The organism is Actinomadura sp. NBRC 104412 (genome assembly GCF_030269515.1).
In the GTDB taxonomy this organism is placed as follows: Bacteria; Actinomycetota; Actinomycetes; order Streptosporangiales; family Streptosporangiaceae; genus Spirillospora.
In genome coordinates this window covers 56,598-111,968 of the sequence record NZ_BSTM01000022.1, presented here as the reverse complement: position 1 = coordinate 111,968, position 55,371 = coordinate 56,598, and the positions used below count along the sequence as shown (strand labels likewise).

The window sequence follows — 55,371 nt, the reverse complement described above, 5'->3', positions numbered from 1 at the left end:
GTAGCGGCGCAGCACCCGTGTCGTCCACGCGAACGCGCGGGCGTAGAACGACAACTGGTGCCCGAGGTCCTCCAGCCGCTGCAGCGGACCGTTCACCAACCTGGACCACGGCCTCCCGGTCCCTCCGTAGCCCGCCATCACATGCCCTTCTGCGGGACGAGCTGGAAGTAGAGGGTGGAGATCAGGAAGTTCTCCAGGAACAGCAGCATGAAGGTGATGACCACCGTCTGGTTGACCGCGTCGCCGACGCCCTTGGGCCCGCCCTTGGCGTTCAGGCCCTTGTACGCGGCGACCAGACCGGCCGTGATGCCGAACACGAACGCCTTGACCTCGGCCTGCAACAGGTCGGGCAACTGGGCGATGGCGTTGAACGAGGCCAGGTAGGCGCCGGGCGTCCCGTCCTGCAGCATCACGTTGAAGAAGTAGCCGCCCATCAGCCCGACGACCGACACCAGGCCGTTCAGGAACAGCGCCACGAACGCGCAGGCCAGCATGCGCGGCACCACCAGGCGGTGCAGGGGGTTGATGCCCAGCACCTCCATGGCGTCGATCTCCTCGCGGATCTTGCGGGAGCCGATGTCGGCGCACATGGCCGAGCCGGCGGCCCCCGCCACCAGCAGCGAGGTCACCAGCGGGCTGGCCTCGCGGACGATCGCCACCACCGCGGTGGCGCCGGTGAACGACTGCGCGCCCAACTGCCGGATCAGCCCGCCGACCTGCAACGACAGCACGCCTCCGAACGGGATGGCGACGAGCATGGTGGGCACCACGGTGACGCTGACGATGAACCACGCCTGCTGGATGAACTCGCGCCACTGGAACGGCCAGACCAGCATCGCCCGGAACGTGTCCAGGCAGAGGGCGAAGAACCTGCCGGGTTCCCTGATCGCGACATTGGCCGCGCCGTCGGAGAACCGGCGGAACCTCATGGAGCCTTCGCGCGGGTCGGCGCCGGCGCCAGGAGCGGACATCAGGGCGCCGCACCCGCCCCCGGCCGGCCGCCACCGGACTCGCGCGAATGCTTGGGGCGGCGCGGCAGCGCGGCACCGTCTCCGCCTCGGGGCGCCGGGGCGCCGGGCGCGGCGGCGCCGGCCGTCCGGCCCATGGCCGCGACATAGCGCGGCCACTCCTTCACCCAGTCGCGTCCCTGGTCGTCGATGAACGAGCCGGGCGGCGGGACGACGCCGTGCGCCGCGCACCACGCGCCCGGGGCGTGCTGGGTCGGGCGGAGACGGCCGTCGCTGGGCATCTGCTGCGGCGGGATCGGCGGCAGCTTGCCGGGGTCGTGGCCCATCTTGGCCTCGGCCTCCAGTTCGGAGACGTCCTTCTCCTCCGACATCCCGATCGGGCCGACCTTGCGGGCGTTGAGGAACTGCCGGACGACCGGCTCCTCGCTGGACAGCAGCATCTCGCGCGGGCCGAACATGACCAGCTCTCGGCGGAACAGCAGCCCGATGTTGTCCGGGACGGTGCGGGCGGTGTTGATGTCGTGGGTGACGATGAGGAACGTGGCGCCGTACTGCGCGTTCAGGTCGACGATCGTCTGGTTGAGGTAGGCGGTGCGCACCGGGTCCAGGCCGGAGTCCGGCTCGTCCACCAGCAGGATCTCGGGGTCGAGCACCAGCGCGCGGGCCAGCCCCGCCCGCTTCTTCATCCCGCCGGAGATCTCGCCGGGCAGCTTCTTCTCGGCACCGAGAAGACCGACCATGTCCATCTTCTCCATGACGATGCGCTTGATCTCGCTCTCGGACTTCTTGGTGTGCTCGCGCAGCGGGAACGCGATGTTGTCGTAGATGTTCATCGACCCGAACAGCGCGCCGTCCTGGAAGAGCACCCCGAACAGCTTGCGGGTGTCGTACAGCTGCGACTCGGGCAGGCGCGGAAGGTCGCGGTCACCGATCCAGATGTGGCCGCGGTCGGGCTTGAGCAGGCCGACCAGGGTCTTGAGGAACACCGACTTGCCGGTGCCGGAGGGCCCGAGGAGCACACTGATCTCTCCTGCGGGCAGCGTTAGCGATACGTCCTGCCAGATGGTCTGGCGGCCGAACGACTTGGTCAGCCCTTCGACCCTGATCTCGACGCCCACTCGTCACCTTTCGTCCAGGCCGGGGGTTCCGGAACCAATGAGCGAGTGCAACTCGGTCTGTTGTGCGCCTCACACCGTGTGGCCGCCCCATTGCTACCGTCCGGTAGCGCACAGGTGTCACTACCGTAGCGGTCCCCCACGGAAATGGAAGGGGATCGAGCCGGTATCGGCACCGAAAAAACCGTGCTGTAAGCCAACCGTTACTTGGGACGCCCGCGAGACTACTGCCCGCGAACCCGCACCTCAAGACGGGGATCGCCGACGGTACTGGACGCCGCGTCGGATAGTACAACGGCAGGGAGGGGCGGCACGAGGGGCGCGGGCCGGTCGAGCGGGGCAGGTCGAGCAGCGCGGCAAGTCGAACAGGGCATACCGGCGGGACATGCGAAAGGGCGGCCGCCTCACCACAGGGTGAGGCGGCCGCCCCCGTGCGTCACGCCGCGAGGCCTCGCGCCGCGCGTCGTCCGCGTACCGGTGTTACCCGACGGTCGGGTGTTACTTGACGGTCACCGAGGCGCCGGCCTTCTCCAGGGCCTCCTTGGCCTTGTCGGCGGTCTCCTTGTTGACCTTCTCCAGCAGCGGCTTGGGCGCGCCGTCGACCAGGTCCTTGGCCTCCTTGAGGCCGAGGCTCGTCAGGGCGCGCACCTCCTTGATGACCTGGATCTTCTTGTCGCCGGCGGCCTCCAGGATGACGTCGAACTCGTCCTGGGCCGGCGCCTCCTCGGCGGCCGGGGCGCCCGGAGCGCCCGGGGCCGCGACGGCGGCGACCGGGGCGGCGGCCTTGACGTCGAAGACCTCCTCGAACTGCTTCACGAACTCCGAGAGCTCGAGAAGGGTCATCTCCTTGAAAGCGTCGAGCAGCTCGTCGGTGCTGAGCTTCGCCATGATGTGTTCCTCCGCAATGGCTTGTGACTGGGGTCCTGCTGGACCGCGGGACCGGGTTCTCCTCAGCGGGCGCCGTTACTCGGCCGGCGTCTCGGCGGCGGCAGGGGCCTCCGCCGTCTCGCCGCTCTCCTCGCGCTTCGCGCGCAGAGCCTCGGCGAGCCGGGCGGCCTGCGTGGGCAGCGCGTTGAAGAGCGCGGCCGCGTTGGCCATGGAGCCCTTCATCGCGCCGGCCAGCTTGGCGAGCAGCACCTCGCGGGACTCCAGGTCCGCGAGCCTGCCGATCTCCGAGGCGTCCATTGGCTGGCCCTCGACGACACCGCCCTTGATGACCAGAAGCGGGTTCGCCTTGGCGAATTCACGCAGCCCCTTGGCGGCCTCGACCACGTCGCCCTTGACGAACGCGATCGCCGACGGGCCCTCAAGGAGTTTCTGGAACCCCTCGTCGACCCCGGCCTCGCTCGCCGCGCGCTTGGTCAGCGTGTTCTTCACCACGGTGAACCTCGCGTTGTCGCCGAGGTTGGTGCGCAGCTCCTTGAGCTGCGCCACCGTGAGCCCGCGGTACTCGGTCAGCACGGCACCGCTGGAGCTCTCGAACTCGTTCCTGAGCTCGGCGATCGCCGCGGCCTTCTCGGCCTTTGCCATGGGCCTCCTTCCGATTACCTGGGTGGTCGCGACCCCCGCCCGTCCCGCTGCCGGGAGCGGACGGCGATCGCCGGGTGGAAGCCGCCGGGGCGAATAGCCCAGAAAACACTGAACGCCCCGGCGTAGGCGCACGGGGCGTGGCGCGGCGCTCACCAGCGGAGGCCGCACGAAGCTCTCGTCTCACCTACGCGGGCCGCCCGAATCTCTTCGGGTCCTTCGGCCGCCCCTTGGGGCGACGACCGGCGGTCTTCGGCATGTACCAGGGTACGTGATGCCGCCCGGCTCACCAAACCCGCGACGGGAAACGGCCCGCGGGCGCCGTGCGCTCGCGGGCCGTTCAAGCCCAGAACCGGGACGGAGGTCAGGAACGCGGCATACCAGGCATCTGGCTCAGCAGGTCGGCGAGGTCGGCGGTCTCGCCCGCCGGCGGGGCCGCGATCTGCACCGGCTTGCCGTAGTCGCGGAACTTCATCGTCATCGTCATGTTCCCGGCGGAACCCTGCTGCCCCTTCATCGTCAGCTGGCGCGGGAGCTGCTGGCCGTCCACCCACAGGTCGAAGGTCATGTCGCCCATGCCCGCCTGGCCCGCGCGGCCGATGGCGTCACGGTACGCCTTCTGCTGGTCGGGCGGCAGCGTCGCGATCGCGTCCTCCATCCGGTAGGTACCGGTGTAGTGCGTGGTCTCGACGCCGTTCACGGTCTCCTTGCCGACCTCGCGGGCGTCCTTGGACGCGGTCAGCATCTTGGTGGTCTGCACCGGGTCCATCTGCTGCGACTGCTTGAGCAGGTCGTCGACGTTGACGCCCGTCTGCTTGCCGATCTCGTCCAGCGAGATCTTCAGCCACGGCTTGGCCGAGCCGCCGCCGAGCTGCGCCAGCGCCGGCATCTTCATGTACATCACGCGGTCGACCAGGATCATCTCGATGCCCGACATGTTCTGCCCGGCCATCGACATCTGGTCGAAGGTCATGCGGTAGGCCAGGTCGGGCTTGGTGCGGTACTGCATGCCGCCGGTCATCGAGACGTCGCCCTCCTGACCGCCGGACATCTGCACCGACAGGTCGGCCTGGACGGTGTCGATCTGACCGGTCTTCTGGGCGGTCCTGCCCAGCACCTGCGCCGCCGTCAGCTTGATGTTCTCACCGGCCTGGTCGACCTTGTCGCCGTCCAGTCCCAGACAGCCGGTCAGCGAAAGGGCCAGGCCGGTGACCAGTGCCACGCCCGCGGCCAAACGTCGGATCATTGTGAGGGGTCTCCTTGCTCTGCGTCCACTGCCGCCCCCGCTGGCGCGCAGGACGAACGGTACATAAGACGCGGACCCTACCGGCACGGTTCGCAATCGACGCCATGATCGCAGGAATGGATCCCTCAGTTACGTGGAGTGTTCCCGAGGAAGGAGCCCAGGGAGAACTCACCCACCTGGTCGGCGGGAGGCGGGCTCACCTTGAACGACTTCCCGTAGTCGCTGTAGCGGACGGTCAGCGTCCCGCCGTGGCCGCCGTCGGCGTCCTTGGTGACGAGCTTGCGCGGAAGCTGGTCCTTGTCCGTCCACAGGTCGAAGGCGAACCTCTCGTTGCCGGCGCCCTCCGGGAACCACTGCCGCACCCTGTCGCGGGTCTGCGCGTCCAGCCTGCTCAGCGCGTCCTGGACGGTCACGGTCCCGGTGTAGTGGGTGGTCTGGACGCCGTCCACGGACTCCGTGCCGACGCGCCGCGCGTCCTTGGAGCCGGTGAGCATCGTGGTCTGCTCGGCCGGGTTGACCTTCCGCAACTGGTCGACCAGGCCCTTGACGTCGAAGCCCGCCTGCCGCCCCGCCTGACTCACGTTCACCTTCACCCACGGCTTGCCGTCGGCCACGAACCTGACGAGCTGCGGCACCTTCGCGTACAGCACGTCACCGGTGTAAATGGCCTGGCCCTTGATGCCCGGCACCGCCTGGCCGCCGCGCCTGACCTCGTCCAGTCGTGCGCTGAAGGCGAGCGCGGGCTCCAGCCGGAACCGCGCGGTGGCGCTGACGCTGCTGCCCCCGTTCGCCGGGTCGCTGACGGTGAGGTCGGCCTTGAACGAGTCCGCCTGCCCCGTCTTCTGGGACGCCTTGATCAATGCCTCGGCCGCGGTGAGCCGCATCGCGCCGGGCGTGTGCTCCGACCCGGACCCCGAGCAGCCCGACAGGACCAGAGCGGTGCCCATCGCGGCGCTGCCGGCCGCCACGGCGAATCGACGTTTCATGAGGTTCGCGCCTCCCTGTTTCGTCCGCTGATGCCGACCAGTCTCATTCGCGGCCGGCCATGGCCACATCCCCCGCGGGGACCAATGCCCGGCCGAGGCGTCCACCTTGCGGCTTACCCATCCCGGCGCTTGCGGCGGCCGCCGCCCCCTCCCGCCCGGCATGCGGAAGGGGCGCCCCGCGGGTCGCGGGACGCCCCTTCCGGACGCCGGGAACGCCGCCCGGACGGCCGTCTCAGGCGGTCGGACGGCCGTCTCAGGCGGTGGCCTCGTCGAGCTCGGCGGTGAGGTTGCGGACCGCGTTGGGGTCGACCGGGATGCTCGGCCCCATCGTCGTCGTCACCACGGCCTTCTTCACGTACCTGCCCTTGGCGGCGGACGGCTTCAGCCGCTGGATCTCCTCGATCGCGGCGGCGTAGTTCTCCACGAGCTGACGCTCGCTGAACGACGCCTTGCCCACGATGAAGTGCAGGTTCGCATGCCGGTCCACCCGGAACTCGATCTTCCCGCCCTTGATGTCGGTGACGGCCTTGGCCACGTCCATGGTCACGGTGCCGGTCTTGGGGTTGGGCATCAGACCGCGCGGGCCCAGCACCCGGCCGAGCCGGCCGACCTTGCCCATCTGGTCCGGGGTCGCCACGACCGCGTCGAAGTCCAGGAAGCCGCCCTGGATCCGCTCGATCATGTCATCGGAGCCGACCAGGTCGGCGCCCGCCTCCCGGGCCTCGTCCGCCTTGGCGCCGCCCGCGAAGACCAGCACCCTGGCGGTCTTGCCGGTGCCGTTGGGCAGGTTGACGGTGCCGCGGACCATCTGGTCGGCCTTGCGCGGGTCGACGCCCAGCCGCAGGGCGACCTCCACGGTCGCGTCGAACTTGGTGACCGAGGTCTGCTTGGCCAGCCTCATCGCCTCGGCCGGGCTGTACAGCCGCTCGCGGTCGATCTGCTCGGCCGCGTTGCGGTAGCCCTTGCTGCGCTTCATGTCGTTCCTTCCCTGGAACTCGTGGTACGGGCCGCGCCCGGCCCTCCCACCGTCGGTTTCTCGCCTGACGCCTACTTGACCTCGATGCCCATGGACCGCGCCGTCCCCGCCACGATCTTCTCGGCGGCGTCCAGGTCCTTGGCGTTGAGGTCGGGCATCTTGGTGGTGGCGATCTCGCGGATCTGATCGCGGGTCACCGAGCCCACCTTGGTCTTGTGCGGCTCGCCGCTGCCCTTCTCGATCCCGGCGGCCTTGAGGATCAGCTGCGCGGCCGGCGGGGTCTTGGTGATGAAGCTGAACGAGCGGTCCTCGTAGATGGTGATCTCGACGGGGACCACGTTGCCGCGCTGCGCCTCGGTCGCCGCGTTGTACTGCTTGCAGAAGTCCATGATGTTGACGCCGTGCGGACCCAGCGCGGTACCGACCGGCGGCGCCGGCGTGGCCTGGCCCGCCTGCAACTGGACCTTGACGACGGCGGCGACTTTCTTCCTGGGAGGCATGAGCCCTCCCCCTTCTGTGTCCCATTTTCCGATGGCTCCGACTCCCGGGTCTCCGGGCAACACGGCGGCTGGGACGAATCCACCGTGTGGGAGCCGCTTGACATTCCCATCCCCGCATGCGCGGGGAGGGGTTTCTCCAGGCTACGCGTTCGGCGAGCGGGCCCGGTCAGATCTTCGAGACCTGGTTGAAGCCCAGCTCCACCGGCGTCTCCCGCCCGAAGATCGACACCAGGACCTTCAGCTTCTGCTGCTCGGCGTTGATCTCGTTGACGGTGGCCGGGAGGGTCGCGAACGGGCCGTCCATGACGGTGACCGACTCGCCGACCTCGAAGTCGACGGCGGGTGCGGCGGCCTTGGCCTGCTCCTTGGTCTTGACCTGCTCCTCCGGCTCGGGGGCCAGCAGGTTGGCGACCTCGTCCAGGCTCAGCGGGGACGGCTTGTTGAGCAGGCCGACGAACCCGGTGACGCCGGGCGTGTTGCGGACCGCCGCCCACGACTCGTCGGTCAGCTCCATCCGCACCAGGATGTAGCCGGGCAGCACCTTCTCGTTGACCTTCTGCCGCTTGCCGCCCTTGATCTCGGTCACCTCGTGCTGCGGGACCTCGATCTGGAAGATGTAGTCCTCCATGTTGAGGGTCTGCGTGCGGGTCTCGATGTTGGTCTTGACCCGGTTCTCGTACCCCGCGTAGGAGTGCACGACGTACCAGTCGCCCGGCTGCATGCGGAGCTGCATCTTGAACTCCGCGTACGCGTCGGGCGCGGGCTCGGAGGGCTCCTCGCTGACCGCACCGGCCTCGTCCGCGAGCTCGGCCTCGACGTCGTCGCCGGGGCCGGTGTCACCCGGCCCGGCCCCCTCGGCACCGGGCACGAACTCCGCACCGGCCTCGCTCAGAGGACCGCCGGGCTCGCCCAAGGCCCCCTCCGCACCAGCCGCAGCGGACTGGGCCTCGTCGACGGCCTCGTCGTTGGGCTGTGAGGACTCGGACACGGTGACTCTTTCTCTCGAACGGATCTGTGAAAGTCTGTAACCCGCCAGGTGGCGGGCCGCCTGGCGGGGTGGTCGCTATGGTCGCTCGCGGTGGCCGGGTCGCGGTGGCCGGTCACCGTCGGAGCGGAGGCTCAGCCGAAGGCCCAGAACACGCCCCGCTGCAGGAGCCAGTCCAGCCCCGAGACGATCGCCACCATGATCAACACGAACACCAGCGAGACCGTGGTGTAGGTGATGAGCTCACGACGGGTGGGCCAGATGACCTTGCGAAGCTCCGCGATCACCTGGCGCACGAAGAGGGCCGGAGTGGTGCGCTTGCGCGCTGGCCTCCCCTTGCCTTCGTCCTTGGCCGCGGCCTCGCCGCGCGTCTCAGTCGCCATTGTGCCGCCGTTCACCTCATCGGTCGTGGTCAACCGCCCTGTGCCGGTCGCGCGGACGGTCGTCGCGCGGTCCCGCACCGGCGCCGGTCGTGACGGCGCGTGAATCTCCACACCGACGCGTGCGGACCGGTACGGGGTGCGCACCGCACCTCGCAGGGCAGGAGGGACTCGAACCCCCAACCGCCGGTTTTGGAGACCGGAGCTCTACCAATTGAGCCACTGCCCTTCATCGCGACACGACCAGCTTACGGCCCTCCACGGAGCACCTGAACGGCACTTCGCGGACATGCCCGTATGACGGATCCGCGCCACTAGGACGGTGAGTCTACGTCGCGGACGGGTCCCGCGTCGAACCAGACGGCCCCGATAGCGCTGAAGTCATCACTTGGCGTCTGTAACGATAGGGGCATGAGCACTGACCGACCTCGCGTCTCCGCGCGCATCGCCGCGATCTCCGAATCCGCCACGCTGGCCGTCGACGCCAAGGCCAAGGCGCTGAAGGCCGCGGGCCGCCCGGTGATCGGCTTCGGCGCGGGCGAGCCCGACTTCCCCACGCCCGCCTACATCGTGGAGGCCGCGGTCGAAGCGTGCCGGGTGCCGCGTTTCCACAAGTACACCCCGGCCGGTGGGCTCCCCGAGCTGCGCTCGGCCGTCGCCGAGAAGACGGCGCGCGACTCCGGCTACGCGGTGGACGCGTCCCAGGTCCTGATCACCAACGGCGGCAAGCAGGCGGTCTACCAGTCGTTCGCCGCCCTGCTGGACCCGGGCGACGAGGTGCTGGTGCCCACCCCGTACTGGACGACCTACCCCGAGTCGATCAAGCTGGCCGGCGGCGTGCCGGTGACCGTCGTCGCCGACGAGACCACCGGCTACCGGGTGACCGTGGACCAGCTTGAGGCCGCCCGTACCGAGCGCACCAAGGTGCTGCTGTTCGTGTCCCCGTCCAACCCGACCGGCGCCGTCTACACCCGCGAGCAGGTCGAGGAGATCGGCCGCTGGGCCGCCGGGCACGGGCTGTGGGTGCTCACCGACGAGATCTACGAGCACTTGGTGTACGGCGACGCCGAGTTCCACTCGATGCCCGCCGTGGTGCCCGAGCTGGCCGACCGTACCGTGATCGTGAACGGGGTGGCCAAGACCTACGCGATGACCGGCTGGCGGGTCGGCTGGATGATCGGCCCGCAGGACGTGATCAAGGCGGCGGCCAACCTCCAGTCGCACGCCACGTCCAACGTGGCCAACGTGTCGCAGGCCGCCGCGCTCGCCGCGGTCACCGGCGACCTGTCGGCCGTGGCCGAGATGCGCGCCGCCTTCGACCGGCGCCGCCGGACGATCGTCCAGATGCTGAACGAGATCCCCGGCGTTGTCTGCCCCGAGCCGAAAGGCGCCTTCTACGCCTACCCGTCGGTCAAGGCCCTGCTGGGCACGGAGATCCGCGGCAGGCGCCCGCAGACGTCGGTGGAGCTGGCCTCGCTCATCCTGGAGGAGGCCGAGGTCGCGCTGGTCCCCGGCGAGGCGTTCGGCACCCCCGGCTACTTCCGCCTCTCGTACGCGCTGGGCGACGACGACCTGGTCGAAGGCGTCTCCAGAGTCGGGAAGCTCTTTAGCTGAAGCTAGCGCGAGCTGCGCTGTGTTTATTGGCGGTGCCTGCGGCGTCGGGCGCTGGGCGCCCTCCTTCTCCGGCACCGCGTGCGATCGCTGCATCGCTCCGACTCGCCTAGAGGCTCGCTTCGCGATCAGGGTCTCGCTGGCGCTCGCCCCTGCCTTCGGACGCGATCGCAACGCTTGGGCGTCGTTCGGGGCTGGGGTCGGGGGCTGAGGTAGGTGCGACTGTGTTCATTGGCAGGCGCAAGCTGCGCTCCTCGCCTTGACGGCTCGTCGCTTGTTGCGCCTGCGGCGATCGCTGCATCGCTTCGACTCGCCCTGGGGGCTCGCTGCGCGATCAGGTTCCTCGCAAGCTCGGAACCTGCCTTCGGTCGCGATCGCAGCGCTTGAGCGACCGTTCGGGGCTGAGGTGACGGGCTGGGGTGGGTGCGGCTGTGCTTATTGGCTAGCGCGAGCTGCGCTCCTCGCCTTGACGGCTCGTCGCTTGTTGCGCCTGCGGCGATCGCTGCATCGCTCCGACTCGCCTAGAGGCTCGCTACGCGATCAGGTTCCTCGCACGCTCGGAACCTGCCTTCGGACGCGATCGCAACGCTTGGGCGCCGTTCGGGGCTGGGGTGAGGTCGCCTGGGGGCACTTCTAGGGGCGGACGCCTTCGGCTATGCGCATGAGGTGGGAGCGGGCGGGGCCGTCCGCGGTGACGATGACGCCGACGCCGGGACGGTCCAGCCAGACGATCTGGACGCCCTCGCCGGGATGTTCGATCGTCAGGGCATGGACGCCCCGCACCTTGGTCGGCTTGGGCACTCCCGGGGACCTGATCAGGTCCTCGGGGGAGCCCACATCGGGGCCGCGCACCAGCCTGATCTCCACGGAGGAGCCGTCCGATCCCCGCCAACCGCAGGTGGTCACCGTGGCCCTGCCCTCGCTGGACGTGCCGCAGGGAGCCTCGGGGACGAGTCCGGACGGCAGGAACGTCACCCACTTGGGGAGCCTGACCACGCCCGCCGCACCGGGCGGCTTGGAGCCGGGCCGGCCGGGCTCGCCCGTTCCCGGGGCGCGGCTGGGGGCCGTCCCGGGCGCCGGCTGACCGGGCGCGACCGGCGCCTCGGGGAGGCCCGGCGGGGTCGCCCGCCCCAGGGTGCTCGGCGCCGGGGACCCTCCCCTGCCGTCGTGGTCGCCGTTCGCCCCGACCGTGCCCGCGCGAAAGGACTGGTAGCCGGGTGCCACCACGGCGACCGCCACGGCCGCGGCCGCCACGCCGACGCCCACCCTGATGCGGGTCTGGCGGCGGCGGTACCGGCGGCGCACATCGCTGACGAGCGTGGGCGGAGCCGCAGCCTCGGCCACCTGCTCTTCCATGGCCTTCCGCAGTTCACTCTCCAGGTCCATCGCTCATCTCCCCAGTGGTGCCAGATTGCTGTCGAGACGTTCCCGGAGCCTGGCCAGCCCCCGGGACGCCTGGCTCTTGACGGTGCCGACCGAGCAGCCGAGCACCCGCGCGGTCTCCGCCTCCGAGAGGTCCTCCCAGAAGCGCAGGACCAGCACCGCCCGCTGCCGCGGACCCAGCTTGCGCAGCTCCTCCATGAGGGTGCCGCGCAGCTCCACCGTGTGGGTCGCCGACGTGGCCGCCGGCCTCTCCGGCGGTCTGGCCATGTTGATCTCCCGGAGCACCTTCCACCGCCTGGACCGGCTGATCACCAGGTTGACCAGGATCCGGCGGACGTAGGGCTCGGGATCGGATTCGGGGTCCAGCCGTCCCCAGTGCCGGTACGCCTTCTCCAGCGCACTCTGCAGGATGTCCTCGGCGTCCTGATGGGCGCCGCACAGGAGCGACGCGGTCCGCAGCAAGGCGGTGCCACGTGCCGTAACGAAATCGGCGAACGACTGGTCGTCTCGACGCCCCACTATGCTCCGTCCGGCTGTGAGCTTGGTCGGCTACCGCGGTCGGCGGGTGGCCCCCCGCGCAGGGGCCACCCCGCCACGTGTCCGGATCTCCGTTCTCCGCCGTGAGGCCGGGAACCGGAGTCCGAACGGTCTTCGGATAAGGCCGGGCCCGTTAGCCGCGGACCTTGGCCAGCCGGGCGGCCACGTCCTGCAAGCTGGTGGACGCGACCGGGCTGCCGTTCAGGAACAGCGCGTAGCCCGCCGGGTCGATCATCAGCACGCCGCTCTGGCCGGCCGGGGCCTGGAGCACGACGACGCCGTTGGCGGTCGTGGTGCGGACGGCGCCAGCGGGCACGCCCACGGCCTTCCTGACCTCCTGCTCGGCCGTCCGCGCCGGGGTCTTGATGCGCTCGACGGTGACCCAGCCCGCCGTACCGGCCGCCCTGGAGACCCACTTCTGGGTCACGGTGCACGCCTGCGCGGCGCCCACCTTCCGCACACCGGTCTTGCTGGAGACGTACTTCAGGCCCTTGGACAGCATGACCGTGCGCTCCAGCGGGCTGCCGACCTCGACGGCCGGGGCCAGCTTGTCACAGTTGAGCCCGCCCACGCCCGGAACCTGCGGAACCTCGGGGGCCTGCGGCACACCGGGGGCGGACGGCACCCTCGCGCCCTGCTTGGGCAACGCCGAGACGTCCGGGCACGGGGGCAGCTCGACGTTCGGGACGCCCGGCTTGGCCACCGGGGCCTTCACCTCGCCCGGACCGGGCTGGACGGACGTACCGGGGACCTGCCGGCGCGCGTCGGGCAGGGCGGAGGTGCCCTTGCCCACGGCGTCCTTGCCCTTCTTGGCGAGCTCCGAGGCGGGCAGGCACGAGGGAAGGACCTTGGGGGTGCCCTGCCGGGCGTCGTTCACCGCCGCCGGGAGCCGGTCGTGCGCGGAGCGGGGGGCGGCATCGGTCTGCGCGACGGAGGCCCACGTGACGCCGCCGGCGGCGACGGCGCCGACGGCGGAGGCGGCGATCACGGCGGCCTTGATCGAAATCATTTGGGGGGTTCCCTTCTGCCCGTCTGGACTCTGGCGCCCCCCATATACGCGCGGGTCCCGTAGGGGGTTGCACGGCCTCCCAGAAGTTTTTTCGGAGCCGCGGTCCGGCTCTCGTGGCCCCAGGACGCCGGAGGGGTGTTACCCGTGGGACGGCATGGCCACGACGTGCCATCGCGCATAGTCAGGACCGGTGGTCCTGGTGAGCCGGGGATTCCATCGGCGGCGGTGTCCGGCAGCATTGGGTCATGGAGGCCCGTCTCGCATCACCACGTCATGACCACGCGCTCGCGCCCTTCACCGGGCACGACACCATGAGGGGCCTCTCCGAGCGGACGCTGCGACGCGACCTGGCCGTCCTGCCCAAGGCGCACCTGCACCTGCACTTCACCGGTTCCATGCGGCACTCCACGCTCGTCGAGCTGGCCGCCGAGCACGGCGTCCACCTCCCCGACGCGCTGGTCGAGGACTGGCCGCCCAGGCTGCGGGCGACCGACGAGCGCGGCTGGTTCCGGTTCCAGCGCCTGTACGACATCGCCAGGTCGGTCCTGCGCACCCCCGAGGACCTGCGGCGCCTCGTCCACGAGACCGCCGAGGACGAGGCGGCCGAGGGATCGGGCTGGCTGGAGATCCAGGTGGACCCCAGCGGCTACGCGGCCCGCTTCGGCGGCCTCACGCCGACGGTGGAGCTCGTCCTGGACGCGGTGCGCGAGGCGGAGAAGGCCACGGGCGTCGGCATCGGCGTCGTGATCGCGGCCAACAGGACGCGGCACCCGCTGGACGCCAAGACGCTGGCCCGGCTCGCGGTGCGGTACGCGGGGCGCGGCGTGGTCGGGTTCGGGCTGTCCAACGACGAGCGGCGTGGCCGCGCGTACGACTTCGAGGGCGCGTTCCGCATCGCCCGGCGCGGCGGGCTGCTGGCCGTTCCGCACGGCGGTGAGCTTCTCGGGCCCGCCAGCGTCCGGGAATGCCTGGAGACGCTGTCGGCCGACCGGCTGGGGCATGGGGTGCGGGCCGTCGAGGACCCGCGGCTGCTGGAGACCATCGTGGAACGCGGCGTGACGCTGGAGGTGTGCCCCGCGTCCAATGTGGGCCTGGGCGTGGCGGCCACCGCGGCGGACGTCCCACTGCGCGCACTGTACGAGGCGGGGGCGCGGATCGCGCTCGGCGCCGACGACCCGCTGCTGTTCGGGTCACGGCTGGTGCGGCAGTACGAACTGGCCCGTGCCGAGCACGCCTTCACCGACGCGGAACTCGCCGAACTGGCCCGCCAGTCCATCCGGGGCTCGTGCGCGCCGGACACGATCCGGGACCGGCTGCTCAAGGGCGTGGACGACTGGGAACGGGCCTAGAGCTCGACGCCGACGAAGACGGGCTCGTTGACCAGCTCCACGCCGAAGGCGTCCCGTACGCCGTCGCGCACCTGGCGCGCCAGCGCGAGCAGGTCGGCGGTGCTGCCGTCGCCCGGGTTGGTGAGGGCGAGGGTGTGCTTGCCGGAGATCCTGACCGGGCCGAGCGCGTGCCCCTTGGTGAAGCCCGCCTTGTCGATCAGCCAGGCCGCGGAGGTCTTGGTGCGCGGCTCCCCGTCCGGGCCGGGGCTCTCCGCGTACCGGGGGAACCGCGCGTCCGGGCCGAGCCGTTCGGCGACGCGGCGTTCCAGCTCGGCGAGCCGCTCCGCGTCCAGGATCGGGTTGGTGAAGAACGAGCCGGCGCTGCGGGTGTCGGGATCGGCCGGGTCGAGCACCATCCCCTTGCCCCGCCGCAGCTCCAGGACCGCCTCCCGCGCCTCCTTCAGCGGCACCGTCGCGCCCGGCTCGACGTCCAGCTTGCGGGCCAGTTCCGCGTACGCGATGGGCTGGGACGCCTCGGACTCCCGGAGCTCGTAGGTCACCTCAAGGATCACGTACCGGTCGTGGCCCTTGAACGCGCTGTGGCGGTAGGTGAACCCGCACTCCTCGCGGCGGAACTCGACGATCTTGCGGGTGCGCCGGTCGTACGCCCTCACCCGGACGATCGTCTCGCTGACGTCCTGGCCGTACGCGCCCACGTTCTGGATCGGCGTGGCCCCGACCCGGCCCGGGATGCCCGACAGGCACTCCACCCCGGTCAGGCCGTCCTCCACGCATCGGGCGACGAACGGCTCCCACTCCTCACCGGCCTGGACCCGTACGCGCACGCCCCCTCCGTCGGCCGGGGACCGGTCCACGCCGCGCGTGCCGACCCGGACGACCGTGCCGGGGAAGCCGTCGTCGGAGACCACCAGGTTGCTGCCGCCGCCGAGCACCAGCACCGGCTCGCCCTCGTCGTCCGCCCGGCGCACCGCCGCGACCAGCTCGGCCTCGGTCGTCGCCTCCACGAACCGGCGCGCCGGGCCGCCCAGCCGCAGCGTGGTGTACCCGGCCAGGTTCACCTCTTCAGCGAACACCGCCACCTGGTCTTCCCCTCCCCCGCACGCGCGACCGCGTGGACCGGGACGGGGCCCGTCCCCTGGCCCACGCGATCAGGGCCTGCGTCTCGTCCGGCGGGTCCTCACGCGAGCCGGACGACCGCCTTGGCGCGCGTGAGGACCTTCTGCTCACCGGACCGGGCGGTCAGCGCCACGACGACCTTGTTGTCGTCCAGCTTCTCCTCCACCCGGCCACTGAACTCCAAGGTCGCGCCGCCCTCGTCCGGCACCACGACCGGCGCGGAGAACCGTACCCCGTAGTCCACCACGGCACCCGGGTCTCCCACCCAGTCCGTCACGAACCGGCCGCCCTGGGCCATGGTGTACATCCCGTGCGCGATGACGTCCGGCAGGCCCACCGCCTTCGCGAAGCTCTCCCGCCAGTGGATCGGGTTGAAGTCACCGGACGCCCCCGCGTACATCACCAGGTTCGCCCGGTCGACCGCGAACGACCGCGCCGGAAGCTCCGTACCCACCTCGACCTCGGCGTACGACACCTTCGCCGTCATCAGGCCCCCCGTTCCACGATCGTGTTGTAGGTCGTGCAGACCGGCTCGCCCTCGACCGTCGTGATCTCGGTTTCCACGACCATCTTCTCGTTGTTGCCGATCGCCTTGATATCGGTGATCGTCGAGGTGGTGGTCAGCACGTCCCCGGCCCGGATGGGGCGGGTGTACACGAACCGCTGCTCGCCGTGCACCACCATCGAGTAGTTCAGGCCCAGGTCGGGGTCGGCCACCGCCGGGTTGCCCAGGGACACCACGATGGCGAAGGTCGGCGGCGCGATGACGTCGGGGTGACCGGCGGCCTTGGCCGCCTCGGCGTCCCGGTAGATCGGGTTGGAGTCGCCGATCGCCTCCGCGAACTCCCGTATCTTCACCCGGCTCACCTCGTACGGTGGGCTGGGCGGGAAGCTCCGCCCGATGAAATCACGGTTGAGTGGCATGCAATCCGTCCCTCCACGTCCAACGGGGGCCGAGCCCGTCCCACGGCGAGGGGCCGCCGCCGTACCGGGCTCACGTCGTCTCGGACGGACGGTAACAGAACGACATTCACCCTGGCCCGCCGGGCCACCGGGAGATTGGGAGACGACCCACGCCCGCAGGGCCGATCGGAACGCGGTTATGGAGGCAGGTCAGCCCCCGCGACCCGTCCGAAGGCAGGCGTGAACACAGCAGGCCGTGGAGGCGAGTCCGGAGCGTTGCGGCGAAAGCCGATGGCGCGGCCGAGCCACAGGCGAGGAGCGTCCGGCTAGGCGCCTGAGCGAGGAGCGAGGCCCGTGCTAGCGGGTCTCGCGGTGCGGACGGTGGCACCGGCAGTTGGGGCAGTACTTCTTGAGCTCGAGGCGGTCCGGGTCGTTGCGCCGGTTCTTCCGCGTGATGTAGTTCCGGTGCTTGCACTCCTGGCAGGCCAGCGTGATCTTCGGCCGGACGTCGGTGGCAGCCACGATGGAGTGCCTTTCTTGCTAGGGACAGTGGACGATGCACGCGGCCTCCATGGAGAGAGGCCGGGTGTTCCTACCCAGCCCGCCTCGCCCCCGTAGAGGGGGGCGAGAGGGCTCGGTAGTAGCGAGGGCCGGACTTGAACCGGCGACACAGCGATTATGAGCCGCTTGCTCTGCCTGACTGAGCTACCCCGCCGTGATGGTCGGTGTCGACCGGATGACAAGGATACCGGAACTTCACCGGAGCCTGGAAACGCGAGGCCCGGGACCTGGGCGGGTCGTGCCCGACGCCCGGCGCCCGAGCGGTGCGGATCCGAAGGCCGCCCCGACGATGTCCGGAACGGCCTCCGCGCTGCCGAGCCCCTTTACGGAATCGAACCGTAGACCTTCTCCTTACCATGGAGACGCTCTGCCGACTGAGCTAAAGGGGCCTGCGTCGTTGGCGCAGTGAAACCATACACGGCCGGAGCGCGAGTTGCGAAATCGATTAGCCGTGCCCGGACGGGGTTTCGCGGCCCGGCCGCCACGCGCGCCGCGGTACGCCTGCCGCGCAGGTCAGCGCGGCGCGAACGGACTCAGCGAAGCAACTGGCGGGCGATGATCACTTGCTGGATCTGGCTGGTCCCCTCGTAGAGCCGGAAGAGCCTGGCGTCGCGATAGAAGCGCTCGACCGCCACGCCGTGCATGTAGCCCATCCCGCCATAGACCTGGACGGCGCGATCGGCGACCCGTCCCACCATTTCCGAGCAGAAGTACTTGGCGCAGGATGGGCCGACCCGGGTGTCCTCGCCGGCGTCGTAGGCGCGGGCGGCCTCCAGCACCATCGCGCGTCCCGCGTACAGCTCGGTCTGGGAGTCGGCGATGAGGCCCTGGATGAGCTGGTATTCGCCGATCTTGCTGCCGCCCTGCGACCGTTCCTTGGCGTAGGCGACCATCTCGTCCAGGATCCGCTGGGCGAGGCCGACGCAGACGGCCGCGATGCTGACCCTGCCCTTGGCCAGGGAGAGCATGGCGATCCTGAAGCCCTCGCCTTCCTCGCCCACCATCGCGGACGCGGGCACCCGTACACCGTCGAAGAACACCTCGGCCGTGTGCGCGCCGCGCTGTCCCATCTTGGCGTCAGGCGGGCCGACCTTCACTCCGGGCGTGTCCTTGGGGACGAGGAAGGTGGAGATGCCGCGTCCACCGGGGCCGCCGGTCCGCGCGAAGACCATGAAGACGTCGGCCTCGGGGGCATTGGTGATGAACCGCTTGGCGCCGTCGATGACGTACTCGCCGCCGTCCCGCACGGCCGTGGTGGTGAGCGTGCTGGGGTCGGACCCGGCCTCCGCCTCGGTCAGCGCGAACGAGGCGATGATCTCGCCGGACGCCAGCCGGGGCAGCCACCGCGCCCGCTGCTCGGCGTCGCCCGCGTTCACCAGCACCTGACCGGCGATCCCGTTGCTGGTGCCGAACATGGACCGGTACGCGGGGGTGGTGTAGCCGAGCTCGAACACGAGCCTCACCTCCTCTCCGAGGGAGAGGCCGAGGCCCCCGTACTCCTCGGGCAGCGCGTACCCGAACAGGCCCATCTCCATGGATTTCTGCCGCACGTCCTTGGGGATGGCGTCGGTCTCCTCGATCTCGTCCTCGCGCGGGACCACCTGCTCGCGGACGAAGGCGCGCACGGCCGCCAGCACCTCGGCGAATTCCTGAGAGTCCATGGAGCCGATTCTAGAATCAAGTTCTGAAGTTGTCCCGGCCGGGGTCACCCGGCTTCGCCGAATCGGACGAGCAGGGCCGTGGCGTCGTCGAACCGCTTGCCCCGAACCCCCTCCACGCGCTGCTCGCGCTCGGCCCTGCGCGTACGCCGGATCAGCTCGCGCGGCCCTTCGTCGTCCACCAAGTCCAGGAGTTCGGCCCACGTCATGAGGCCGAACCGCTCGACGAGACGCGCCGCCCCATCACTGAGCAGGGCGGCACGTCTCACCCCCTGGGTCTGACCCGTCAAGGCTTGGTCCGCCGCCTCAGGACGTGTGCTCGCCACCCAGAAGCCCCCGGGGCTGTTACGGGCCGCTCGTACCGCCTCGGTCGTATAGGAGGGGAGCTTGTTGACGCGGTCGTCCTGAATCACCCGTACCTCGGCGCCCACGTCCAAGAGCAGCGGCGAGTCGGCCAAAGCGAGCCATTCAACGGCATCATCGCCCCACCGCAGCATGGCCACCGTCGTCGAGGGGCTGTCGGGATTATCGAGGTCACATGTCCGTGCGTGCGCTTCCGATGTGGCCTTGATGGACTCGGCGAGGACATCCGCAAGCGGCTCTCGGCCTTGAAGAGCCAGGCGCCCCGCCAGTTCGCCCCCGAGCCTGCGTACCAGCCAACCCGGACCGTGCACGCAACCACTGTCCACCCCTGGACGCGGCGTCGCCCCGTCCAGAACGACCGCCCACCCTGGACCGGCTACGGCGAAGTCCTCGTTCACCGACCCAGGCGTCGCCTCGGTTGCAAAATCCACGCGCACTCAGAAGGTCTACCCGGGAGCGGCCTCATGCCCGGGCATCCCCTTGCTGCGCCGCCGCTCCTTCAGGCGGGCCTCGTAGAGATGCCGGCGTCCACCCGCCAGGTCGTCACGGACGCGACGTTCGAGCGCGCGGAACACCTCGTAGTAGGTGTCCTCGAACTCCTCGATCACCTGGTAGGTCCACCGTCCCGGCAGCACGTTCCGCCCGACCAGCTCCCGGTGGATCTCCGCGGCCCACTCCCCGTGACCGGCCTTCGCGAGATCGTCCGCCGCGTCGCCCAGGGTGAAGTCCGCGTGCCCGATGAGCTGATGGAACGAGTACAGGTGCCCGCGCGCACGCTCCACCGTCTCCAGCGCCTCACTCAGCTCACCCAGCGCCACCACGGTGGCCTCGTCCAACTCGCCGTCACTAGACATGCCTCCGCTCTACCCAGCTCGCGGCCGGATGGACCGGACGATCGGCAGCGTTGTCCCCGATGCCGGACTTGACCTTGACACCGGCGTCAAGCTGTACGGTCACGCCGACAGGGAGGAACGATGCGGATCGGAGAGCTGGCCGAACGCGCCGGCGTCAGCGCACGTGCGCTCCGCTACTACGAGCAGCAGGGACTTCTGGTGGCGCGGCGTTCGAGCAACGGCTACCGCCAGTACGACGAGTCCGACGTGCGGCTCGTCCAGGAGATCCGCTCCCTCCTCCACGCGGGTTTCACCCTGGAGGACACCCGCCCCTTCGTGGACTGCCTGCGCGCCGGCCACGACAAGGGCGGCTCATGCCCCGAATCGGTGGCGGTCTACCGGCGCAAGCTCGCCGAGATCGACACCGAGATCCGCACCCTGATCGGCCGCAGGGCCGACCTGGCCGACCAACTCGCGCGCGCCTGCCCGGGCTGCGCCCTCTTCCCCAAGGACAGCGATGCTGACCTTGACCAAGGACACCTTCGACGCCCAGGCGCTCCACGCCGACAAGCCGGTACTGGTCGAATTCTGGGCGGAATGGTGCCCCCCGTGCACAATGCTCGCCCCGATCCTCGATGAGATCGCCATCGACTACGCCGACCGCCTTACCGTGGGCAAAATCAACGGCGACGACCACCCGGAAATCGTCGCCCGTTACGGCGTCATGGGCTTCCCCACCCTCATCCTCTTCCGCGACGGCGAACCCGTCCATCGGATCGTGGGCGCCAAGCCCAAGCGCCTCCTCCTGTCCGACCTGGCGCACCACGTGTGACCGGTCGGCTAGTTTGGCGATCATGCCCCTGTCACAGCGACTGACCGTCGTCCCGACCCCGTTCCTTGTCGAGCACCTGCCCGACGCCACCCTCCCCGAGGACGACGAGTGGATCGCGCTCGTACGCGCCCCCGAGGGTCTCACCGTCATCCGCGAAGCCCCGCACTACGCCACCGAAGACCGCTGGTTCGGCCTCTACGGCTCCGACACCACCCACGGCCTGGAGACAACCGGCATGCTCGCCGCCCTCGTGACACCCCTGGCCGACGCCCAGATCCCCGTGTTCGTCGCCTCCACCTACCACGCCGACCTTGTCCTCGTACCAGAACGCCACCTGGACAAAGCCATAACCACCCTGAAAACCGCCGGCCACGACATCACCCGAAATTCGTGACCAACAGCCGGCGTCCGGCATGGACGTGGACGGCCCGGACCAGCGAGGGGTCAGCCGGTGACGAACCAGATGGCGCGAACGAGTTGATCGGTCTCGTTGAGCAGCCGGTGCGGCACATCGCCGCGCATGGCGATGGCCTCGCCTTCCTTGACCTGGCGGCGCCGACCGTTGATCACGATGGTCAGCGTGCCTTCGAGCACGTAGCCGTAGTCGTTGCCCTTGTGCTGCTGAGGCTGGTCGTTCGGGGCGGAGTCGGCGCCGGGCTCGTACTCGGTGAGCAGGAAGTCGACGTGATCATCACCCACCTCGTCGGTCAGCCTGCGCCATCGCACCCCGGTCTGCAACGCGAGGTACTCAGACGCCGGCGGCGGGCTTGCCGCCTTCCCTCGCTGCCCGCCACCCTGTTCCGCCGGGGACTCCTTCGCCCGCGACACCGAATGTCCCAGCAGGTCGTCCAGGGACAGGTTCAGTTCGCTGGCGATGGCGAACAAGGTGCTCACCGCGGCCTGGCTCTGGCCCAGCTCGAACTGGGACAGGAAGCTCGCCGAGACCCCCACACGACGGGCCAGCTCACGCATCGACAGTCCGGCCCGCTCACGCTCCATCCGAACGGTCTGCCCGAGCGGCACATTCATTCCGTTCATTCCGCTGGGGCCGGCACGACCGACCCTGCGCGACACAGCCACGTGGCGCTCCCTGCGCAGTGAGTTGGGTGAGGTCCGGTGTCAAGCCTACGGGTCCGCCGTTCGGAGCGGCCACCCGCTCACCGCCCCCCGGATCCGGCACCGGGGTCGGCCGCCAGCTTGTGACGCACCTGCTCGCGCAGCAGGAATCTTTGCACTTTTCCGCTGGCCGTCCGCGGCAGGTCGGTCACGATCATCAGCATTTCCGGGGCCTTCTGGACCGCGAGTCCGGATTTCAGCAGGTGTTCGCGCAGTTCGTCGAGTACCGGCCGGCGCTCCGCGGCCGGGACGACGCAGGCACAGGCCCGCTCGACGAGCACGGGATCGGGATAGCTCACCACGGCGACGTCATGCACCGCCGGGTGCTCCATCAGCAGTGACTCGACCTCGGCGACGCTGAATTTCTCGCCGCCACGGTTGATGATGTCCTTGATCCGGCCGGTGATGTGCACTGTCGAGTCCGAGTCGATGCGGGCCGTATCACCGGTGCGGAAGTAACCGTCGGTGGTGAACGCCGCCTGATTGAGCGAGGCGTCGAAATAGCCCAGAAAAAGCTCGGGCCCTCGCACGAGCAGTTCCGGTCTGCCGTCGTCGTCCGCACGAACGACCATCTCGTTGCGGCCCATCGGCCTGCCCTCCCCGGACGCGGCCTCGTCCAGATCGCCGAAAGGATCGGCCATCGACGATGTCGGCAGCTCCGTCGATCCGTACGTACGCACCACTCTCGTGCCCATCACCGCGTGGGCACGGCGCACCAGGTCTTCGGGGATATCGGCGCCGCCGCAGACGAAAACACGCAGGCTGGATCGGGTTCGCCCGGCATATCCGTCGGCCAGCCCGCGCAGGAACGGCGTCGCGCTCACCGTGAACGTGCACGTCGTGGATTCGATCAGATCGACCGCGGCCGCGGCGTCCCATCTGTCCTGTAGTACCACGCCGCATCCGAGGTCGGCGGGCAGCAGGATTCCGTAGCTCAGTCCGGTGATATGACTCAGGGGTGATGCCATGAAAACGCGGTCGCGATCGTCCAGCCGACAGAAATGGGCGATGTCGCGTACCTCGGCGAGCAAGGTCTGATGACTGTGCAGGACACCTTTGGATTGCGAGGTGGTACCTGAGGTGTACAGCACCACCGCGATATCGCCGGGCTGCGTATGCGGGTCGGGTGCGAACCTCGCTTTCGTTCGGAGCAGCGCGTCGAACGGCTCCGCGCCGGGGGTACTGCCGCGGACACTGACCACTGTCACGTCCGCCGACGTATCAGCCGTTATGGCACGCAGTTCGGCGGCATGGGGATAGGAGCGGAACAAAGACGGTGCGACGACGACCTTCGGCCGCACCTGATCGACGATGAAGCGAAGCTCGTGAGCCCGGTAGATCGGCACTACCGGCACGAGCACGCCGCCCGCGAGGAACACACCCCACGACACGACGACGGACTCCCACCAGTTGGGCAACTGGGTGAGGACGCGGTCGCCCGGCTCGACGCCTCGTTCCCGCAGACCGGCGGCGATCCGCTCGGCGGACGACAGGAGTTCGGCGAACGTGAGCGCCCTGTCGCCCTCGATCACCGCGAGCGCATCGGGGTGCGCGCGTGCCGAACGCATCAGGCGGTCGGCGAAGGTCTCCCGCGGCAGGTCGTAGTCCACGGTGTGGCGCCGGGTCGCGGTCAGCATGCGGCCACCTCACGGACCGCCCGCACGATGTCGGCCGGTCCGGCCTTCCATTGCCGCTCCAGCACCGGTGCGTACGGGGCCGGGGAGAAGGCCGCGCCGACGCGTGCGACCGGGGCGTCGAGCGTCCAGAAGCCCTCCTTCACGGCCAGGGCCGCCAGCTCGGCCCCCACCCCGAAGTCCACGACCGCCTCATGTGCGATCACCAGGCGATTCGTGCGCTGTAGCGATCTCAGCACGGTCTCGCGGTCGAGCGGGACGATCGTGCGCAGGTCGATCACCTCCACCTCGATGCCCTCCGCGCTCAGCGTCTCGGCGGCCTCCAGCGCGTCGAAGACCATGCGCGACCACGACACCAGCGTGACGTCCCGACCCGGGCGGACGATCTTGGCCTGGCCGAGCGGAACGCGGTGATCCGGCGGCGGCATAGGGGATTTCTTCTCGTACAGCAGGCGGTTCTCGATGAACACGACCGGGTTGTCGTCCTCGATGGCCGATCGCAGCAGGCCGTAGGCGTCCGCCCCGGAACTCGGCATGACCACCGTCAGCCCGGGCACGTGCGCCATCAGCGTCTCGAGGCTCTGCGAGTGCTGGCTGCCCGACGAGCGGCCCGAGCCGAACTGGGTGCGGATGACGAGGGGGACGGTCACCGCGCCGCCGGTCATGAACCGCAGCTTGGCGGCCTGATTGAGGATCTGGTCGAAGCACACCCCGAGAAAGTCGAGGTACATGAGCTCGACGACCGGTCGCAGCCCGGCCATGGCCGCGCCGACGCCCAGGCCCATGATCGCCGTCTCGGCGATGGGGGTGTCGAGCACCCGATCGGGGAACTTCTCGTGGAGCCCGCGGGTGACCCCGAAGACGTTGCCGCCCGCCACGTCGATGCCGGCGAGGAACACGGCGGGCTCGTCGGCGAGGGCGTCATGAAGTGCCTGCCGGAGAATGCGCGTACCTGAGGACGGTTTGCCGCCGGCCGATCCGGCGCGGGCCACCGGAGTCGTCGTGCGACGCCGTACGTAGACGTAATCGCCGGCACTCGCCGGATCCGGCTCCGCGGAGTTGCGCGCGAAGTCCTCGGCGTCGGCGACGACCGAGTGGGCGGCGCGGTCGATCTCGTCGAGCTCGGTCTCGGTGACACCCAGTTCCGCGAGGCGTGCGCGGGCGAGGCGGAGCGGGTCGATGGCGGACGCCTCGGCCAGTTCCGCGGGCTCGCGGTAACGCTGTTCGTCGCCCTCGTAGTGCCCGCGTACCCGGAGTGTCACGGCCTCGACGAGGTATGGCCCCCCGCCCGCGCGGACCTTGCCGAGCACCTCCGCCATGCCGTCGGCCACCGCCGCCACGTCGTTTCCCGGAAACTGGGCGAACGGAATGCCGTAGGCGAGGGCGCGTTGCGCGACAGGCACCGGATGCTGGTCGGCGGCACGCGAGAACTCTGAGTAGCGGTTGTTCTCGCAGAAGAACACGATGGGCAGGCCGCGCAGGGCGGCGATGTTGAGCGATTCGTGGAAGGCGCCTGTGGCGACGGCACCGTCACCGAAGAACGCGACGGCCACCGCGCCCTGACCGCGACCGGCCAGCGCGTGCGCGGCGCCGACCGCGATGGGCAGCCCCGCACCGACGATGCCATTGGCGCCGAATATCCCGATGCTCGGGTCGGCGACGTGCATTGAGCCGCCGCGACCGCGACAGGACCCGGTCTCCTTGCCCATCAGCTCGGCCATCATGCGCCGTGGCTCCAGGCCCTTGGCGAGGACGTGTCCGTGACCGCGGTGGGTCGAAGTGATCACGTCGTCCGGCCGGGCATGGAACAGGGCTCCTACGGCACAGCCCTCCTGGCCGACCGACGTGTGCACGAAACCGGGGATCAGTCCGTCGCGATACAGGGTCGAGATGAGCTCCTCCATACGACGGATGACAGCCATCCGCCCGTAGGCGTCGAGCAGTTGCGTGCGATCCATGAGGGCTCTCCCGTCAGCGCGCACCGTGGTACCGACCGCGCTCTCTGGGGCGTCAATGTAACCAGCGGACGTAGTCATGTCCAGTGTCACTTGACAGACCGGCCAACCGGATCACCGTCCTCGGCGCCGGAAATCGGCGTGGCCGAAACCGTCAAGTGACACTTGACAAGCGTGTTCCGCGGATCCACGATGGTGCGCACCTCGTCACCTGGCCTGATCAGCCGCCGCGGGGCCCCACTGTCCGTCCGTGCCGTCGCGGCGCGCCGCGAGCCGGGACGGCCGATGGCCATTCCGCTTACTCCACAGTTCCGAGAGGCCACGATGCGCCGAGAAGACATCGAGTTCACCAGCGAGGGCAGCCTTGTCAGGGGGTGGCTCTATCGTCCGGATGACGCGACCGGGGACGTTCCCGCAGTCGTACTCGCGGGTGGATGGTGCTACGTCCGCGAGCTCGTCATGCCGTACTACGCCGAGGCGTTCGCGTCACTGGGCATGGCCGCGCTGATCTTCGACTACCGCAACCTCGGCTCCTCCGAGGGGGAGCCCCGCCAGCACCTCGACCCATGGGCGCAGATCCGCGACTACCAGAACGCGCTGAGCTTCCTCGAACGCGCCGATGGGATCGACCCGGACCGCCTGGGCGCGTGGGGGATCTCGTACTCAGGGGGTCATGTCCTGATCCTCGCGGCGACCGATCCCCGTGTGAAGGCGATCGTCAGCCAGATCCCGGTGATCGACGGCTACCGCAACATGCGCCGCGTCCACGGCACGCTCGGATACCGCCGGCTGTGGGAGGCGGTCCTCGAGGATCGCCGGCTCCGCTACGAGAACCCGGACAACCGGCTCTACTTGCCGCACGCCAGCGCGACTCCCGAGGAAGAGCTGTCCGCGTGGCCGTTCCCGGAGACGTTCACGACGTTCGCGCAGCTACAGGCGACCGAGGCTCCTCTGTATCAGAACTCCAGCACGATGGAGTCCGTCGACCTGCTGCTGAACTACGACGTCAACCCGTTCGTCACCCGCATCTACGACACACCGACGCTCATGATCGTCGCGGAGGGCGACGATCTGACGCTCTGGGATCTGGAGATCGAGAGCTACAACAGGATCCCCACGGAGAAGAAGAAGCTGGTCGTCCTCCCGCACACGTCGCATATGACCCTGTACAGCGATCGGGCGAAGCTGGCCGTCGCCGCCGAGGAGGCGTCGCGCTGGTTCGCCGATCATCTCGTCGCGAAGGCGATGACACCACAGCGGTGAGGACATCGCGGCCACGAGCGTGCGCCACGGCCACCCCACCCCCCAACCGGCGCGTCAGCGTCCACAACCGCGGCCCATCGGGGCCGTGGCGGGTTCTCGTATCTCAAAGGAGATGACGGAATTGGCTTCCATCGAGTCACGGATCGTCGATATGGCGGTCCACGGTCAGTTCCCCAACCCCGTTTCCCGGCGCGCGTTCCTGTCCGCGGTCGGTGCCGCCGGCATCGTTCTCGGGACCGGCGCGTGCGGAGGTTCATCGAGCTCGGACCAGCCGGCCGCCGCCGGCGGCAAGCTCAAGAAGGACAAGACCTGGTGCCAGGTGACGACGCTGTCCAATGACTACTTCGTCGCGTTCAACGAGGGGGCCAAGCAGGCGATGGCCGCGCTGGGCGTCCCGATGGCCACCCTCGAGGACCAGGGCAACGCCAGCACCGCGATCGGCCAGGTGGGCAACGTGCGCACCGCGACCGGCAAGTCCATCTTCGGCACGCCCGCGACCGAGGCCCAGGCCGCCGCGGTGACGAAGGCATGCCAGGCGTCCGGCATCCTGTACGCGAGCTCGTACACCGCTCCGCCCTGGTACACGCCCGCGGACGCCGACAAGTGGGCGCGCTTCATCACGCCGCCGTCGACGAAGATCGCGGCGGCCACCGCGAAGGCCCTGTTCGACAAGGTCGGTGGCACCGGCACGATCATCCACGTCCCCGGTCAGAAGGGCTCGTCCGCGGACGACCAGCGGACCGCCGGACTGAACATGGCGCTCAAGGACTACCCGGGAATCAAGATCGTCACCGCGGCGCCGGGGAACTGGACCTCGGAGGACGCGCGCAAGTCGCTCACGAACATCCTCCCGTCCGTCAAGGACTTCGTCGGGGTGTTCGCTCAGAACGACAGCGAGGCCGCGGGAGTGATCGCGGCACTCGACGCGCAGGGCATCAAGGACAAGGTCGTCACGGGTTTCGACGGCAACAAGCAGAACATCGAGTACATCGCGGCCGGCAAGCAGTACCTGACCAGTGCCACGATCGGCGGTCTGACCGCCGGGCTGCTGGGCATCACGGTGTTCGACGTTCTCAACGGGGTGGAGCTCTCGCTGCCGGAGAGATTCCTTTCGCAGGGCGCGCTGCTCGTCACGCCCGACATCGCCCAGAAGGTTCTGGACACCGTCTACGCCGGCAAGCTGCCGTTCAACTGGACGAAGATGAGCAAGGCGCTCCATCCGAACGACTGGGATCCGCAGACGCTGCTCAACCCGATCGATCCCAAGGAGTTCTACGCCGGCGTTCCCCAGGATCAGTACAAGCTCAACCCGGCGTGGGCGTCCGCCGACATCGGCAAGGTCCGGGCCGACTACGCGGCCGCGTTCAAGTCCGGCCCCCTGTTCGAGTTCAAGAGCAAGCTCGTCGCCTGAGCGCGGCGGCATCCCACCACAGTCCATCCAAGAGCGGGGCGGCCCGACGTGCCTTCTACATCGACGGTGAAGCTCACCGGCATCTCCAAGAGCTACGGCATCGTGCACGCGTTGCGCGACGTGTCGCTCGACGTCAGTACCGGTGAGGTGCTCGGCCTCATCGGTGAGAACGGCGCGGGGAAGTCGACGCTGATCGGTGTGCTGAGCGGTACGGTCCGGCCGGACGAAGGCACGATGACCGTCGACGGCACCCACGCGCCGCTCGGCGACCCCCGCAGGCTGTCCGCGATGGGCATCTCCGTCGTCGCGCAGGAGCAGGCGCTCGTCGAACCGCTGCGGGTGTACGAGAACATCTACCTCGGCCGCGAGGCCCTCGTGCCCGGCCGCGGGTGGTCACGAGCGCGCCGGTTGCGTGCCGCGGCGAGCGCCCTGCTGCACGACCTGCATCTGGACGAGATCCCGGCCGACGCGATCGTCGCCGACCTGAGCTACCCGCAGCGGCAGCTCGTCGAGATCGCCAAGGCGTTCGCCCTGGCACGGCTCACCGACCGTCCGCCGGTGATCCTGCTCGACGAGCCGACGAGCGCGCTCAGCGAGCACGAGGTCGATCTGCTGTTCTCGCTCATCGAGCGATGGCGCTCGCGGGTGGCGTTCATCTATGTGTCGCACATCCTGCAGGACGTGCTCCGGCTGAGCTCGCGGCTGCTGGTCCTCCGGGACGGCAAGGTGATCGACACGGTGCCCAACGACGGCATCACGGACTCGCGGCTGCACGAACTGATGGTCGGCCGCGAGCGCAGCGTCGACTACTACCGCGAGGACGAGCAACGAGGCGCCTCGTCGGCCGAGCCGATCATGCGCGTCATCGGCGGCACCAAGTCGGGCGCGTTCACCGACGTCGACGTGGCGGTGCGCCCCGGCGAGATCGTCGGTCTCGCCGGGGTGATCGGTTCGGGCAAGTCCGAGCTCGCGGCCGTGTGCGCCGGCGCGGAAGGGCTCGACTCGGGGTCGATCGTCGTCGACGGCACCCGCCGTTCCCGGTGGACGGTGGCGCAGGCCATGCGGAACGGCGTCCTCTACGTGCCGCCCGAGCGCGCCAACGACTCGTTGTTCACGACCATGTCCGTCCGTTCGAACATCTCGATCGGTTTCCTCGATCTGCTCACCTCGCGGTGGTCGCGGCTGCTCCGCCTGCCCACCGAGCGTTCGAGGACCGATGCGCTGGCGAAGCGGTTGCGGGTGAAGACCGAGTCGCTGTCCACCCCGATCGGCGAGCTGTCGGGCGGCAACCAGCAGAAGGCCGTGTTCGCGCGCTGGCTGGGCCGCGACTGCCGGTTGCTCGTGCTCGACGATCCGACGCGCGGCATCGACGTCGGCACGCGAGAGGAGATCTACGAGCTCATCCGAGACCTCGCGGGAAGCGGCGTCGGTGTGCTGCTGTGCACCGAGTCCCTGGAGGAGATCATCGGCCTGGCCGACCGGATCCTGGTGCTCAAGGACGGCCATGTCACCGCCGAGATCCCCGCCCCCGCCGCCGCCAAGCCCAGCGAAGTCGACATCGTCCGTTACATGATGTGAGGTCCGCAAATGACCCAGTCTTCGCCACGCCTGGTGAAGCGGCAGACCGGTGACGAGCGCTCGTCCCCACGGTCGCCGGCGGCGGCGTCCACGTTCCTCGACCGGTACCGCAACATCCTCATCCCGATCGTGGCGCTCATCGTGCTCGTGGCCTACTTCGGCGCGCAGAACCCGGCGTTCATCTCGACCGGCTCCGCCCAGAACATCCTGCGGCAGATGGCGTTCCTCTCCGTCCTCGCCCTCGCCGGCACGTTCGTCATCCTGATCGGCGGAATCGACCTGTCCGTCGCGGCGAACGCGTCGCTGGCCGGCATCCTGATCGCCAAGTGGATCGACTCCCTCGGCGGCCCGCTGGCCATAGTCCTCGTCCTGCTGGTCGGCGGCTTCGTCGGCCTGGTCAACGGGATCGTCACCACGCTGCTCAAAGTGCCGTCGTTCCTGGTGACGCTCGGCATGATGTCGATACTCGACGGCGTCTCGAACACCATCTCCAAGGGCGGCCCGGTCTCGTTCAACTCGGGCCTGCTCAACACCTTGGTGAACACCTCGACCATCCCGGGTCTGCCCAACGGCGCGCTCATCGCCATCGTCCTGGCCATCGGATTGACGGCACTGGTGTTCGCGACGTCCTACGGGCGTCACCTCTACGCGGTGGGGGGCAACGAACGGGCGGCCCGGCTCAGTGGCGTGCGAGTGCGTGCCGTGAAGTTGTCGGTGTTCGCTCTCGCGGGCGTCATCGCCGCCGTGGCGGGCATCATCCTTACCGGTCAGGCGAGCACGGGTGTGCCGTTGGGCGCCGATCCGAGCCTGCTCAACTCCATCGCCGCGATCGTCGTGGGCGGCACCGCGCTGTCGGGCGGAGTCGGCGGCCCGCACCGCACCATGCTCGGCACCCTGGTCATCGTCATTCTCGGCTCCGGCATGGACATCACGTCGGTGGGCCCGTACACCCAGTTGATCGTGAAGGGAGCGGTCGTCATCGCGGCGGTCGCGATCACGATCGACCGCAGGCGCTACGGACTGATCAAATGAGCGCCGGACGAGTTGAAGGCAAGGTCGCGTTCATCACCGGGGCAGCGCGCGGACAGGGGCGTAGCCACGCCATCCGGCTCGCGCAGGAGGGCGCCGACATCATCGCCGTCGACCTGTGCGCCGACATGGACAACGTCCCCTATCCGCTGGGTACGGCCGAGGATCTGGCCGAAACGGTCCGGCAGGTCAAGGCGCTCGGCCGCCGCATCGTCGCCCGGCAGGCCGACGTGCGCGACTACCCGGCCCTGCGCGCGGCGGTGGACGACGGAGTCGCCCAGCTCGGTCGCCTCGACATCGTCTGCGCCAACGCCGGCGTCAACAAGCCTTCGCCCGCCCAGGACATGGACGAGCAGGTATGGCTCGATGTCGTCGACGTCGACCTGGGCGGAGTGTGGCGTACGTGCAAGGCGGCGATCCCGCACATGATCGACGGGGGACGCGGCGGCGCGATCGTGCTCACCAGTTCGGCGGCGGGGCTCAAGGCGTACGCGAACATCGCGCACTACACGGCGGCCAAGCATGGCGTGGTCGGCCTTATGAAGACGCTCGCCCAAGAGCTGGCGCCGCACCGGATTCGCGTCAACACCGTGAACCCGACCCAGGTGGACACCCCGATGATCATGAACAGGCCGATGTTCGAGCTGTTCTGCCCGGATGTCGACAATCCGACCCGCGCCGACTTCGCGCCGGTGTCGCAGGCGATGAACGCGCTGCCGGTCCCGTGGGTCGATGCGCGGGACGTGAGCAATGCGGTGCTGTTCCTCGCCTCGGACGAGGCGCGCTACATCACCGGGGTCGCACTACCGGTCGACGCAGGCGTACTGATCAAGTGACAACAACCGAAGGAGCGCACATGGCAGGTCGGGTTGAAGGCAAAGTCGCATTCATCACCGGGGCAGCCCGCGGGCAGGGGCGTAGCCACGCCATCCGGCTCGCACAGGAGGGCGCCGACATCATCGCCATCGACCACTGCGCCGATATCGACACCGTCGACTACGCGATGGCGAGCGCCGCGGACCTGGCCGAGACCGAGCGCCAGGTCAAGGCGCTCGGCCGGCGCATCGTCGCCACGCAAGCGGACGTGCGCGACATGCAGTCACTGAAAGATGCCGTTGACGCAGGCGTCGCGGAACTCGGCCGGCTCGACATCGTGTGCGCGAACGCCGGCATCCTCTCCAACGGCCCGTCACACGAGCTGACCGAGGAAACCTGGGGGCAGATGATCGACATCAACCTCAACGGCGTATGGCGCACCTGCAAGGCGGCGATTCCGCATCTCATCAAGGGCGGGCGTGGCGGCTCGATCGTGCTCACCAGCTCCGTCGCCGGCCTACGGTCCTACAGCGGCGTGTCGCATTACGTGTCGGCCAAGCACGGTGTGGTGGGGCTGATGAAGACGCTCGCGCAGGAACTCGCGCCGCACAGCATCCGGGTCAACACGGTCAACCCGACCCAGGTCGACACCGAAATGATCCAGAACGAGAGCATGTACCGCCTGTTCTGCCCCGACATCGAGAATCCCACCCGTAAGGACTTCGGAGCGGCATCGGCGGCAACGATCCTCCTGCCGATCGACTGGGTCGAGTCGATCGACGTCAGCAACGCCGTCCTGTTCCTCGCCTCCGACGAGGCGCGCTACATCACCGGCGTGGCCCTGCCGATCGACGGCGGCGCGCTGACCATCTGAACCCCACCCTTCCCGCCGTTGCGAGGGCGTCAATGATCAACACCCTCGCAACGGCGCCGCACTCGCCGCCCCTCAACGTGCCCAAGCGGGAGCTTCGCAGCCCTCGCGAGCAGGAGCCGGCGGACGCGGCGAGGGATGGCGCAGCATCGAGAGTGGCGCACCTGCCGAGCCGTTCAGCAGCAGCCCTGCGCGGCCGTCTTCCCGTGATCTCCGTTTTCGGTCGTGGTGGCCGGGTTCTCGGCCTTGCCCAGCGTGTCGCCCTCGCCCTTGACCACGTACACCTCCCACGGCTCCTCACCGGGGCCGGTCACCCAGACCTTGTCCTGGAGTGCGTAGCAGCACGAGGTGTCGTTCTCCTCCAGGGTCGCCAGTCCGGCGGTGGCCAGTCGCCGGGCGGCGGTGGTGACCAGGTCGGAGTCGTCCACCTCGACGCCCAGGTGGTCCAGCCGCGTGGCCGGCTCGTCCGCGCCTTCGATGAGGACGAGCTTGAGGGGCGGCTGTGCGATGGCGAAGTTGGCGTATCCGTCGCGGATCTTGGCGGGCGGGGTGTCGAACAGCTTGGTGTAGAAGTCGATCGAGGCGCTCAGATCGGGGACCCGGAGCGCGAGCTGGACACGGGACATGGTTCCTCCTCCATGCTGATTCGACGGTCTTCTAATCACTCCGCGAGTTTGCGCCCCTGATTAGCATCCTGTCAAATTAGAGGTATGTCGAAGCAACAGGGTCCGTCTCCGGCGGGGTGCTGCACGCCGCTGATCGCTGAGCCGATCTCCGAGGCCGGCGCGGCCGAACTGGCGCGGGGGTTCAAGGCGCTGGCCGATCCGATCCGGCTGCGCCTGCTGTCGCTGATCGGCGCCCATGCCGGGGGACGCCAGGTCGGCGCGGGAGTGTGCGTCTGCGAGCTGACGGGGGCGTTCGCGGTGACCGCGCCGACGATCTCGCACCATCTGAAGGTGCTGCGCCAAGCGGGCCTGATCGACTCTGAGCGGCGCGGCACGTGGGTCTATTACTGGATCGTCCCGCACGCGTTGAAGCAGCTCGCCGGAGTGCTGGCCCTACCCGACACCGTCACCGACGGTGCCACCACGCCGGTCGGAGCCGATCACCCGTGAGCGCACCGGCCCACCGGGTCTTCACCGAGTTCGCCTGCACGGAATGCCGGTCACGATGTTGATCGGTGCCACCGCCGCCCCGGAGCGACGCGTGTTCGCCAGCCTTGCTTCCGCCACCTCCGTGCTGCACCGCGCCGCCGACGAACTGGTTCCTCTGCATCTACGCCCGGTGTACGCCTGCGTGGCCGAGTGCTACGACCTGCTGGGGCGTTCAATACCTGCCTGCCCGTCCTGGCCACCCCGCTTCGCCCACTCCCGGCTGACCGCAGCCGCCTATGTATTCAGGAGCCCTGATGCCCGAGGTCCCCGAGGTGCTGTTCGTCTGCGTCCACAACGCCGGACGCTCCCAGATGGCCGCCGCCTTGCTCGACCACCACGCCCAGGGCAAGGTTCACGTCCGCTCGGCCGGATCCGCTCCGGCCGACACCATCAACCCCGCCGTCATCACCGTCATGAAAGAACTGGGCCTGGACTTGTCACGCGAGTTCCCCAAACCGCTTACCAACGAGGTGGTGCAAGCCGCCGACGTGGTCATCACCATGGGCTGTGGCGACTCCTGCCCCATCTACCCCGGCAAGCGCTACCTGGACTGGGAACTGGACGACCCGGCAGGCAAAACCGTCGATCAGGTCCGCCCGATCCGGGACGAGATCGACTCCCGCGTGCGCGCCCTGCTCGCAGAACTCCTTCCAGCCGGCCGCTGAGACACCCGCAACGACATCCCCGCGACCACACCGGCCGCGCAGAGGCGCGGCATGTGCAGGACAACCGCCCGATCGACCGCGCCCGCAGTCCCTCCGTCCGTTACTTCCGGTCATTCCGCGACCGGACCCGTCCCGGTCGTCAGCGGGACGGGCGGGGTTCACGGGGCAGGCCCAATGCGCGTTCGGCGAGGATGTTGCGCTGGATCTCGTCGGTGCCGCCGGCGATGCGGGTGGCGTGGACGCCGAGAACGACCTGGGACCAGGCATAGGTGCCCCAGGCGCCGGTGTCGGCGGTCAGGGACGGCCCCAGCACGTCGAGGGCGAGCCGGGCCAGCCGGCGGTCGGCGTCGGTCGCGAAGAGCTTGACCAGGCTGGCGCCGACGGCGGCGACCTCCGGCGCCGCCGTCCGCAGCGAGGCCGGCAGCACCCGGGTGATCAGGCGGCGGATGTACCCGTCGGCCAGCCGGTCACGGACGTCGGGATCGCGGGCGGCGCCGACCTCCCGGCTGAGCAGCACCAGGCGATCCAGCAGGCGGACGAACAGGTCGGCGCCGCCGTCACCGAAGTTGTCGCGCTCGCTGGTGAGCGAGACGTTCGCGACCGCCCATCCACCGCCCACCTCGCCGAGCACGGCATCGTCGTGGACGAACACATCGTCGAGGAACACCTCGCAGAAGTGGGCGGTGCCTGTCATCTGCCGCAGCGGCCGCACGGTCACGCCCGGCGACTTCATGTCGAGCAGGAACATGGTGAGCCCCCGGGTCCGGCTGTCCGGGTCCGGGGACGTCCGGGCCAGCAGCTCCCCCACGTCCGCCAGGTGCGCCCCCGACGACCAGACCTTCTGCCCGTCCACGCGCCAGCCACCGGGGACCTTGCGGGCCCGCGTCCGCAGGCTCGCCAGGTCGCTGCCCGCATCGGGCTCCGAGAACAGCTGGCACCCCACGAGATCGCCGCTCCACAGGGCCGGCAGCAGCCGCGCACGCTGCTCGTCGGTGCCGTGGACGAGCACCGCCGGGGCGATGATGTGCTGCCCCACCAGCAGCCCGCTGAGGTCGGGCACCTCGTACCGGCGCACGATCTCGGCGAAGGCCCGCCGTTCCGCGGCCCCCAGGCCCGCGCCGCCGTACTCCACCGGCCCGTCCAGCCAGGCGAGGCCGGCGTCGAAGAGCGCGCGCTGGTACTCCCGCGCCCGCCGCAGGTCACCGGCCTCATCGTCGCAATGCCGCAGCGCCGCCCCGACCAGGGAGTCGTCGCCCTGCCCGTGCCGCAGCGCGTCCGGCCGGCGCGGATAGCGTGCGGCCAGGAACGCCTCGACCCGTGCCCGGAACTCCTCGAGATCGCTCACCGGGCAGCCGCCTCCCCTCCGCCGGACCGCCCGTACCGCTCGGCGATCAGGTCGGCGATCGCGAACTTCTGCAGCTTGCCGTTGACGTTGCGCGGCATGTCCTCCATCGCGTAGAAGCGGACGGGCACCTTGTAGGCGGCCAAGCGCTCGCGGCAGTGCCGCTTCAGGGCCTCCTCGTCGAGCTCGTGGCCGGGACGGAGTTCGATCGCGGCCACCACGACCTCGCCCCAGTGCTCGTCGGGCCGGCCGACGACCGCCACCGCCGCCACCGAGGGATGCTCCAGCAGGACGGTCTCGATCTCGACGGGATACACGTTCTCCCCGCCCCGGATGATCATGTCGGACTTGCGGCCGGCCAGGAACAGGTACCCATCCTCGTCCATCCAGGCCAGGTCCCCGGCCCGGAACCAGCCGTCCACCACGGCCTCGGCGGTGCGCTCGGGATCGTCGAGGTAGCCGCTCATCACGGTCTCGGACCGGGTGGTGATCTCCCCGACCTGCCCGCGCGGGACGTCGTTGCCCTCGTCGTCGCACAGCCGCAGGTCCACCCCGTACATGGGACGGCCGATGGAGCCGAGCAGGTGCTCCTCCCCCGCCAGCGCCCGCAGGTGGTCCTCGGGGTAGAACATCGTCTGCCCCGCCGCCTCGGTGCCCGCGCCGAAGCTGTTGAAGAAGTCGCACTTGAACACGTCCATCGCGTCCCGCAGCAGGTCGATGCCGATCGGGGCGCCGCCGTACACGATGGAGCGCAGGTTCGGGTACGCCTGGTCGCGGACGCCGGGGACCTCCAGCAGCGCCTTGAGCATCGTCGGCATCAGCAGGGCCCCGGTCAGCCCGCCCGACTTCATCCACTCCACCAGGGCGCGCGGGTCGAACTGGTCCATGATCAGCGACGCGAAGCCCCGGGCGATGCCGTAGTAGATGCTGCCCATCCCGGCGGCGTGGAACATCGGCGAGGCGGTGTAGCGCAGCTCGCCGCGCTTGAATCCGAAGTCCAGCAGAGACACGTTGGTGGACACGCCGAGCATGCGCATCGACTGCATGACGCCCTTGGGACGCCCGGTCGTGCCGCTGGTGAACATGATCGAAATGATGTCCTCGGGCTGGGTCGGCACCTCCGCGTCGCCGTCGTCCGGCTGCTCCTCGATCAGGTCGGCCACCAGGGGCCGGTCGCCGAACGGGTCGAACGACGCGCGCAGCTTCATCCCGGGGCACACCTCGTCGACGGCGGCGGCCGCCTCGGCGTACCGTGCCATCGTGACAAAGCCGTCCAGCTTGGCCGCTTTGGCGAAGGTGACGATCTCGCCGGGCGCGAGCCGGTAGTTGAGCGGCACGTAGGTCGAGCCGACCTTCAGGGACGCCATCAGCAGCACCATGTAGTCGACCGAGTCCGTGGCGAGGATGCCGATGCGGTCGTGCCGCCGGATGCCGTGTGCCCGTAGCGCGCGGGCCAGCCGGTTGACCCGGCCGTTGATCTCGCCGAACGTGTGCTCCCGGCCGTCACCGGTCACCAGGCACCGCTCGTCCGGGCGGTAGCGGGCGTGCAGGGTGATCCAGTCCGCGGGCTGGAGTGAGGAGAGCTTGGCCGGTCCAGAGTCGTTCATGGCGTCTCCAACATGGCGACGAGGTGGGCGGCGATCCGAGCGCGGTGCTCACGCGGCCGGCCGAGCATCACCTCGCTCGACACCGCCCTGCGGTAGTAGAGGTGGGCGGGGTGTTCCCAGGTGAACCCGATCCCGCCGTGAACGTGGATGTTGGCCTCGGCGGCGGCCGAGAACACCTCCGAGCACAGCGCCTGCGCCGCCGCGGCCGCGACGGGGAGACCGGCACCGGTCCCTGTCTCCGTCGCGCTTGCCGAGGCGGCCGCGGTGGTGGCGTAGGCCAGCGCGGCCCGGGCGGACTCCACCGCGACGAGCTGGTCGGCGAGCAGGTGCTTGACCGCCTGGAAGCCGCCGATCGGCCGGCCGAACTGCTCGCGGGTCCGGGCGTGGGACGTGGCCATCTCCAGCACGCGCGCGGCCCCGCCGACCTGCTCGGCGGCCAGCGCCACCCCGGCCAGGTCGCACATCCGGCGGACGGCGGGCGCGGCATCGTGGCCGGGGGCGAGCAGCGTGCCCGGTGCCGACTCGAACACCACCCGCGCCTGCCGCCGGGTGAGGTCGACGCTCTGCAACGGCTCGATCCGCACACCCGGCGCGGCGGCGTCGACCTCGACCACCCCGATGCCGTGCTCGGTGCGCACCACCACCAGCAGCACGTCGGCGACCTGGGCGTCCAGCACGAACAGCTTCTCGCCGGTGACGGTGCGGGCGACTCCGGTCCCCGCGGCCGCGGCCACCGGGTCGCGGGCCTCCCACCGGGTCGGGTGCTCCACCACCGCGACGGTGGCGATGCGTTCACCGGACGCGACGCCGGGCAGCAGCCGCTCCTGGGCGTTCCGGTCGGGCAGCGCGAGCAGCAGCGTGGAGGCCATGGCGATCGAGGCGAAGAACGGCCCGCCGACCAGGGCGCGTCCCATCTCCTCGAAGACCACCAGCAGATCCGGGTAGGTGAAGCCGCCACCGCCGAGGTCCTCGGGGACGGCGAGGCCGTGCAGCCCGAGCTCCCCGGCCATCGCCTGCCACAGCTCCCTGTCGTGGCCGTCCGCGGAGCCGACGACGGCGCGCAGCCGCTCCTCGGGCCACCGCTCGGCGAAGAAGTCGCGCAGCATGCGGCGCAGCGCCGCCTGTTCCTCCGTGGGCGTCAGCAGGGCGGGCACGTCCCAGTCGCCGGTGTCCTCGCCCCCGTCCGGGACGGCGTCCGCGGTCGTGGTGCCGCCCGCGCTCATCGGGACGTCCGGGAGGCGAGCCAGTCGGCCAGGGTGTCGGCGACGACGTCGCGTGCGTCGGCCGGCTCGACGAAGTAGTGGTCGCCCGGCAGGGTGACCAGTTCCTTGTCCGTCGAGACCGCGCCGTCGTAGAGCCCCTGCGCGTCGCTGGGGAACACGCCGGTGTCGGCGTCCGGCTGGATCACGAGCGTCGGCAGGTCCAGCCGCTGTAGGTGCTTGGCCGCGACGCAGTCGGACTCCTGTAGGCTGAACATGTTGAGCCAGGTCCGCATGGTCGACACCACGCCGACGCCGAAGACGCCGTAGTTGGCGCGCTTGGGATCGCCGAAGTAGCACATCGGGGTCGGCCGGTTGGACGGGTCGATGGTGGGATCCAGGTAACGCAGGTCGGCCCAGGTGCGCGACATGGAGAAAATCCGGTCCCGGGCGGGCCGGTCCGCCATCGCCGCGAGCCGCTCCTTGCACCACGCGGTCAGCCGGTCGTTACGCGCGACCTGGGCCGCCCGGTAGCGGGCGACGAACTCCGGGGAGTACGACGGGCCGTGCGCGGGGTCGTACATGTCGAGCTCGGGATCGACGGAGTTGGGGTCGGTCTCGTCCAGCACCGACGGGTCCATCGTGCGGGTGATCCACTCCGGCCGGCCGGGATGCGCCGCCAAGAAGATCATCAGATCGGCGGGCGGCAGGTGCAGCGCCGGCTCGAAGACCTGGTCACGGCCGTACGGCGGGCGGATATTGGGCTCGCGTGACTGGGAATGGTACGCGGTCATCAGCGAGCCGCCGCCGGAGTTGCCGAGCAGCACCACCTGCTCCACGCTCTGCGACCGCAGCCACGACACGCCGACGCCGATCTCTGCCAGCGCGTGGTCGAGGGTGAAGAAATGCTCGGCGCCGCGGAACCGGGTGTTCCATCCGAGGAAGCCGTAGCCGCGCTCGGCCATCCGGGTCGCGATGTAGTGCTCGCTGAAGTCGACGTTGTAGTGGGTGGCGATCAGCGCGGTCTTCGGTTTCCTGCCCGCCGGCGTGTAGTAGATGCCCTGGAGCGGGTGGCCGCCCGCCCCCGCCCGGCCGATGGCCGGGGAGGGAAGGCCGATGAACTCGCGGTCGATGTTCGTCACTGTGGGTCCTTCGCGTCACGAGCGTGGCCACCGCCACGCCAGCGGTCGTGGTGGACGACGTCATCCAGGGGGCGGCGCCGGACCGGCCCGAACGGGCGGTCCGGCCAGCCGACCGGGATCATGGTCCCGATATGGACGTCGTCGGGGAGGCCGAGTATGTCGCGCACGGCCTGCTCGTTGCCGACGTGCATCATGGTGAGCGTCGCGCCCAGGCCGAGCGAGCGCGCGGCGACCAGCACGTTCTGGCTGGCGGTGTTCACCGCGGACCACAGGTACCGCGGGTCCGGGCCGCGCTCGGGATACGAGTGCTCGGCGCACACCACCAGCAGCACCGGGGCGTCCGCGACGGAGACGACCAGGTGGCGTGCCTCGGCGCGGATGTGCGCGTCGCGATCGTCGGCGGGCTCGCCGAGGGAGTCGATCCAGCGGACGAACCGTTCCAGGGCTCTGCCGATCGCGGCCTTCTGGCCGTCGTCGCGGACCACGACGAACCGCCACAACTGGCTGTTGTTCGGACTCGCCGCGCGGGTGCCGGCCCATACCAGCGCGCGGACGAGCGCATCGGGGACCGGGTCGGGGCGCAGCCGCCGCATCGCCCGGGCGGACCCGATCATGCGCAGCGTCTCGTTCGGCTCCACACCGGGAGGGAAGTCGTCCAGCCCGGCGGGCGCGGCGCCGGTCCGTTCGACGGCGCTCACGCGAGGACGGTCCGTTCCGCCGCCGCGTACCGGACGATCGACATTTGGGTGACCTCGAGGTCCTTGAGCGCCCGGCTCCAGTCGCGGTAGTGCGCGGCCCGGACGTGGGCGTCGAGCGCGGCCTGGTCGGCCCACTCCTCGAAGACCTCGAAGCGCCCGGGCCGCTCGATGCTCTGCGCGAAACGGTAGTCCACGCAGCCGGGCTCGCGGCGGGTGGCGTCCACCAGGCGGCGGGTCAGCGTGGTGAAGCGGTCGGCGTCCGCGGGCGCGACCTCCATGATCCCACTGACGACGATCACAAGTACCTCCTCGGGAAGCGGGACCCGGCGTGGCCGGGCACCGCGGGGACGGGAACGGGTGGCGGGACATGGGGTCAGGAGCCGGGCCTGCGCTGGAGGAAGGTGCTCAGGGCCACCGCGACGATGAGCACGGCACCGTTGATCACCTGGGTCCAGGTGTACTCGACGCCGCCGACCACCAGGCCGTCGGTGACGTAGACCAGCGCGATGCTGCCGCCCACGGTGCCCCAGATGTGGAAGCGGCCGCGGGAGAGGATGACCGTGGAGAGGAAGGCGCCGGCGTACGCGGGCAGCAGCAGCGGGTCGGCCACGCCCGGCGAGGCGCTGCCCTGCTGGGAGGCGATCAGGATGCCGGCCAGCGCGGCGATCGTCCCGGAGAAGACGAACAGGCACGCCGAGATGAGATCGGTGCGGATCCCGGCGAACGCCGCGGCGCTGGGGTTGCCGCCCACGGCGTAGATCGCATGTCCGATGGCGGTGTACTTCATGACCGTCCACACCAGCAGCGTGAGCACCAGAATGATCACGATCATCCAGTCGAACTCGGCGGTCAGGCCCAGCGCCCAGGCGCCGCCGACCAGCAGCACGCCGACCAGGCCGAGGACCGTTCCCTGGATCCGGCGGCGCGCGTCGGGGCCGGGGAAGCGCTGGTCGAGCGAGATGAGCATGGCGGCGACCACGGCGGCGGTGACCAGGACGCTCACGGCGGGCGGAACCTTGTTCTGGAAGTCGCCCAGCGATCCGGCACCGGAGAACCAGCCGGGCAGCGGCCCGGAGCCCGGCGTCGGGCCGACCACCTCGCCCGCGGAGTAGACGACCGTGAACCCGGTGATGAGGCCGCCGGTGCCGAGCGTGGCGATGAACGCGTTGATGCGGAACCTGGTCACCAGGATGCCGTTCAACAGACCGGCGACCGCGCCCATCAGGAGGGTGAGCACCAGGGCGGCGGCCATGGGCAGCCCGGCGTCGATGAACGCGCCCACCGTCAGGAAGCAGCCCGCCGTGGCCACCGCGGCGACGCTGAGGTCGAACCGGTGGCCGCACATGCAGACGGCGACGGCGACGGCCAGTACGAGCTGCGGGGCGCTGCGGCTGACGTCGAAGGAGAGCCGGGTGACGTCGTAGAACCCGCCCCGCAGCCACAGGGCGTAGACGAGGAAGACCACGCCGAAGGCGGCGACGGTGGCCACGCTGGCCCCGGTCTCCCGCCAGGGGTTCCGGCCGGTCGGCCCGGCGTCCGGAGGCGGCTGCGCGGACGCTCCATCGCCGGACGAGCCGGCCTCGCCGACGGCGGTGCCGGGCGACTCGGTTTCGTCGATGGACATCGGGGCCTCCCGTTCAGGCAAGCTCGGTGGACAGTTCGGAAAAACGGTCGGAAGGCAGCCACTCCGAGACCGTGCCGCCGGCGGTGAGCACGCCGACCGTGTCGGCCAGCGCGGCGATGTCCTCGTAGTCGGTGGTGGCCACCAGCACGCCGGTGCCTCCGGCGGCCATCCGGCGGACCTGCCCGTAGATCTCCCGCCGGGTCGCGACGTCGACGCCGCGGGTCGGTTCGCACAGGACCAGCAGCCGCGGGCGGCGCATGAGCGCGCGGGCGAACAGGGTCTTCTGCTGATTGCCCCCGGACAGCTCGGACACGGCGGCGTCCAGCCGGTGCGGGACGACGCCGAGCGCGGCCACCGCGTCATCGCAGTCGCGCCGCATCTGCCGCACCCTGAGCAGTCCGGTGCGCCCGCGCCAGCGGGCCCATCCACCGACCGCGACGTTGAACAGCACGGTGTCCTCGGCGAACACCCCTTCGGTCTCGCGCTGGGCGGGCACGCACGCCCGGGACACCCCGTCCGGGACGTGGACGGTGCCGGCGTCCGGGGTGAGCAGTCCCGCCGCGGCGTAGGCGACCTCGTGCAGCCCCGATCCCAGCGGGCCGGTGAGCGCCGTGATCCGTCCCTCGGTGACGGTCAGGTCGATCGGGCCGGCGGCGCCGGCGTGCACGCCCCGCAGCTCGCACACCACGTCGCCGCCGCTGGAGGCGGCGGGATCCGCGGACTGCGCGAGAGGGCCGGCCGGGCGTTTCCGGCTCATCGCGTCGACCAGGTCGTCCCGGGTGATGCCTTCCGCGCCGGCGTCCAGCACCACCTTCCCGTCGCTGAGCACGACGTAGCGGGTCGCCGCGCCGATCACCTCGTCCAGCTTGTGGGTGACCATCAGCACCGTCGCGCCGAGCCCGGCGGCCACCCGGAGCCGCTCGACCACCCAGCGCGCCTCGTGCGGGTGCAGGCCGGCGGTGACCTCGTCGATGAGGACGGTGTCGGCGCCGCGATACAGCGTCCTGCCGACGGCGACCATCGCCCGCCGGCCCAGGTTCAGCGAGGACACCAGGGCGTGAGGATCGATCGAGGTGAGGCCGACGGCCCGCAACGCCTCGGTGGTGAGCCGCGCCTCGGCGCGCGGGCTGACCAGCCGCCGGGGCGCGCCCAGGAACAGGTTCTCCGCGACCGTCATGCCGTCCACCAGGCCGAGGTCCTGATGGACGACGCCCAGCCCGGCCCGGCCCCCGCGGATCGCGATGGTGCCCTCGTCGGCCGGGTACACCCCGTCGAGAAGCTTGACCAGGGTGGACTTGCCCGCGCCGTTCGGGCCGAGCAGGGCCACGAACTCGCCGCGGGAGAAGGCGCAGCTGATCCCGCGCAGCGCCTGGGTGCGCCCGAAGCGCTTGCGCACGCCGGCGACCTCGATCATGAGGTCGTCCGGGGCGTCGGGGGCGAGGGTCGAGATCACCATCGGCGGTCCCTTCGGAATGCGGTCGCGGGGTCGTGTGCGGTGCCGTTCGCGGGGCCGGTCACAGCACCAGATGTCCCGCATCGACGGGGAGGATGACCCCGGTGATGTTGGCCGCCGCGCGCGAGGCGAGGAAGCACACCGCCCGGGCGACGTCGTCCGGCAGGCTCGGCCGCCTGATCGGCATGTCCTGCGCGCGGGTGGAGAAGTAGTCGGTGCCGTTCTCCAGGTCCAGATCGCCGAACCGGGCGACCAGACCCTCGGTGACCACGGCGCCCGGCGCCACCGCTACGGCGCGGACGCCGTACGGCCCCAGTTCGACGGCCAGTGCCTTGGTCAGGCCCTGGACGCCGTGCTTGGCCGAGGCGTAGTGGGCCAGGCCCGGGGGCCGGCCGACCCGGAAGCCGGCGACCGAGCTGATGTTGACGATCACACCTTCCAGGCCGGCGGCCCGGACGGCGAGGCCGGCGGCCCGCGAGCCGTAGAACGTCGCCGTGAGATCGAGGCCGACCACCCGGTCCCACTCCGCGTCGGTCAGCTCGTGCAGCGGGTGCGAGGGATAGATCCCGGCGGCGTTGACCCAGATCAGCCGGCGTACGCCGGTGGTGAGCACGGTGCCGGCCAGTTCGGCCAGCGCGGCGCTGTCCCGCACGTCGAGCACCCGCGCCGTCACGTCGGCCCCGTGCCGCCCGGCCAGTTCGGCCGCGGTCGCGGTGACCGCTGGGTCGATGTCGACCAGGGTCACCGCGGCGCCCAACTCGGCCAGCCGGCCGGCGATCCCCCGGCCGATCCCCTGGGCGCCGCCTGTGACCACGGCCGCGGCGTCGTCGAACCGGAGGAGGGAGGCGAAGGGGCTGGCGGCGTACTCGTAGGAGTCGCGCAGCAGTTCCTGCGTCGTCTTCATCCTCGGTCCCTTCCTGTCCCGTTCCGGTGGGGTGCCGCCTGGGCGGGCGGGGGGCTCGGTCGATGCGCGGGTCAGGCCGCGGTCATCGGCCCCAGAGCTCGGCGAACTTCGCCTTGTAGTCGAACTTCGGGAGGACGAAGATGTTGCCCTTCGTGTACCTGCCGTAGGTCGACTTGTCGATCAGCGCGACCGGCATCTCGTCGGCCTTCCAGGGCTGCTTGCCGGCCAGTAGCCGGGCGAGCTGGTCGACCGAGGCCCAGCCGTAGAGCGGGGTGGAGATCAGCACGTCCGCCTTCGCGACGGCCGGCCGGCCGTTGCCGACCATGTCGACGAAGGGGGAGAGCGCCCCGAGGCCGACGACGGCGAAGTCGGACCGTCCCATCTGGGCGGCGGAGTTGGCGAGCACCGAGGCCGGGGTGTCGAACGGCATCAGCACCGAGCTCACGGTGCCCTGCCGGTACTTGTTCAGCAGCGAGGTGAAGATCGGGGCGTTGGGCATCGCCGCCTGGGCGAGCAGCAGCGACGGTGTCTCCACCTTGCAGTCCGGGCACATCTCTTTGACCGCGCGGGCGGCCTCGGCCATCTGCTCCTCGGACTGCTTGAACTCGGTGTTCTGGTACACCACGACGGTGTCGCCAGGCTTGGCCAGCGAGGCGGCGTACGCGGCCTGGGCGCGCCCGGCCGCCTGGTCGTCGTTGCCGACGCCGACCATGCCCTGCGGCAGGCCGGGGCCGCACAGCGCGCACACAACCGGGATCTTGGCGTCGGCGGCGGCCTTGACCGCCGCGGCGACGGCCGAGGGGGTGATGGAGACCAGGATGATGCCGTCGACCTTGTCCAGCACCGCCTTCTCGATCAGCTGTGCCTGCGTGGTGGGGGTGAACTTGCCGTCACCGGGCTTGTCGGCCGTCCATCCGATCCGCTTGACGGCGTCCATGGCGCTCTGCGCCAGCACCGAGGGTCCCGGGGAGGCCAGCCCGCTGGCGATCACGGCGACCCGGTGCGTGCCCGGGCTGACCGGCTCGGTCGGCATCGGGAACTCGACGTCGCCGGCGAGCAGCTTCGTGACCTCCGCAGCCGCCTTCTCGTTGGAGATCCCGGCCGAGTCGCCGGATCCGGACTGCCGCGTCTCCGCGCGGCCCCCGCCACAGGCGGTCAGGAGCAGCACCGCCGCCACCAGCGTGGCGCCCATTCTCAGGGATCTTATGGTCATCTGAAGCCCTTTCCGACTAGATACCGCAGGACTCCACTGAACGAAGTACGGAGAGTCGCGGCTGCCGGCCTAAAGTCTGACTATCTATCAGATATCCGCCATGTAACCGCAGTCACATGGCGGGTGTCAACGCCTCGATCGGAAGCCGTTTCCGGCGTACTTCAGCAGGTCGAGGGCATCGCAGCGTGCCCGGGCGGGCACCTCCGCCCGGGCATGCCGAAGGGCCGGTCGCCGCCGGACGGCGAAGAAGGCGCGGCGGCGGCGGCCTTGAAGATCGCCTGAGGAATCGCAGGGAGAAGGGTCGGAACCGTGGCCCGCGCCCCCTTCTCGCCGAACGACCGCCAGGCTCTCGAAAATTTATGACAATGCGTCAGATTTCCCTAGATCATCGACGCGGTCGCGGCGGCGCCCCGCCCGCTCAGCGGGCGTAGAGCGCCGCGACGCCGGCCGTGATCGTCTCTGCCTGTCTGCCCCCGGCATCGAGCAGCACCTGGTTGGTCTTGGCACGGCGGTAGTAAAGGTGCGCCGGGTGTTCCCAGGTGAACCCGATACCGCCATGCAGGTGGATCGCTTCGCCGGCGATCCGGAAGGCCGCCGCGCCGCACCGCCGCCGCGCCACCGCCAGCGCCGCGTCCCGCAGCGGCGGGTCCGCCCCCGCCGACCGGGCCGCGAAGGCGAGCGCTGAGCGGGCGGACTCCAGCGTCACGTACAGGTCGGCGAGCTGGTGCTTGACCCCCTGGAAGGCACCGATGACCTGGCCGAACTGCTCGCGCACCTTGACATGGGAGACGGTCAGGTCCAGGGCCTCGGCCGCGACGCCGACGCACTCGGCCGCCAGTGCCAGCGCCCCGCCCGCCTCCATCGCGTCCCGTGCGCGCTCGGCCTCCGCGTCCCGGGCCAGCACGACGGCCGCGGCGTCCTCCAGCCGCAGCGTCGCGAAACCGCGGGTGAGGTCGATCGTGGTCATCGGCTCGGCGGTCGCGCCGGCGGTGCCGGACCGCACCAAGGCCAGCACCGTCCGCCCGCCGGCGCCCGCCGGGACCAGCCAGGAGTCGGCGGCGGCGCCCGCGAGCACCGCGGGCACCACGCCGGTGACCGTCCCCTCGTCCCCGCCTCCGGTGAGGACGGGCGGTGCCGCTTGCGGGTCGTACCAGCGGGCATCGGCCGGCACGACCACCGACGTCCCGGCCGCGATCTCGGTGAGCATGGCGCGTACCCGCCCATCGCGGGCCAGGGTCAGCAGCCCCGGGACGGCCTGCCCCACGACCGGCAGGAACGGCCCGCCGTGCAGGGCACGGCCCATCTCCTCGTGGACGACCAGTTCCGCCTCGAGATCCAGGCCGGTGCCGCCGAGGTCCTCGGGCACCCGCACGCCCTGGAGCCCGAGCCGCCGCGCCATGTCCGTCCAGACGCGCCGGTCGGGCGCTGCCGACGCGGCCGCCTCGTGCTCGTCCGCGCCGCGGGGGGTGGACGCGCGGACGAAGCGGCGGGTGGCCTCCCGCAGTTCCCGCAGCTCCGCGGCCGAGATCATCGCTCCGTCTCCGCGACCGACTCCACGACCTTGCCGTCCGGCGTGATGCCCGCGGTCTCGTACGCGAGGGCCTTGGCGGCCTCCATGTCGTAGTTCTTGGTGACGACGACCTTCTGCGCGTACAGGCCCCCGCCGGCCTGGATCACCGTGACATGCTTCCAGCCGCCGAAGGCGTCCGCGGTGAAGTCGCGGATGGTGTGGAAGAGCCGCATCCGGTACTCGGCGTCGACACCCTCCATGGTGCGCATGTACTTGCGCAGGTCCGGCCCGGTCTCGGGGTTGCGCAGGTCGGCCGGGGACGGCGCGGTGAGCACCGAGCCGCCGGCGATGTCGTGCAGGTGGCGCACCATCAGGCTGAACTGCTCGGCGGCGTGGTACTTGGCGGCGTTGGTGAACAGCTCGTCCGGCGACGCCCAGCCCTCGGGGGTGAACGTCGCGTGGTGCATCGCCGCCTCGAACCCGGCCCGGATCAGGGTGGCGTAGGTGATCATCTCGGCGATCTTGTCCTTGATATGGCCGATCCGCTGCAGCCCGTTGGCCTCCGCCACCAGTTGGGCGAGCCCCACCAGCGTGTCGGCGAGGCGGACGTAGCTGCCGACGCTGCCGAGCCGCTCCCAGAGCCCCAGGGCGTGCGCGAACGTCGCCGAATGCTCGACCTCCCCCGCGAGGAACACCCGCTCGTTGGGGACGAACACGTCGTCGAAGACCACGAACCCCTCCGACATGACGTTCCGCGAGCTGTAGGGGTACAGGTCGGGGTCCAGGTCCGGGCGCGGGGCGAAGGAGGCGTTGATGACGCGGACGCCGGGCGCGTTGACCGGCACCGCCGCCGCGACGGCGTAGTCCTCCTCGCCGGGCTTCATCCGCTTGGTCGGCATCACCATCAGCTCGTGGCAGATCGCGGCCGAGCTGATGTGCAGCTTGGCACCGCGGATGACGATGCCGTCCGGCTGCCGGTCGACAATCCGGACATACAGGTCGGGGTCGTCCTGCGCGCCCGGCGGGAGCGCCCGGTTGCCCTTGGCGTCGGTGATCGTCTGGACGAGCCGGATGTCGCGGCGCTTGCTCTCCTCGAAGTAGGCCAGGGCGCGCTCGGCGTACCGAGGGTGGTCCGCGCGCATCCGGCTGGCCGCGGTCAGCACCATCAGCAGGCCGTTGGAGGTCGAGATGGTCGGGAAGTCCCAGTGCAGTTGGCGTTCCTGGGCGGCGCGTAGTTCCTCGACCGAGGTCGGGATGAAGAAATAGGGCCCGAACGCGTCGTCGCCGGGCTGGTAGTGCCGGTCGTAGCCGCGGGCGGCGGCCAGGACGGCGCCCCGCAGCAGCGGTTCCTTGGTCACGTCGGGGACGGAGTGGCCGTTGATGAACAGCCGACGGCCGTCACGGAGGGATTCGAGGTACTGGTCACCGGTGAGCATCAGGCTGTCCTCGCGGTCGCTGGGAGTCACGGGCATGCGCAGGGCACGGCTTGGGGCTCGTCCATGCGCGAGATCTCCGGTCCGGGCCACGGCTCTTCCCGATGGCACGGCCCGGATATGGGGGTCATGAGGTCGTGGAACGGTCCGGGCTCGGGGGACGCGGGTCACGGGGCAGCCCGAGCACGCGTTCGGCGATGATGTTCTTCTGGATCTCGTCGCTGCCGCCGGCGATGCGGTGCGCCGGGGCGCCCAGCAGGAGCTGGCTCCACGCGTAGGTGCCCCACTCGCCGTGGTCGACGACCATCCGCGGGCCCAGGATCCGTGTGGCGACGGCGATCCAGAACTCCATGTCGGCGGTGCTCAGCAGCTTCAGCACCGACCCGGCCTGGGCCTCGGCCGGCGCGGTCAGGCTGCGCCGGGCCGTCTCACGGACGATCTGCTCGCGTTCCCATGCCTCGGCGAGCAGCTCGCGGACGACCGGGTCGGCGTCCGCGCCGGTCGCGGCGGCCAGCGCGTACAGCCGCCGGACCGGGTCGTTCACCAGGCCGTTGTGCTCGTCGCCCATCAGCGTCCGCTCGCTGGTGAGCGTGGTCAGCGCGACCGGCCAGCCGCCGTCGACCGGGCCGAGCCGCTGCGCGTCGGGCACCCGTACCCGGTCCAGGAACACCTCGTTGAAGTGCTCGGATCCGGTGATCTGCCGCAGCGGCCGCACGTCCACGCCGGGCGCCTGCATGTCGACCAGGAACGCGGTGATGCCGCGGTGCCGGTCGGCCTGGTCACCGGTGCGGGCCAGCAACTCGCCGAGCTGGGCCAGGTGGGCGTAGGACGACCAGACCTTCTGGCCGTCGATCACCCACCCGTCGCCGTCGCGGCGCGCGGTGGTCCGCAGCCCGGCCAGGTCCGAGCCCGCGTCGGGCTCGGAGAACAGCTGGCAGCAGATGAGGTCGCCGCGCCAGATCCCTGGCAGGTACGCCGCCCGCTGCTCCGCTGTGCCGTGCGCCAGGATCGCCGGAGCGACGATGTCGTGGCCCACCATGAAGCAGGCCGTGTTGGGCACCTCATACTCGCGCAGCACCGCGTGGACCCGATCGCGGTGGGCTTGGCCCAGCCCACGGCCGCCGTACTCCACGGGACCGTCGACCCAGGCCAGACCCGCGTCGAAGAGCTCGCGCTGCCAGGCACGGGCGGCCTCGACCTCGGCCGCCTCGGCCTCGCCGCGCCGTAGCCCGACGCCCATCACGTCGTCGGGCCCCTCCCCCGCGGCGGCCGGGGCCCGGCGGGGCACCCTCGCGGCCGCGAAGGCGTGCGCCTCGGCGGCGATCTCCTCCAGGGTCGGAACGGTCCGCGGCCCGGTCGTCATGCGATCACCCCCTGGGCGAGCCACTCACGCAGCACCGCCTTGTGGATCTTGCCGGTGGAGTTGCGCGGCATGTCGTCCACCACGACCACCCGCGTCGGGATCTTGTAGGCGGCCAGCCGGCCGCGGCAGTGCGCGCGGAGCTCGGCGGCGGTCAGGCCGCCGTCCCGGTGACCGTCCTTGAGCGTCACCACGGCGGTGACCACCTGCCCCCAGTGGTGGTCGGGTTCGCCCACGATCGCGATCTCCGCGATCCGCGGATGGTCGCCGGCCACGTCCTCGATCTCGACCGGGTACACGTTCTCCCCGCCGCGCACGATCATGTCGTCGGCCCGGCCCGCCAGGTGGAAGTAGCCCTCGGTGTCCTTCCAGGCCAGGTCGCCGGCGCGGAACCAGCCGTCCCGCACCACCCGGGTGGTCAGCTCCGGCTGTCCCAGATAGCCGCTCATGACGGTGTCGCCCCGGCTGGCGATCTCGCCCACCTCGCCATCCGGGACCTCCAGGCCGTCCGGGCCGAGCAGCCGCACATCGCAGCCGTACGCCGGTCTGCCGATCGACCCGAGCAGCCACTCCTCGCCGGCCAGCGCGCGGCGGTGGTCCTCGGGCCGCAGCACCAGTTGCCCACCGGCCTCGGTACCGGCGCCGAAGCCGTTGTGCAGGTCGCAGTCGAAGACCTCGGCCATCTCCCGGATCACCGAAGGCGGCATCGGGGCGCCGCCGTACATGATCGATCGAAGGCGGGGGTAGCGGGTCGCCCGGACCCGCGGGTGCGCGAGCAGCTGAATGATCATGCTGGGGACGAGCATCGCCTGCCGGACCCGGCCGGACTGCAGCCAGCGCAGACCCAGGTCGACGTCCCACTGCGGAAGCACCACCGAGCCCGCGCCGCGGGAGACGCCGTAGAAGACATGGCCGATGCCACCGGCGTGGAAGAGCGGCGCGCCCGACATCAGCAGGTCGCCCGGCCGGATGCCGAGCTCCGCCACGCCGGACCCGGTGATCGCCTTGATCATCCGTTGTGACTGCATGACCCCCTTGGGCGTCCCGGTGGTCCCGCTGGTGAAGGAGATGCTGAGGATGTCGTCGTCGCCTGTGACGGACTCGATCTCCCCACCATCCGGACCCGAGGCCAGGAACTCCTCGTAGGACGGGAGACCGTCCGCCGAGGTGTCGAAGGTGATCCGGGCACGGACGTGGGCGGCGGCCTCGGGGAAGCAGCCCTCGATGGCCTCCTCGTACCGGCCGCTGAGAAAGACCACCTTGGCCTGGCTGGCGCCCAGCACCGTGCGCACCTCGGCCGGGGCGAGCCGGAAGTTGAGCGCCACGTAGGTCGCCCCCAGCTTCATGCAGGCCAGAACCACCTCGACGTAGTCGCAGGAGTCCGTGGCCATGATCGCGACCCGGTCGCCGCGTCCGACGCCCAGTGTCCGAAGCGCCCGCACCAGGCGGGTCACCCGGCCGTCGACCTCGGTGAAGGTCCGGACCTCGCCCTCGGCGGACACCAGGCACTCGGTGTCCGGGGCGGACCGTGCGTTCAGCGTCACCCAGTCACCTGGGGCCAGCCCTGACAGTTGCATGTCCCGGGCACCTCCTTGGCGCGCGAGCCCTCATCACGCTTCCTGAATTAATTCAGAACCGTTTGGAAATCGCAAGATGGCGTTCGTACAGGAACTCCGCGAGGTAGTCCGGCACACCCACCGGAAGGGGCGCGGGCGGGCGCATCGCGATTCTGACTAGTCATCAGCTAGACTGCGGTGGCGAGCACGGCCGCCCCACCGCGGAGCGGCCGGACCATCTCGACGAGGCGACAGAGACCACGATGACCACCACGGAGGGTACGGCCGGTGCCGAGGGCGCCGAAGGCGCCGAGGCCGCAGAGTCCCCACGCCTGCAGAAGCTGATCAAGGCGGCCGAGGAGATCAAGCTGGCCGTGCGGCGCCAGGACGGCCGGGAGACACCGGTCGGCGAACGGGCCATGCAGACTCGCGCCAAGCTGCTGGAGGCGGCGGCCCGGCTGTTCTCCGAGCGCGGCTACCTCAACACCTCGCTCAACGACGTGGCGCGAGAGGCGGGCGTGAGCCTGCCGACGATCTACCAGTACTTCGCCGACCGCAACGACATCGTCGCCACGCTGGCCGCCGACCACGCGCTGGGCATGCTGCGCGCGGGCGCCGGCGACTGGAAACCCGCGTCGGGACGGCTCGGGCTGCGGCGGGCGATCGCGGCACTGGTCACGCTGTACGCCCAGAGCAGCCCGTTCTTCTCGCTCTGGGAGGTGGCCAGCCACATCGACGACCGCTTGGCCGACCTGCGGCACGACTTCGAGCACGCCTTCCGGAGCAACTTCGCCCGCAAAATGCGCAAGGGGATCGAGCTCGGCAGGGTCCGTCCCGACCTCGACCCGTTCGAGGTGTCCCGGGCGATGAACCTGATGGTCCAGTCGTACTGCTACGACGTCTTCGTCGTCGGCGCCCGCCGCGGCGAACCGCCCCCCGAACTCGACGACGTCATCGACCTGCTCACCACGCTCTGGGCCGACGCCATCAGGCTCCAGGAGCACCCCTCCCCCGCCTCCGGCCCCCACCCGTGACTTCTCCACCGCATCATGCCCGACCGCGATGCCGGCCCGAGGTGAGCTCGGCGTGGAGGCTCGCCGCGCTGCTCGCAACCATCCACATCAGCCGGTTCCGCGTCACCGCAGGCGAGGTTTATGACCTTTGGTTATACCAACATGTCTTGGACGTACATGGCCGATGCCGGAGACCGTTCAGTCATGAAGAACCCTCCAACCCTTCCGCTCGGCGGCCTTGAAGCACCCGCCGACGGCTTCGGCGCGATAGTTCTCCGGCCCGGGATGTACGGCGAGCTTGCATGTGGGGCAAGAACGTGACCCGATCGCTCATGCTGCTTGTGGCCCTGTGCCTGGCCGCCGCCGGCTGCGCCGACGAACCGCCGCCGCGCCGAACCGCGCCCTCGACGCCCGCCACGCCCTCGACGCCCGCCACGGCCGCCACGACCGACCGGCAACTGGTCGATCGGTTCGTGGCGGCGGTCGACCGGCGCGACCGTGCGGCGGTCGCCGCCCTGTTCGCCGAGGACGCCCGGTTCGACAGCGTCGGCCGTATCTACCGGGGCCGGGACGAGATCATGAACAGATTCCTCATCCCCGAGGTCATCGAGGTCGGCGGCCGTTACCGCGTGCTCTCGGTACGGCCGGGCGGTCCGGGGCGGACCATCGCGGAGTACGACTTCGCCACCGGATCGGGTGGTCGTGAGCACTTCACCTACGACTGCGCCGAATCAAGGGGCCGGTTCACCGACTGCGTCGGCCGCTACGTCTGATCTCAATGGCAAGGTGCCGACTCCGAACCGGCTCGCGCGGGCCGCGGCGCTTGGCGCGCCGCAGCCTCGCGGAACTCGACCATGACGTGCCGGCCCGGGTCAGCGAGTGGAAGGTCGATGACCCGGGCCCTGGAGATCGGCGGCGATCAGGGCAGTGGGCCGAGGGTGAGGTGGCGGCCGTCCACCTGGGATTCGATCGTGCCCTGCATGGAGACCGGCCGGATGCGCACGCCGTCGGCGCGCAGGTAACCCTGATGCTCTCCCGACACACGAAGGTCCGCGTTATAGAGGGAGTCGAGCCCAGAACTGGCGAAATCGCTTCGCTCGACGCCGTTGAGCACGAAACCGGGCTGGTCGGCGTAGTTGATGTAGGTGACCTCAATGAACGAGTCGAAGTTCGGTTGGGACGACGGCCGTTGAACGACGCGGATCTCGCCGGAGACCTTGCCCTTGAGGGATGCCGGCAGTTCGGGGTCATCAGGGAGGTAGCCGGCGAGTGGAGGCGCCCATCGCGGTGGGGAGACGGGGCGGGGAGAGGGGTGGGTCGCCGGCGCGCGTCCGGTCAGCCGGGCGATCACCACCCTGCTCCGGGAGTCGTCGAGCCGCCGCTGCCAGAACACCACCGCGGTGCCGTCGGGCTTCCATTCGAAGTTGGCCCGCGAGTCCCAGCCCGCGTCCAGTGCCCCGGGGGCGAGCGGCTGTCCGAGGTAGCCCCCGCGGGCGTCGTCGGTGTCGACGAGCCATGGCTCGATGATCTGTGGACGCCGGGTCGCGAAGGCCATGAACGGCAACGCCTGAATGCCGGCCTCGATGATCGGGGGACGCCGGACCTGCGACATCGTTTCCAGCAGCCCGGTGCCGCGGCCGCTGCCCACGACCATCCAGTTCCGGCCCCGGTACGGCGCGGGCGAGATCTCGACGTCCTCGTCCCAGTCCAGAGCGGTGGTCAGCCGCCGTTCCCGTCCTGTGCGCAGATCGACCGTGACGACGTCGGGGTTTCCGGCCTCGAAAGCGCCCAGGTAGCGGGAGTAGATGATCGACTTGCCGTCCGGAGTGAACCCTTTGAGCTCACCGGCGTCGGCCACCACCACGCGCGCGTCGTCGACATGGTAGGACTGCGCGCGACGGACCAGCCGGCCGACGACCCCGGCTCCCGCGGGGCGGCCGGTGGCCGACCGGCGGACCTGCGTGAGACCGACATGGACGCCGTCGGGCGACACCCGGAACTCCCGCTGGTCCTGCAGGACGTTCGGGTCGCTGCCGGACGGCGGGACGATCGGCACGACGGTCGCCCGGCGGCAGTCGGTCACCGAGGGGGCGCACTCCACGACCCCGTGATCGGACGGCACGGTCGAGCTCTGCGCTCCGATGCGGACCAACACCCGCCGGCCGTCGGGGAACGCGATCGGTTTGAGCAGTTCGGGACCGGTCCAGGAGCCGCAGGTCAGGCAGCGCAGGTCGGTGCCGTCCTCGGCGAAGGACACCAGTTGGGTGCCGGAGAAGTCGTTCGAGGTCGCGGCGGCCAGGATCCGTGAGCCCTGAGCGGTGTAGCTGGGGAACCGGACGCTGGTGATGGACGCGGGCAGCGGAACGATCGCCTGTACCACGTTCTCCGGGGGCGGCGGGGAGATCTCGGATGGGCCGGACGACTCCGAAAGCACGGCCATGCGACCGAAGTCGGGAAAGACGAGGAATGGGCAGGTGAAGGCGGCGGCGCACACGATCGCCGTGATCGTCCGTGTGCCGAGTGAGCGGAGAAGCCCACTCCGCCGGCGTCTTTTGGGGTAGGAGGATGCGTGCATGGCGCTCATGGTCGAGCGCTTCGTTGCCGGTTATCGGAAGAGTTCCTGACGGTTCGCTGACGCTTTCACGCCGTCCACGGGGTTGGCGTGGCGAATCCCGCTATCGTGCGTCGTCCCCAGCACGCCAGGAGTTGATCGATGAACGATTCCGCGACCGTCACCCAGGGCGCGGGGGCCCGTCTGCTGGTGGTGGACGACGATCCGCACATCAACGAGTTGCTGGTGACGACGCTGCGCTTCGCCGGCTACGAGGTCGCCTCGGCGGCCTCGGGAACCGAGGCACTGCGCGCGGCCACCGACTTCAGCCCGGCGGTGGCCATCCTGGACGTGATGCTGCCCGACATCGATGGATTCGAGGTCGTGCGCCGGTTACGGCGGCGCGGTCACACGTTCGCCGTGTTGCTGCTGACCG

Annotated in this window: 56 protein-coding genes and 3 tRNA genes (2 of these 59 running past the window's edge); 16 read left to right on the top strand and 43 right to left on the bottom strand. The window is 70.2% G+C overall.

Features of this window, described 5'->3' with window-relative positions; translation table 11 throughout:
* The 12 genes from QSK21_RS25100 to QSK21_RS25045 all read right to left on the bottom strand — a co-directional run.
* Positions 1 to 96, bottom strand: partial view of an MlaE family ABC transporter permease gene (locus QSK21_RS25100; protein WP_285699381.1) — the start only. The gene continues 711 nt to the left of window position 1, outside the view; the window shows 96 of its 807 coding nt (coding positions 1-96); it begins with the start codon at positions 94 to 96; the stop codon falls past the left edge of the window.
* Positions 97 to 137: 41 nt separating this feature from the next.
* Entirely contained in the window at positions 138 to 929 is a 792-nt protein-coding gene (locus tag QSK21_RS25095) for an MlaE family ABC transporter permease (protein ID WP_285699379.1), read from the bottom strand.
* Positions 930 to 970: 41 nt separating this feature from the next.
* On the bottom strand, positions 971 to 2,086 hold the full coding sequence (locus tag QSK21_RS25090; protein ID WP_285699377.1) for an ABC transporter ATP-binding protein: 1,116 nt from the start codon (positions 2,084 to 2,086) through the stop codon (positions 971 to 973).
* Between the two features lie 495 nt (positions 2,087 to 2,581).
* Positions 2,582 to 2,971: a 50S ribosomal protein L7/L12 gene (gene rplL, locus QSK21_RS25085; RefSeq protein ID WP_285699376.1), complete on the bottom strand. Its 390-nt coding sequence runs from the start codon at positions 2,969 to 2,971 to the stop codon at positions 2,582 to 2,584.
* 75 nt (positions 2,972 to 3,046) lie between these two features.
* Positions 3,047 to 3,613 (bottom strand): 50S ribosomal protein L10, encoded by a 567-nt coding sequence (gene rplJ, locus QSK21_RS25080; protein ID WP_285699375.1) that lies wholly within the window; start codon positions 3,611 to 3,613, stop codon positions 3,047 to 3,049.
* Positions 3,614 to 3,974: 361 nt separating this feature from the next.
* Complete coding sequence (locus tag QSK21_RS25075) at positions 3,975 to 4,856, bottom strand: SCO4651 family lipoprotein (protein ID WP_285699374.1); 882 nt, start codon at positions 4,854 to 4,856, stop codon at positions 3,975 to 3,977.
* Positions 4,857 to 4,981: 125 nt separating this feature from the next.
* Complete coding sequence (locus QSK21_RS25070; protein WP_285699373.1) at positions 4,982 to 5,842, bottom strand: SCO4651 family lipoprotein; 861 nt, start codon at positions 5,840 to 5,842, stop codon at positions 4,982 to 4,984.
* A 253-nt stretch (positions 5,843 to 6,095) separates the two neighbouring features.
* Entirely contained in the window at positions 6,096 to 6,818 is a 723-nt protein-coding gene (gene rplA, locus QSK21_RS25065; RefSeq protein WP_285699371.1) for a 50S ribosomal protein L1, read from the bottom strand.
* A 71-nt stretch (positions 6,819 to 6,889) separates the two neighbouring features.
* Positions 6,890 to 7,318 carry a 50S ribosomal protein L11 gene (gene rplK / locus QSK21_RS25060; protein ID WP_285699370.1) on the bottom strand — a complete coding sequence of 143 codons (429 nt, stop codon included), beginning with the start codon at positions 7,316 to 7,318 and terminating at the stop codon, positions 6,890 to 6,892.
* Positions 7,319 to 7,484: 166 nt separating this feature from the next.
* Positions 7,485 to 8,306, bottom strand: a complete 822-nt coding sequence (nusG, locus tag QSK21_RS25055) for a transcription termination/antitermination protein NusG (protein ID WP_285699369.1) — start codon at positions 8,304 to 8,306, stop codon at positions 7,485 to 7,487.
* A 131-nt stretch (positions 8,307 to 8,437) separates the two neighbouring features.
* On the bottom strand, positions 8,438 to 8,686 hold the full coding sequence (secE, locus tag QSK21_RS25050) for a preprotein translocase subunit SecE (RefSeq protein ID WP_285699401.1): 249 nt from the start codon (positions 8,684 to 8,686) through the stop codon (positions 8,438 to 8,440).
* 153 nt (positions 8,687 to 8,839) lie between these two features.
* Positions 8,840 to 8,912: transfer RNA gene (locus QSK21_RS25045), tRNA-Trp, on the bottom strand.
* Between the two features lie 182 nt (positions 8,913 to 9,094).
* Between QSK21_RS25045 and QSK21_RS25040 the strand changes: the two genes are divergently transcribed.
* A complete protein-coding gene (locus QSK21_RS25040) occupies positions 9,095 to 10,297 on the top strand; it encodes a pyridoxal phosphate-dependent aminotransferase (RefSeq protein ID WP_285699367.1) in 1,203 nt (400 codons plus the stop codon).
* Positions 10,298 to 10,927: 630 nt separating this feature from the next.
* Here the strand turns inward: QSK21_RS25040 and QSK21_RS25035 are convergent.
* From QSK21_RS25035 to QSK21_RS25025, 3 genes are all read right to left on the bottom strand, one after another.
* Positions 10,928 to 11,680, bottom strand: coding sequence for a YML083C domain-containing protein (locus QSK21_RS25035; RefSeq protein WP_285699366.1), 753 nt, complete (start codon positions 11,678 to 11,680; stop codon positions 10,928 to 10,930).
* A gap of 3 nt (positions 11,681 to 11,683) precedes the next feature.
* Positions 11,684 to 12,196, bottom strand: coding sequence for a SigE family RNA polymerase sigma factor (locus QSK21_RS25030; RefSeq protein WP_285699365.1), 513 nt, complete (start codon positions 12,194 to 12,196; stop codon positions 11,684 to 11,686).
* Between the two features lie 151 nt (positions 12,197 to 12,347).
* Entirely contained in the window at positions 12,348 to 13,223 is an 876-nt protein-coding gene (locus tag QSK21_RS25025) for a hypothetical protein (RefSeq protein ID WP_285699364.1), read from the bottom strand.
* 311 nt (positions 13,224 to 13,534) lie between these two features.
* Here QSK21_RS25025 and QSK21_RS25020 point away from each other — a divergent pair, with 311 nt between their 5' ends.
* Entirely contained in the window at positions 13,535 to 14,572 is a 1,038-nt protein-coding gene (locus QSK21_RS25020; RefSeq protein ID WP_285699399.1) for an adenosine deaminase, read from the top strand.
* On the opposite strand, the gene QSK21_RS25015 is transcribed toward QSK21_RS25020, so the two are convergent.
* From QSK21_RS25015 to QSK21_RS24975, 9 genes are all read right to left on the bottom strand, one after another.
* A complete protein-coding gene (locus QSK21_RS25015) occupies positions 14,569 to 15,651 on the bottom strand; it encodes a UDP-N-acetylmuramate dehydrogenase (RefSeq protein WP_285699363.1) in 1,083 nt (360 codons plus the stop codon). The genes QSK21_RS25020 and QSK21_RS25015 overlap by 4 nt on opposite strands.
* A gap of 98 nt (positions 15,652 to 15,749) precedes the next feature.
* Positions 15,750 to 16,175, bottom strand: a complete 426-nt coding sequence (locus QSK21_RS25010; protein WP_285699362.1) for a MaoC family dehydratase — start codon at positions 16,173 to 16,175, stop codon at positions 15,750 to 15,752.
* Positions 16,175 to 16,612 carry a MaoC family dehydratase N-terminal domain-containing protein gene (locus QSK21_RS25005; protein ID WP_285699361.1) on the bottom strand — a complete coding sequence of 146 codons (438 nt, stop codon included), beginning with the start codon at positions 16,610 to 16,612 and terminating at the stop codon, positions 16,175 to 16,177. The genes QSK21_RS25010 and QSK21_RS25005 overlap by 1 nt, the downstream gene beginning before the upstream one ends.
* 336 nt (positions 16,613 to 16,948) lie before the next feature.
* Positions 16,949 to 17,113 carry a 50S ribosomal protein L33 gene (gene rpmG / locus QSK21_RS25000; RefSeq protein ID WP_089324515.1) on the bottom strand — a complete coding sequence of 55 codons (165 nt, stop codon included), beginning with the start codon at positions 17,111 to 17,113 and terminating at the stop codon, positions 16,949 to 16,951.
* A 119-nt stretch (positions 17,114 to 17,232) separates the two neighbouring features.
* Positions 17,233 to 17,306: transfer RNA gene (locus QSK21_RS24995), tRNA-Met, on the bottom strand.
* A 162-nt stretch (positions 17,307 to 17,468) separates the two neighbouring features.
* Positions 17,469 to 17,541: transfer RNA gene (locus QSK21_RS24990), tRNA-Thr, on the bottom strand.
* 144 nt (positions 17,542 to 17,685) lie between these two features.
* Entirely contained in the window at positions 17,686 to 18,813 is a 1,128-nt protein-coding gene (locus QSK21_RS24985) for an acyl-CoA dehydrogenase family protein (protein ID WP_285699358.1), read from the bottom strand.
* Positions 18,814 to 18,857: 44 nt separating this feature from the next.
* On the bottom strand, positions 18,858 to 19,571 hold the full coding sequence (locus tag QSK21_RS24980) for a protein phosphatase 2C domain-containing protein (RefSeq protein ID WP_285699357.1): 714 nt from the start codon (positions 19,569 to 19,571) through the stop codon (positions 18,858 to 18,860).
* 48 nt (positions 19,572 to 19,619) lie between these two features.
* Positions 19,620 to 20,027, bottom strand: coding sequence for a hypothetical protein (locus QSK21_RS24975; protein WP_285699356.1), 408 nt, complete (start codon positions 20,025 to 20,027; stop codon positions 19,620 to 19,622).
* A gap of 120 nt (positions 20,028 to 20,147) precedes the next feature.
* Between QSK21_RS24975 and QSK21_RS24970 the strand changes: the two genes are divergently transcribed.
* From QSK21_RS24970 to QSK21_RS24960, 3 genes are read left to right on the top strand one after another with little or no spacing between them, the layout of a single operon-like run.
* Positions 20,148 to 20,645, top strand: coding sequence for a MerR family transcriptional regulator (locus tag QSK21_RS24970; RefSeq protein ID WP_352231317.1), 498 nt, complete (start codon positions 20,148 to 20,150; stop codon positions 20,643 to 20,645).
* Positions 20,533 to 20,838, top strand: coding sequence for a thioredoxin (trxA, locus tag QSK21_RS24965; RefSeq protein ID WP_352231316.1), 306 nt, complete (start codon positions 20,533 to 20,535; stop codon positions 20,836 to 20,838). The genes QSK21_RS24970 and trxA overlap by 113 nt, the downstream gene beginning before the upstream one ends.
* 22 nt (positions 20,839 to 20,860) lie before the next feature.
* On the top strand, positions 20,861 to 21,232 hold the full coding sequence (locus QSK21_RS24960; protein WP_285699354.1) for an ACT domain-containing protein: 372 nt from the start codon (positions 20,861 to 20,863) through the stop codon (positions 21,230 to 21,232).
* Positions 21,233 to 21,282: 50 nt separating this feature from the next.
* Here the strand turns inward: QSK21_RS24960 and QSK21_RS24955 are convergent, their stop codons facing one another.
* From QSK21_RS24955 to QSK21_RS24945, 3 genes are all read right to left on the bottom strand, one after another.
* Positions 21,283 to 21,918, bottom strand: a complete 636-nt coding sequence (locus tag QSK21_RS24955; RefSeq protein ID WP_285699353.1) for a helix-turn-helix domain-containing protein — start codon at positions 21,916 to 21,918, stop codon at positions 21,283 to 21,285.
* A gap of 77 nt (positions 21,919 to 21,995) precedes the next feature.
* The gene (locus QSK21_RS24950; RefSeq protein ID WP_285699352.1) at positions 21,996 to 23,591 is read right to left on the bottom strand and encodes an AMP-binding protein; all 1,596 of its coding nucleotides are present in this window, start codon (positions 23,589 to 23,591) and stop codon (positions 21,996 to 21,998) included.
* Complete coding sequence (locus QSK21_RS24945; RefSeq protein WP_285699351.1) at positions 23,585 to 25,546, bottom strand: alpha-ketoacid dehydrogenase subunit alpha/beta; 1,962 nt, start codon at positions 25,544 to 25,546, stop codon at positions 23,585 to 23,587. Before QSK21_RS24945 ends, QSK21_RS24950 begins: the two co-directional genes overlap by 7 nt.
* 321 nt (positions 25,547 to 25,867) lie before the next feature.
* Between QSK21_RS24945 and QSK21_RS24940 the strand changes: the two genes are divergently transcribed.
* From QSK21_RS24940 to QSK21_RS24915, 6 genes are all read left to right on the top strand, one after another.
* A complete protein-coding gene (locus QSK21_RS24940) occupies positions 25,868 to 26,806 on the top strand; it encodes an alpha/beta hydrolase (protein ID WP_285699350.1) in 939 nt (312 codons plus the stop codon).
* Between the two features lie 112 nt (positions 26,807 to 26,918).
* Positions 26,919 to 28,217: a sugar ABC transporter substrate-binding protein gene (locus QSK21_RS24935; protein ID WP_285699348.1), complete on the top strand. Its 1,299-nt coding sequence runs from the start codon at positions 26,919 to 26,921 to the stop codon at positions 28,215 to 28,217.
* Positions 28,218 to 28,265: 48 nt separating this feature from the next.
* Entirely contained in the window at positions 28,266 to 29,795 is a 1,530-nt protein-coding gene (locus QSK21_RS24930) for a sugar ABC transporter ATP-binding protein (RefSeq protein WP_285699347.1), read from the top strand.
* Positions 29,796 to 29,804: 9 nt separating this feature from the next.
* Positions 29,805 to 30,827 (top strand): ABC transporter permease, encoded by a 1,023-nt coding sequence (locus QSK21_RS24925; protein ID WP_285699346.1) that lies wholly within the window; start codon positions 29,805 to 29,807, stop codon positions 30,825 to 30,827.
* Complete coding sequence (locus tag QSK21_RS24920) at positions 30,824 to 31,660, top strand: mycofactocin-coupled SDR family oxidoreductase (RefSeq protein ID WP_285699345.1); 837 nt, start codon at positions 30,824 to 30,826, stop codon at positions 31,658 to 31,660. Before QSK21_RS24925 ends, QSK21_RS24920 begins: the two co-directional genes overlap by 4 nt.
* Before the next feature lie 20 nt (positions 31,661 to 31,680).
* Positions 31,681 to 32,514 carry a mycofactocin-coupled SDR family oxidoreductase gene (locus QSK21_RS24915; RefSeq protein WP_285699344.1) on the top strand — a complete coding sequence of 278 codons (834 nt, stop codon included), beginning with the start codon at positions 31,681 to 31,683 and terminating at the stop codon, positions 32,512 to 32,514.
* A 173-nt stretch (positions 32,515 to 32,687) separates the two neighbouring features.
* On the opposite strand, the gene QSK21_RS24910 is transcribed toward QSK21_RS24915, so the two are convergent.
* Positions 32,688 to 33,137 carry an ArsI/CadI family heavy metal resistance metalloenzyme gene (locus QSK21_RS24910; protein WP_285699342.1) on the bottom strand — a complete coding sequence of 150 codons (450 nt, stop codon included), beginning with the start codon at positions 33,135 to 33,137 and terminating at the stop codon, positions 32,688 to 32,690.
* Between the two features lie 84 nt (positions 33,138 to 33,221).
* Between QSK21_RS24910 and QSK21_RS24905 the strand changes: the two genes are divergently transcribed.
* Complete coding sequence (locus tag QSK21_RS24905) at positions 33,222 to 33,626, top strand: ArsR/SmtB family transcription factor (protein WP_285699341.1); 405 nt, start codon at positions 33,222 to 33,224, stop codon at positions 33,624 to 33,626.
* A 293-nt stretch (positions 33,627 to 33,919) separates the two neighbouring features.
* Complete coding sequence (locus QSK21_RS24900) at positions 33,920 to 34,330, top strand: arsenate reductase ArsC (protein WP_285699340.1); 411 nt, start codon at positions 33,920 to 33,922, stop codon at positions 34,328 to 34,330.
* Positions 34,331 to 34,469: 139 nt separating this feature from the next.
* Here the strand turns inward: QSK21_RS24900 and QSK21_RS24895 are convergent, their stop codons facing one another.
* From QSK21_RS24895 to QSK21_RS24830, 14 genes are all read right to left on the bottom strand, one after another.
* Positions 34,470 to 35,675, bottom strand: coding sequence for an acyl-CoA dehydrogenase family protein (locus tag QSK21_RS24895; protein WP_285699339.1), 1,206 nt, complete (start codon positions 35,673 to 35,675; stop codon positions 34,470 to 34,472).
* Positions 35,672 to 37,279: a class I adenylate-forming enzyme family protein gene (locus tag QSK21_RS24890; RefSeq protein ID WP_285699338.1), complete on the bottom strand. Its 1,608-nt coding sequence runs from the start codon at positions 37,277 to 37,279 to the stop codon at positions 35,672 to 35,674. The genes QSK21_RS24895 and QSK21_RS24890 overlap by 4 nt, the downstream gene beginning before the upstream one ends.
* Positions 37,276 to 38,502: an acyl-CoA dehydrogenase family protein gene (locus QSK21_RS24885; protein WP_285699337.1), complete on the bottom strand. Its 1,227-nt coding sequence runs from the start codon at positions 38,500 to 38,502 to the stop codon at positions 37,276 to 37,278. Before QSK21_RS24885 ends, QSK21_RS24890 begins: the two co-directional genes overlap by 4 nt.
* On the bottom strand, positions 38,499 to 39,620 hold the full coding sequence (locus QSK21_RS24880) for an alpha/beta hydrolase (protein ID WP_285699336.1): 1,122 nt from the start codon (positions 39,618 to 39,620) through the stop codon (positions 38,499 to 38,501). The genes QSK21_RS24885 and QSK21_RS24880 overlap by 4 nt, the downstream gene beginning before the upstream one ends.
* On the bottom strand, positions 39,617 to 40,318 hold the full coding sequence (locus tag QSK21_RS24875; protein ID WP_285699335.1) for a nitroreductase family protein: 702 nt from the start codon (positions 40,316 to 40,318) through the stop codon (positions 39,617 to 39,619). Before QSK21_RS24875 ends, QSK21_RS24880 begins: the two co-directional genes overlap by 4 nt.
* Positions 40,315 to 40,617, bottom strand: a complete 303-nt coding sequence (locus tag QSK21_RS24870; RefSeq protein ID WP_285699334.1) for a putative quinol monooxygenase — start codon at positions 40,615 to 40,617, stop codon at positions 40,315 to 40,317. Before QSK21_RS24870 ends, QSK21_RS24875 begins: the two co-directional genes overlap by 4 nt.
* A gap of 74 nt (positions 40,618 to 40,691) precedes the next feature.
* Positions 40,692 to 41,942: an ABC transporter permease gene (locus QSK21_RS24865; protein WP_285699333.1), complete on the bottom strand. Its 1,251-nt coding sequence runs from the start codon at positions 41,940 to 41,942 to the stop codon at positions 40,692 to 40,694.
* Between the two features lie 13 nt (positions 41,943 to 41,955).
* A complete protein-coding gene (locus tag QSK21_RS24860; protein ID WP_285699332.1) occupies positions 41,956 to 43,398 on the bottom strand; it encodes an ATP-binding cassette domain-containing protein in 1,443 nt (480 codons plus the stop codon).
* Between the two features lie 58 nt (positions 43,399 to 43,456).
* Positions 43,457 to 44,299, bottom strand: coding sequence for an SDR family NAD(P)-dependent oxidoreductase (locus QSK21_RS24855; RefSeq protein WP_285699331.1), 843 nt, complete (start codon positions 44,297 to 44,299; stop codon positions 43,457 to 43,459).
* A gap of 82 nt (positions 44,300 to 44,381) precedes the next feature.
* A complete protein-coding gene (locus tag QSK21_RS24850) occupies positions 44,382 to 45,512 on the bottom strand; it encodes a sugar ABC transporter substrate-binding protein (RefSeq protein WP_285699330.1) in 1,131 nt (376 codons plus the stop codon).
* 418 nt (positions 45,513 to 45,930) lie between these two features.
* Entirely contained in the window at positions 45,931 to 47,043 is a 1,113-nt protein-coding gene (locus tag QSK21_RS24845) for an acyl-CoA dehydrogenase family protein (RefSeq protein ID WP_285699329.1), read from the bottom strand.
* Positions 47,040 to 48,494 carry a 4-hydroxyphenylacetate 3-hydroxylase N-terminal domain-containing protein gene (locus tag QSK21_RS24840; protein ID WP_285699328.1) on the bottom strand — a complete coding sequence of 485 codons (1,455 nt, stop codon included), beginning with the start codon at positions 48,492 to 48,494 and terminating at the stop codon, positions 47,040 to 47,042. Before QSK21_RS24840 ends, QSK21_RS24845 begins: the two co-directional genes overlap by 4 nt.
* Before the next feature lie 88 nt (positions 48,495 to 48,582).
* Positions 48,583 to 49,818 carry an acyl-CoA dehydrogenase family protein gene (locus tag QSK21_RS24835; RefSeq protein ID WP_285699327.1) on the bottom strand — a complete coding sequence of 412 codons (1,236 nt, stop codon included), beginning with the start codon at positions 49,816 to 49,818 and terminating at the stop codon, positions 48,583 to 48,585.
* A complete protein-coding gene (locus tag QSK21_RS24830) occupies positions 49,815 to 51,392 on the bottom strand; it encodes a class I adenylate-forming enzyme family protein (protein WP_285699326.1) in 1,578 nt (525 codons plus the stop codon). The genes QSK21_RS24835 and QSK21_RS24830 overlap by 4 nt, the downstream gene beginning before the upstream one ends.
* Before the next feature lie 242 nt (positions 51,393 to 51,634).
* Here QSK21_RS24830 and QSK21_RS24825 point away from each other — a divergent pair, with 242 nt between their 5' ends.
* Both QSK21_RS24825 and QSK21_RS24820 read left to right on the top strand, forming a co-directional pair.
* Positions 51,635 to 52,405, top strand: a complete 771-nt coding sequence (locus tag QSK21_RS24825) for a TetR/AcrR family transcriptional regulator (protein WP_285699325.1) — start codon at positions 51,635 to 51,637, stop codon at positions 52,403 to 52,405.
* Positions 52,406 to 52,701: 296 nt separating this feature from the next.
* Complete coding sequence (locus QSK21_RS24820; RefSeq protein ID WP_285699317.1) at positions 52,702 to 53,157, top strand: nuclear transport factor 2 family protein; 456 nt, start codon at positions 52,702 to 52,704, stop codon at positions 53,155 to 53,157.
* Positions 53,158 to 53,303: 146 nt separating this feature from the next.
* Here QSK21_RS24820 and QSK21_RS24815 read toward each other — a convergent pair whose 3' ends face one another.
* Positions 53,304 to 54,824, bottom strand: a complete 1,521-nt coding sequence (locus tag QSK21_RS24815) for a TolB-like translocation protein (protein WP_285699316.1) — start codon at positions 54,822 to 54,824, stop codon at positions 53,304 to 53,306.
* A gap of 273 nt (positions 54,825 to 55,097) precedes the next feature.
* Here QSK21_RS24815 and QSK21_RS24810 point away from each other — a divergent pair, with 273 nt between their 5' ends.
* Positions 55,098 to 55,371, top strand: the 5' portion of a protein-coding gene (locus tag QSK21_RS24810; protein WP_285699314.1) for a response regulator transcription factor. Its footprint extends 440 nt past the window's final position; the window shows 274 of its 714 coding nt (coding positions 1-274); the start codon lies at positions 55,098 to 55,100; its stop codon lies off the right edge, out of view.

What these genes read in the sequence shown, in the direction of transcription:
- QSK21_RS25095 (WP_285699379.1), bottom strand. Translation starts at nt 929, where the DNA reads ATGAGGTTCCGCCGGTTCTCCGACGGCGCGGCCAATGTCGCGATCAGG.
- rplL (WP_285699376.1), bottom strand. Translation starts at nt 2,971, where the DNA reads ATGGCGAAGCTCAGCACCGACGAGCTGCTCGACGCTTTCAAGGAGATG.
- rplJ (WP_285699375.1), bottom strand. Translation starts at nt 3,613, where the DNA reads ATGGCAAAGGCCGAGAAGGCCGCGGCGATCGCCGAGCTCAGGAACGAG.
- QSK21_RS25075 (WP_285699374.1), bottom strand. Translation starts at nt 4,856, where the DNA reads ATGATCCGACGTTTGGCCGCGGGCGTGGCACTGGTCACCGGCCTGGCC.
- QSK21_RS25070 (WP_285699373.1), bottom strand. Translation starts at nt 5,842, where the DNA reads ATGAAACGTCGATTCGCCGTGGCGGCCGGCAGCGCCGCGATGGGCACC.
- rplA (WP_285699371.1), bottom strand. Translation starts at nt 6,818, where the DNA reads ATGAAGCGCAGCAAGGGCTACCGCAACGCGGCCGAGCAGATCGACCGC.
- rplK (WP_285699370.1), bottom strand. Translation starts at nt 7,318, where the DNA reads ATGCCTCCCAGGAAGAAAGTCGCCGCCGTCGTCAAGGTCCAGTTGCAG.
- secE (WP_285699401.1), bottom strand. Translation starts at nt 8,686, where the DNA reads ATGGCGACTGAGACGCGCGGCGAGGCCGCGGCCAAGGACGAAGGCAAG.
- QSK21_RS25040 (WP_285699367.1), top strand. Translation starts at nt 9,095, where the DNA reads ATGAGCACTGACCGACCTCGCGTCTCCGCGCGCATCGCCGCGATCTCC.
- QSK21_RS25035 (WP_285699366.1), bottom strand. Translation starts at nt 11,680, where the DNA reads ATGGACCTGGAGAGTGAACTGCGGAAGGCCATGGAAGAGCAGGTGGCC.
- QSK21_RS25025 (WP_285699364.1), bottom strand. Translation starts at nt 13,223, where the DNA reads ATGATTTCGATCAAGGCCGCCGTGATCGCCGCCTCCGCCGTCGGCGCC.
- QSK21_RS25020 (WP_285699399.1), top strand. Translation starts at nt 13,535, where the DNA reads ATGAGGGGCCTCTCCGAGCGGACGCTGCGACGCGACCTGGCCGTCCTG.
- QSK21_RS25010 (WP_285699362.1), bottom strand. Translation starts at nt 16,175, where the DNA reads ATGACGGCGAAGGTGTCGTACGCCGAGGTCGAGGTGGGTACGGAGCTT.
- QSK21_RS25005 (WP_285699361.1), bottom strand. Translation starts at nt 16,612, where the DNA reads ATGCCACTCAACCGTGATTTCATCGGGCGGAGCTTCCCGCCCAGCCCA.
- QSK21_RS24985 (WP_285699358.1), bottom strand. Translation starts at nt 18,813, where the DNA reads ATGGACTCTCAGGAATTCGCCGAGGTGCTGGCGGCCGTGCGCGCCTTC.
- QSK21_RS24975 (WP_285699356.1), bottom strand. Translation starts at nt 20,027, where the DNA reads ATGTCTAGTGACGGCGAGTTGGACGAGGCCACCGTGGTGGCGCTGGGT.
- QSK21_RS24970 (WP_352231317.1), top strand. Translation starts at nt 20,148, where the DNA reads ATGCGGATCGGAGAGCTGGCCGAACGCGCCGGCGTCAGCGCACGTGCG.
- QSK21_RS24960 (WP_285699354.1), top strand. Translation starts at nt 20,861, where the DNA reads ATGCCCCTGTCACAGCGACTGACCGTCGTCCCGACCCCGTTCCTTGTC.
- QSK21_RS24950 (WP_285699352.1), bottom strand. Translation starts at nt 23,591, where the DNA reads ATGCTGACCGCGACCCGGCGCCACACCGTGGACTACGACCTGCCGCGG.
- QSK21_RS24945 (WP_285699351.1), bottom strand. Translation starts at nt 25,546, where the DNA reads ATGGATCGCACGCAACTGCTCGACGCCTACGGGCGGATGGCTGTCATC.
- QSK21_RS24940 (WP_285699350.1), top strand. Translation starts at nt 25,868, where the DNA reads ATGCGCCGAGAAGACATCGAGTTCACCAGCGAGGGCAGCCTTGTCAGG.
- QSK21_RS24935 (WP_285699348.1), top strand. Translation starts at nt 26,919, where the DNA reads ATGACGGAATTGGCTTCCATCGAGTCACGGATCGTCGATATGGCGGTC.
- QSK21_RS24925 (WP_285699346.1), top strand. Translation starts at nt 29,805, where the DNA reads ATGACCCAGTCTTCGCCACGCCTGGTGAAGCGGCAGACCGGTGACGAG.
- QSK21_RS24920 (WP_285699345.1), top strand. Translation starts at nt 30,824, where the DNA reads ATGAGCGCCGGACGAGTTGAAGGCAAGGTCGCGTTCATCACCGGGGCA.
- QSK21_RS24915 (WP_285699344.1), top strand. Translation starts at nt 31,681, where the DNA reads ATGGCAGGTCGGGTTGAAGGCAAAGTCGCATTCATCACCGGGGCAGCC.
- QSK21_RS24910 (WP_285699342.1), bottom strand. Translation starts at nt 33,137, where the DNA reads ATGTCCCGTGTCCAGCTCGCGCTCCGGGTCCCCGATCTGAGCGCCTCG.
- QSK21_RS24905 (WP_285699341.1), top strand. Translation starts at nt 33,222, where the DNA reads ATGTCGAAGCAACAGGGTCCGTCTCCGGCGGGGTGCTGCACGCCGCTG.
- QSK21_RS24900 (WP_285699340.1), top strand. Translation starts at nt 33,920, where the DNA reads ATGCCCGAGGTCCCCGAGGTGCTGTTCGTCTGCGTCCACAACGCCGGA.
- QSK21_RS24890 (WP_285699338.1), bottom strand. Translation starts at nt 37,279, where the DNA reads ATGAACGACTCTGGACCGGCCAAGCTCTCCTCACTCCAGCCCGCGGAC.
- QSK21_RS24885 (WP_285699337.1), bottom strand. Translation starts at nt 38,502, where the DNA reads ATGAGCGCGGGCGGCACCACGACCGCGGACGCCGTCCCGGACGGGGGC.
- QSK21_RS24865 (WP_285699333.1), bottom strand. Translation starts at nt 41,942, where the DNA reads ATGTCCATCGACGAAACCGAGTCGCCCGGCACCGCCGTCGGCGAGGCC.
- QSK21_RS24860 (WP_285699332.1), bottom strand. Translation starts at nt 43,398, where the DNA reads ATGGTGATCTCGACCCTCGCCCCCGACGCCCCGGACGACCTCATGATC.
- QSK21_RS24855 (WP_285699331.1), bottom strand. Translation starts at nt 44,299, where the DNA reads ATGAAGACGACGCAGGAACTGCTGCGCGACTCCTACGAGTACGCCGCC.
- QSK21_RS24850 (WP_285699330.1), bottom strand. Translation starts at nt 45,512, where the DNA reads ATGACCATAAGATCCCTGAGAATGGGCGCCACGCTGGTGGCGGCGGTG.
- QSK21_RS24845 (WP_285699329.1), bottom strand. Translation starts at nt 47,043, where the DNA reads ATGATCTCGGCCGCGGAGCTGCGGGAACTGCGGGAGGCCACCCGCCGC.
- QSK21_RS24840 (WP_285699328.1), bottom strand. Translation starts at nt 48,494, where the DNA reads ATGCCCGTGACTCCCAGCGACCGCGAGGACAGCCTGATGCTCACCGGT.
- QSK21_RS24835 (WP_285699327.1), bottom strand. Translation starts at nt 49,818, where the DNA reads ATGACGACCGGGCCGCGGACCGTTCCGACCCTGGAGGAGATCGCCGCC.
- QSK21_RS24830 (WP_285699326.1), bottom strand. Translation starts at nt 51,392, where the DNA reads ATGCAACTGTCAGGGCTGGCCCCAGGTGACTGGGTGACGCTGAACGCA.
- QSK21_RS24825 (WP_285699325.1), top strand. Translation starts at nt 51,635, where the DNA reads ATGACCACCACGGAGGGTACGGCCGGTGCCGAGGGCGCCGAAGGCGCC.
- QSK21_RS24815 (WP_285699316.1), bottom strand. Translation starts at nt 54,824, where the DNA reads ATGGCCGTGCTTTCGGAGTCGTCCGGCCCATCCGAGATCTCCCCGCCG.